Origin of the sequence: Micromonospora sp. NPDC049151 (genome assembly GCF_040648395.1) — a bacterium.
Lineage (GTDB): Bacteria > Actinomycetota > Actinomycetes > Mycobacteriales > Micromonosporaceae > Micromonospora.
Window position 1 is genome coordinate 1 of record NZ_JBEZDP010000006.1, and the last position, 57,671, is coordinate 57,671.

The following is a 57,671-nucleotide window of genomic DNA, read 5'->3' on the forward strand; positions in this document are numbered from 1 at the left end:
GGGGGGGGGGGGGGGGGGGGGGACGGGGTCAGTGGTCGGCGCTGTTCCAGTCGTGGCCCTCGCCGACCGACACCTCCAGCGGCACCGACAGCGGGTACGCCTCGCCCATCTCCTTGCGCACCAGCGCCTCCAGCGCCTCGCGCTCGCCCGGGGCGACCTCGAAGACCAGTTCGTCGTGCACCTGCAACAGCATCCGGGAGCGCAGACCGGCGTCGCGCAGCGCGCCGTCGACGTGCAGCATGGCGACCTTGATGATGTCGGCCGCCGAACCCTGGATCGGGGCGTTGAGCGCCATCCGCTCGGCCATCTCCCGGCGCTGCCGGTTGTCGCTGACCAGGTCGGGCAGGTAGCGGCGGCGGCCCAGGATGGTGGAGGTGTAGCCGTCCTGGCGGGCCCGTGCCACGACCTCCTGGAGGTAGTCGCGGACCCCGCCGAACCCGGCGAAGTAGTTCTCCATCAGCCCGCGCGCCTCCTCGGCGCTGATGCCGAGCTGCTGGGACAGGCCGAACGCGCTGAGCCCGTACGCCAGGCCGTAGTTCATCGCCTTGATCTTGCGGCGCTGGTCGGCGGTGACGTCACCGACCTCGACGGCGAAGACCGACGAGGCCGTGGCGGCGTGGAAGTCGTGCCCGGAGTTGAACGCCTCGATCAGCGCGTCGTCCGAGGACAGGTGCGCCATGATCCGCATCTCGATCTGGCTGTAGTCGGCGGTGAGCAGGCACTCGTAGCCCTCGCCGACGACGAACGCGCGGCGGATCCGCCGCCCCTCCTCGGTGCGGATCGGGATGTTCTGGAGGTTCGGCTCGGTGGAGGACAGCCGCCCGGTCGCCGCCACGGTCTGGTTGAACGTGGTGTGGATCCGGCCGTCGTCGGAGACGGACTTGAGCAGCCCGTCGACAGTCGACTTGAGCTTCGCGACGTCGCGGTGGCGCAGCAGGTGATGCAGCAGCGGGTGCTCGGTCTGCGCGAACAGCCACTGGAGCGCGTCGGCGTCAGTGGTGTAGCCGGTCTTGATCCGCTTGGTCTTGGGCAGGCCCAGCTCGGTGAAGAGGATCTCCTGCAACTGCTTCGGCGAACCCAGGTTGAACTCCCGGCCGACCACCTCGTACGCGCCCTGGGCGGCGGCCTTCACCTCGGCGGCGAAGTGCGCCTCCAGCTCCGAGAGGTAGTCGGTGTCGGCGGCGATGCCGGTGCGCTCCATCGTGGCGAGCACCCGCATCAGCGGCAGCTCCACACCGGCCATCAGCCGGGCCGACTGCTCGCCGTCGCGGGACAGCTCGGCGTCGATCGCGTCGGCCAGGTCGAGCGTGGCGCGGGCCTGGAGCATGAGGTTCTGCTCGGCCACGCCCTCGTCGCCGAGCCCGTCGAGGGTGAGCTGCCCGCTCTCCGGCGCGTCGACGCGCAGCTCGCGGTGCAGGTAGCGCAGCGCCAGGTCGGTCAGGTCGTACGAGCGCTGGTCGGGGCGGGCCAGGTAGGCGGCGATCTGGGTGTCGCGGGCGATGCCCCGCAGCTCCCAGCCGTGCGCGGCGAACGCCAGCACGGCCGGCTTGCTGTCGTGCAGCACCTTCGGGCGCTCGGCGTCGGCCAGCCACCCGGCCAGCGCGGCCTCGTCACCGGCGTCCAGGCGGCTCGGGTCGAACCAGGCGCCGGCGCCGGCCGCGGTGGCCAGCGCCATCGCTGTGACCGTGGCGGTGTGCCGGCGGTTGGGACCGGTGTCGAGCGTGACCGCCAGGCCGACCGGCGCGCCCGCCGGGGCGTGCGTGTCGAGCCAGCCGGCGAGCGCGCCCGGCTCGGTGAGCACCTCGCCGGCCAGCTCGAAGCCCGCCTCGGCCTCGGGCTCGACCGCCTCCAGGTATTGGTAGAGCCGGTCGCGCAGGATGCGGAACTGGAGCGTGTCGAAGACCTGGTGCACCGCCTCGCGGTCCCAGCCCTGCCAGCGGGCGTCCTCGGGGCGGACCGGCAGCTCCAGGTCGGAGACCAGGCAGTTGATCTCGTAGTTGCGGATCACGTCGGCGAGCCGCTCGCGCAGGCTGTCACCGGCCTTGCCCTTGATCTCGTCGGCCCGGGCCACCACGCCCTCGACGCCGCCGTACAGGTTGATCCACTTGGCGGCGGTCTTCGGGCCGACGCCGGGCACACCGGGCAGGTTGTCGCTGGTCTCGCCGACCAGCGCGGCCAGGTCGCGGTAGCGGTCCGGGGTGACGCCGTACTTCGCCTCGATGGCGGCCGGGTCCATCCGGGCCAGGTCGGAGACGCCCTTGCGCGGGTAGAGCACGGTCACGTGCTCGCCGACGAGCTGGAACGCGTCCCGGTCGCCGGTGGAGATCAGCACGTCCATGCCCTGGTCGCGGGCCTGGCAGGCGAGCGTGGCGATGACGTCGTCCGCCTCGTAGCCCTCCTTCTCGACCACCGGCACGCGCAGCGCGGCCAGGACCTCCTTGACCAGGCTGACCTGACCCTTGAAGTCGGTGGGGGTCTCGCTGCGGCCGGCCTTGTACTCGGAGTATTTCTCGGTGCGGAAGGAACGGCGGGAGACGTCGAATGCCACCACGATGTGCGTGGGCTGCTCGTCGCGCAGCACGTTGATCAGCATCGAGGTGAAGCCGTAGACGGCGTTTGTCGGCTGCCCCGTGGTGGTGGAGAAGTTCTCCACCGGCAGGGCGAAGAACGCCCGGTATGCCAGGGAATGTCCGTCGACGAGGAGCAGGCGCGGCGTCGTAGCTGTCACGGCTGCGACTCTAGTCCGTACGCCCGACAACTCCGGCCTCCGGTGCGGCGCGCGCCGCACCGGAGGCCGAGGTCAGAGAACCTTGGCCAGGAACGCCTTGGTCCGCTCGTGCTGCGGCGCCGAGATCACCTCGCGCGGGTCGCCCTGCTCGACCACCACCCCGCCGTCCATGAACACGAGGTGGTCGCCCACCTCCCGGGCGAAGCCGATCTCGTGGGTCACCACGATCATCGTCATGCCGTCGCGGGCCAGGTTCTTCATCGTGTCCAGCACCTCGCCCACCAGCTCCGGGTCGAGCGCGCTGGTCGGCTCGTCGAACAGCATCAGCTTCGGCCGCATGGCCAGCGCCCGGGCGATCGCCACCCGCTGCTGCTGGCCGCCGGAGAGCTGACCGGGGTACGCGCCGAGCTTGTCGCCCAGCCCCACCCGGTCCAGCAGTTGCGCGGCGTGCTCCCGGGCCTCCGCCTTCTTGGCCTGGCGCAGCAGCACCGGCGCCTCCATGACGTTCTGGAGCACCGTCATGTGCGGGAACAGGTTGAACCGCTGGAACACCATGCCGATGGCCCGGCGCTGCGCGGCCACGTCCTTGTCCCGCATCTCGTACAGCTTGCCGCCGCGCTCCCGGTAGCCGATCAGGTCGCCGTCCACCCAGATCCGGCCGGCGTCGATCTTCTCCAGGTGGTTGATGCAGCGCAGGAACGTCGACTTGCCGGAGCCGGAGGGCCCGAGCAGGCAGCACACCTCACCGGAGCGGACCTCCAGGTCGATACCCTTGAGCACCTCCAGCGGCCCGAACGACTTGTGCACCTGCTCGGCCCGCACCATCAGCCCGGACTCCGCGGTCGGCGTCTGCGGGGAAACCGTCGCCTCGGTCATGATTCCGCCGTCCCACTCGTGGTGCCGCCGCTCTCGGCGGCCAGACCCCGTAGCCGCTGCCGGGCTCGCCCGCTGCGTCCGACACCCTTGGAGTAGTGGCGCTCCAGGTAGTACTGCCCGACCAGCAGGACGCTGGTCAGGAGCAGGTACCACAACGTCGCGGCGACGTACATCGGGAAGGGCTGGAAGGTCCGGGAACCGACGGCCTTGAGCTGGAAGAACAGCTCCATCGACACCGGCACGAAGGCCACCAGCGAGGTGTCCTTCAGCATCGCGATGGTCTCGTTCCCGGTCGGCGGGATGATCACCCGCATCGCCTGCGGCAGCACGATCCGCCGCAGGATCTGCGCCCGGCTCATGCCCAGCGCCTGAGCCGCCTCGGTCTGCCCCTCGTCCACCGACTGGATGCCGGCCCGGACGATCTCGGCCATGTACGCGGCCTCGGACAGACCCAGCGCCAGCATGCCGGCGACGAAACCGGTCAGGATGTCGACCGCGCTGAACCCGAACAGCCGGGCCTCGAAGTCGTGCAGCCCGAACAGGGCACCGATCTGCCTGTCGAACGGCAGACCGAACTCCAGCCGCGCCCAGAGGATGCCGAGGTTGCCGAAGAGGATCGCCAGCACGAGCCGGGGTACCGCGCGGAAGAACCAGGTGTAGACCCAGGACACGCCGCGCAGCACCGGGTTGGGCGACAGCCGCATGATCGCGATGACGACGCCCAGGACGATGCCGATCGCCATCGAGGTGATCAGCAGCAGGATGGTGCCGCGCAGGCCTTCGACGATCGGCGGGCGGAACATCTCGTCCACCATGAACGACCACTGGAACGCGGAGTTCGTGACCAGCATGTGCACGAACATCGCGACCAGCACGGCGATGACCGCCACGCCCACCCAGCGCCCGGGGTGCCGCACGGGCACGGCCTTGATCGGTTCAGGCCGTGCCCGTCCGGATGTGTCGACCGACATGGTCAGACCGACGGGTTCAGTTCAGCGTTGGTGATGGCGCCGCCCTCGACACCCCACTTGGCGAGCGCGGCCTTGTAGCTGCCGTCGGCGATGACCGCCTGCACGGCCTCCTTGAGCACCTCGGCGAACGCCTGCTGGTCCTTGTTCACCGCGTAGCCGTACGGCGCCGACTCGTAGATGTCGCCGAGCACCTCAAGCTGGCCGTTGCTCTGCTTGACCGCGTACGCCCCGACCGGGGAGTCGGCCAGCATGGCGTCGTTCTTGCCGCTGCCCACGGCGGCGGTGGCGTCGCTCTGCGCCTGGTACTGGTCGATCTTGATGGCCGGCTTGCCGGCGTCGGTGCACTTCTTCGACCGTGCGGTGATGTCGTCGAGCTGCACGGTACCGACCTGCACGGCGATCTTCTTGCCGCAGGCGTTCTCCGGGTCGACCCCGGCCGGGTTGCCCTTCTTGGTCGCCCACTGGGTGCCCGCCGAGTAGTAGCTCACCATGTTGACGCTCTTGAGCCGGTCGGGGTTGATGGTGAACGACGAGACGCCGACCTCGTACTTGCCCGAACCCACACCGGGCAGGATCGCGTCGAACGGCGCCGACTCGTACTCGGCCTTGAGACCCAGCTTCTGCGCCACCGCGTTGAACAGCTCGACGTCGAAGCCGACCACGGTCTTGCCGTCCTGATCCAGGAACTCGGCCGGGGCGTACGTCGAGTCGGTGCCGACCTTGATCACGCCGTCGGCCTTGATGGCGTCCGGCACCTTCGCGGCCAGGTTGGAGTCGGCCGTGGCGGACACCGACGGGCCGGAGCCCGGCTCGGCCGAGTTCTCCTTCTCGCCGCACGCGGCCAGGGAGAGCAGCAGGACGGCCGCACCGGCGACGCCGAGCGCCGCCCGCCGTCCGGGGTTGGGGTGGAACATGGCTGTACTCCTTATTGCGAGGGGTCGGTCGGTCAGGCCACGCCGAGGTATGCCTCTTTGACCGAGGGGTCGTGCAGCAGGTCCGCACCGGAACCGCTCTTGACGATCCGGCCGGTCTCCAGCACGTACGCCCGGTGGGCGCGCGCCAGCGCCTGCTGGGCGTTCTGCTCCACCAGCAGGATCGTGGTGCCCTGCTGGTTGATCTCCGTGATGATCGTGAAGATCTGCTGGATCAGCATCGGCGCGAGACCCATCGACGGCTCGTCGAGCAGCAGCAGCTTCGGCCGGCTCATCAGCGCCCGGCCGACCGCGAGCATCTGCTGCTCGCCGCCGGAGAGCGTGCCGCCGGCCTGCTTGCGCCGCTCGGCCAGCCGCGGGAACAGGTCCAGCACCCGGGCCAGGTCCTGCGCGATGCCGGCCTTGTCCCGCCGGGTGTACGCGCCCATGTCCAGGTTCTCCAGCACCGACATGCCGGGGAAGATGCCCCGGCCCTCGGGCGCCTGGCACAGGCCGCGCCGCACCCGCAGGTCGGCCCGCAGCTTGGTGATGTCCTCACCGGCGAACTTGATCGTGCCGGAGGCGACCGGCCGGATGCCGGAGATCGCCCGCATGGTGGTGGACTTGCCGGCGCCGTTCGCGCCGATCAGCGCGACGATCTCCCCCTCGTCCACGGTCAGGCTGATGCCGTGCAGCGCCTGGATCCGCCCGTAGAGCAGGCTCACGTCCTCGATCTCAAGCAGCATCGTCCGGCACCCCCAGGTACGCCGCGACCACCTTCGGGTTGTCCCGCACCTCGGCGGGCAGCCCTTCGGCGATCTTCTTTCCGAACTCCAGGACCACGATCCGGTCGGTCACGCCCATCACCAGGCGCATGTCGTGCTCGATCAGCAGCACCGTCACGCCCTGGTCCCGGATCTGCCGGATGAGCTGGAGCAGCTCCTCCTTCTCCGCCGGGTTGAAGCCGGCGGCCGGCTCGTCCAGGCAGAGCAGCTTCGGGTCGGTGGCGAGCGCGCGGGCGATCTCCAGCCGGCGCTGCTCGCCGTAGGACAGGTTGCGGGCGAACTCGTGCCTGCGGTTGCGGATCCCGACGAAGTCCAGCAGGCGCTCGGCCTTCTCCCGGCCCTCGCGCTCCTCCTTCCAGTGCCGCGGCAGGCGCAGCAGGGCGGAGATCACGCTGGTCTTGTGGTGCGCGTCCGCGCCGACCTGGACGTTCTCCAGCGCGGTCATCTCCGGGAAGAGCCGGATGTTCTGGAACGTACGGGCCATGCCCATCCGGGTGATCTGGTGGCGCTTCTTGCCACTGATCTTCTGGCCCAGGAACCGGATCTGCCCCTCGGTGGGCTGGTAGATGCCGGTCATCGCGTTGAAGCAGGTGGTCTTGCCGGCGCCGTTCGGGCCGATCAGGCCGAGGATCTCCCCCTTGTAGAGGGTGAAGTCCACGTCGTTGAGGGCCACCACGCCGCCGAAGCGCAGCGTGACGTGGTCGACCTCCAGCAACGGCTCGCGCTCGCTCACCGTCTCGACGGCGGGGGCCGCCGCCTGGGCCGGAACGGCCGGGGTCTGCTCGGTGTCACTCACCGACGATCACCTCCTTGCGGCGGTCCTTGAACTCCGCCGCTCGTCGCCGGTTCGGGATCAGGCCCTGCGGCCGGAAGATCATCATGATCACCAGCACCAGGCCGAAGAAGAGGAACCGGTACTCGTACAGCTCGATGCCGAACAGCTCGATGCCACGGAACCGCTCGATCATGTACGCCACCAGGCCACCGCCGACGATCGCGCCGACGATGTTGCCCGAGCCGCCGAAGATGACAGCGGCCAGGATGATGATCGAGTTGAGCAGCTCGAAGTTCTGCGAGTTGACGAAGTTCTGCTTACCGGCGAACAGCGCGCCGGCCAGGCCGGCGATGGCCGCGCCGGAGGCGAACGCCCACAGCTTGAACTTGAACGTCGGCACGCCCATGAGCTGGGCCGCGTCCTCGTCCTCGCGGATCGAGATCCAGGCCCGGCCGACCCGGCTGTGGGTCAGGTTCCGCACCCCGATCACCACCAGGATGATCAGCGTGAGCACCAGCCAGTAGTACGGGCGGGCGTCGAGCACGCCGAACCACGGCCGGCCGTCGGCGTACTCGCCGGGCGGGTGCGGGATCTGGTTGAAGCCGCGCTGTCCCTTGAGGAACTCGGAGCTGACCGCCGCGATCCGGATCATCTCGGCGAAGCCGAGCGTCACCAGCGCCAGGTAGTCGCCGCGCAGGCGCAGCGTCGGCGTGCCGAGCATGACGCCGGAGACCATGGTCAGGCCGATCGCGATCGGCACCACCGCCAGCCACGGCCACAGCGTCTTGAGGTCGCTGCTCGGCGAGGTCAGCACCGCTACCGTGTACGCGCCGACGGCGAAGAAGCCGAAGTAGCCGAGGTCGAGCAGGCCGGCGAAGCCGACCACGATGTTGAGCCCGACCGCCAGCAGCACGTAGATCGAGACCGTGAACATCACCTGGGTGAAGTTCGCTCCCGGGGTCGGGATCGGCCCGAGGTACTGGTAGAACTCCTTGTTCGGCAGCGCGTAGAAGAACGCGATCACCGCCGCGAGCAGCACCCAGCGCACCCAGCGGGGCGCGTGGTGCCAGCGCTCCGAGATCGCGTGCCGGCCCTGCCGCAGCTTGTCCGCCGCCGTCTCCCGCCGCTCCGGCGGGTCGATGGTGGTCGTCATGCGCGTGCCCTCCCCAGTGATTCGCCGAGCAGACCGGTCGGCCGGAACATCAGCAGCACGACGAGCACCGCGAACGCGGCGAAGTCCTTCCACTGACTGCCGAACAGGCCCGCGGCGTAGTTCTCCACGACGCCGAGCAGCAACCCGCCGACGAGCGCGCCGCGCAGGTTGCCGATACCGCCGAGCACCGCCGCGGTGAACGCCTTGAGGCCCAGCAGGAAGCCGACGCTGTAGGTGAGCGTCTGGATCCGCACGTCGTAGAGCAGGCCCGCGACGCCGGCCATGGTGCCACCGGCGATGAAGACCATCAGGATGATGCGGTCCTTGTTGACGCCCATCAGCGCCGCCGTGTTGGCGTCCTGGGCCACCGCCCGGATGCCGCGGCCGGTACGGCTGCGGTTGATGAACTGGTCCAGCGCGAACATCATCACCAGCGCGGAACCGATCGTGAGCAGCTGCACCGCGTCGATCGGCACCCCGGCGACGTGGAACAGCGGCTCCGAGCTGACCAGGATGGGTGCGCCCTCCGGACGGCGCCGGGTGTAGACGCCGAACGCCTCGGAGATGGCGATCGAGGCGCCGATGGCGGTGATGAGGAACGCCAGCGGCGGCGCGTTGCGCTTACGCAGTGGCCGGTACGCCACCCGTTCGATCACCGTCGCGGTGCCCGCCGAGGCGATGGCCGCCACGATCATCGCCACCAGCAGGTAGAACAGGATCGAGCCGATGCCGCTGACCTGGGAGTTCTGGTCGAGTCCGAAGCCGTTCCAGGTCCAGATCGCGGCGAACGCACCGGCGATGAAGACCTCGGAGTGGGCGAAGTTGATGAGCCTTAGCACGCCGTACACAAGCGTGTAGCCGAGCGCGACCAGGGCGTAGATGGCGCCCTGCGTCAAGCCGGTCGTGGTGAGTTCCCCGAAGTTGGAGAACAGTCCGTCGAAGTCCAAGGGAGGGACGCTCCGTCGCTCAAGAGAAAAAGAGGGTGCGGCCGGGAGCCAGCTCCCGGCCGCACCCGCGATCACTACTCAATCGCCAGTCCAGCGATCGAACGATCAGGACTTGGGGATCTCCTGGTCCGGGACGACCTTGCCGCCCTGCACCTTGAACGCCCAGACCTTGACCTGCGCCGGGTCGAGCTCGCCACCCTCGACGAACTTGTAGCTGGCGGCAACGCCCTCGCCGCTGTAGCCCTTCACGAACTCCAGCAGGCCGGGACGGGTGGTCTTGCCGGCCTTGATGCCCGCCAGCAGGATGCTCGCCGCGTCGTAGGCGGTGTCGCTGTAGGTGCCCGGGTCGGTGCCGTTGAGCGCCTTGTAGTCGGCGATGAAGGTGCCACGCGCCTCGGTGGACGGAGCGCAGGGGCAGGTGAGGATGGTGCCCTCGGCTGCGGCGGCACCGGCGGAGGTGATGTAGGCGCCGTCGTTCACGCCGTCACCGGCGACCAGCGGGGCGGTGACGCCGGCAGCGGTGAGCTGCTTGCGGATCAGGCCGGCCTCCTGGTAGTAGCCGCCGTAGAAGATCGCCTTGACGTTGGCGGCCTTGACCTTGGTGACCACGCCGGAGAACTCGGTCTGCTTGCCCTCGCCCTGGACCTTGTCGCTGCCCACGACCGAGGAGCCGAGAACCTTCTTGACCTCGTCGGCCAGGCCGGCGCCGTACGCGGACTGGTCGTCGATGACGTAGACCCGGTCGGCCTTGATCACGTTCTTGATGTAGTTGCCGGCGCCGGGACCCTGGCTCAGGTCGTTGCCGACCGCGCGGAAGAACGTCTTCCAGCCCTGCTCGGCGAGGCTCGGACGGGTCGCGGAGGGGGTGATGGTGACCAGGCCGGCCTCGTTGAACAGCGGGCCCGCGGCCTCGGACTCGCCCGAGTAGGCCGGGCCCACGACGCCGAGGATCTTGGGGTCGTCGATCGCCTTCTGGGCCAGACCCGGCGCCTGGTCCGGGCTGCCCTGCGAGTCGAGCTCGGCCAGCTCGACCTTGCAGTCCGGGTTCTCCTTGTTGTACTTGTCGACGGCCACCTTGACGCCGTTCTTCTCATTGATGCCCAGCGCGGCCGAGCTACCGGTCAGCGCGCCGAAGAAAGCGATCTTGCTCCCGCAGGCGCTGCCCCCGGAACCCTCATCGTCGCTGCCGCTGGAACAAGCGGTACCGCCGGCGACGAGCGCCAGCATGGCGACCCCGCCGATCACGCGTGCGAGCTTCTGCCTCAAGGCCCGAACCCTCCTCCGTCCATGATCCGAACCACCCGCCGCTGATTGGCCCTTGCGGGGTGGACGAACCAAGACCGTCGTCGCCGGTCTGGGCCGGGACGTTATCCCACCGTGGGCGGTGGCGTAAGACCTGGAAAGCGGGGTTGACCGAACCGTTACACGCGGTGGCGGATTCAAGCCGATCGCCGTAAGAACCGTAGGCGCGGCAAGGCTTTTACCGACTATTCCTTGGTAACGGGCCAACATCACTTCACCCGCTACCGATCGACGGCTGGCAACGCCCCCCACCAGGCACGGGATGATTTCCCGTCGTCGGCGACCACGAGCAGCCCGTCGTCGCGGACGGCCACCGCCAGCGCGGCGTCGCCCCCGTCCGGCACCGGCACCGGCGTGATCACCGGAAGCCACGACGCGCCCCCGTCACGCGACATCCAGAGCCGTCGCTCGGCCCCGTCACCGGTCACCGCGACCAGCCGGCCGGCCGACGCCGCGAGCGCGTCCACCGACGAAACCCCCGGGCCCGGCGTGCCGAACCCGCCGACCCGCCGCCACCCCTGCCCCACACCCGCCGGCCCGGCGGAGCGCGAACCACAGTCGTCGCACGCCCGCCACACCGCGAAGCGGTCCCCCACCGGGCCGAGGACCACCGGCCCGCCGTCGGCCGACGCCACCCGCTCCGCCGCCCCGGCCGCCCCCGCCGGCACCGGCAGGAGCACCCGCCGCCACACCCGGCCGTCCACCGAGGACCACACCAGCGGCGTCCGGGCCGCCCCGCCGGGCGGTAGCAACGACCCCACCACCAGCCAACCCGGCCCCACCGCTGTCACGTCGTACGCCGCCGTCCGGCCCCGGCCGTCACCGGCGAGCTCCGCGACCCCCGCACGCAGGGCGAACCCCTCGGCGTCCGGCGACGTCCACACGGCCGCACCGTCCGCGCGGGCACCGGCGACCAGCCAACCGGCCGGCCCCGCCGCCAGCCGCGACGCGCTCACCGCGCGCGGGCCGCCGAACAACTCGAACGCCGCCGGCACCTCCCGCAACGGCCCGCCCGGGCGCCACACCCACGTTCCGGTACGCGGATTGCCGTGCACGCCACCGGTCTTCGCGCCCAGGGCCGCCATCCCGTCGGCGCGGCACGCCACCGCGTAGAGCACATGCTGCCGGCCGTAGAACGTCTGCCCGCGCACCGGAATCGGCGACCAGGTCACGCCGTCCGGTGAGGACCACGCCGCCGGCCGGGTCTCCCCCGCCGGATCGACCAGCCCGCCCACGACGTACCACCGGCCGGCGCACCGCGCGACGTCGCGCGGCACCGAACGGCCCACGCCACCGGCGGGAAGGACCAGCTCGACCGGCTGCCACAGCGGGCGCACGGGCTCGGGCCCGGGCAGCGGACGCGGGGTGGCGTGGCAGGCCGCCAGGAGCAGCGCGGCGGCGACGAGGACCGGCCGGACGCGCGCGGAAAGCATGGATCCGATCCTATCGATCGGACGCCTCCCGGGGAGGTCAGGAGGCGGGCTGCTCCACCTCGCCGCCGGCGGTCTCGGCGAGGATCCGCTCGGCGACCTCCTTCATGGTCATCCGGTGGTCCATCGCGGTGCGCTGGATCCACTTGAACGCCTGCGGCTCGGTCATGCCGTACGTGGTCATCAGCGCGCCCTTGGCGCGCTCGACGGTCTTGCGGATCTCCAGCCGGTCGGTGAGGCCGGCGACCTCCGACTCCAGGGCGGCGATCTCCGAGTAGCGGGACAGCGCGATCTCCACCGCCGGCACCAGGTCGCTCTTCTGGAACGGCTTGACCAGGTACGCCATCGCGCCCGCCGCCCGTGCCCGCTCCACCAGGTCACGCTGGCTGAACGCGGTCAGGATGATGACCGGGGCGATGCGCGCGCCGGCGATCCGCTCGGCGGCGGCCAGCCCGTCCATGATCGGCATCTTGATGTCGAGGATGACCAGGTCGGGCTTGAGTTCCTCGGCGAGCTTGACGGCGGTCTCGCCGTCGCCGGCCTCGCCGACCACCTCGTAGCCCTCTTCGACGAGCATCTCGGCCAGGTCCAGCCGGATGAGCGCCTCGTCCTCGGCGATCAGAACGCGCTTGCGCTCGGCGTCCGCCTGCATCTCGCCCACGAGCCACTCCCACCATCGATCCCGGCACGGCCACCACCCATGCTCCCGCATGAGCCTAGTCGGGTACAGTTACCGCACCCCGCCGGGATGGTGGAACGGCATACACGGAAGTCTCAAACACTTCTGCCCGAAAGGGCTTGCGGGTTCGAATCCCGCTCCCGGCACTCTTGTCATACAGGTGTTCGAGGATGTTGCCGTGCATCCTCCCGAAATGCGGGCACGAGCCCGCGCCCTTCGCGCCCAGGGTCACAACATCCGTTCGGTGGCCCGCAGCCTCTCCCTGCCCTACACCACGGTCTGGCACTGGTGCGTCGACCGACCAGAGCCGGCGATCTTCGGAAGCGCCGTCCGCTGCTTCCGGTGCCGCCCCAATCCGGACGCTCCACCCGACCATGCCTCCTACGCCTACCTGCTCGGGCTCTATCTTGGTGACGGACACCTGGTCACCACGGACCGGACGCCGGTGCTCCGCATCTACTGTGCCGACGCCTGGCCGAGCCTGATCGAGAAGTGCGACGCAGCGATGCGGGCGGTGTTGGCCAACAAGGTGCAGCGCATCCAGAAGCGCGGCTGTGTCGCCATACAGAGCACAGCACTCCATTGGCCGTGCCTGTTCCCCCAGCACGGACCGGGCAAGAAACACGAGCGCCCGATCGTCCTGGCCGCCTGGCAGCGGAGCATCGTCGAGGCCCACCCGGGCGACTTCCTGCGGGGACTCTTCCACTCCGACGGCTGCCGCTTCACCAACCGGGTCGTCGTTCGCGGGAAGCAGTACGTCTATCCCCGCTACATGTTCTCCAACCGCTCCACCGACATCATGGCGCTGTGCCAGTGGTCCCTCGACCTGCTCGGCATCGCGTGGCGGATGAATCTGCCGTGGTCCCTGTCAGTCGCCCGCCGGGAGGCGGTCGCCGCCCTCGACCGGCACGTGGGCCCGAAGTCGTGACCGGACGACACCGCGGACGCGCTCTGCCGGGCGACGTCAGATCCGCGACAGTGCCCGCGCGAGGTCCGCCCGCAGGTCCTCCGGGTCCTCCAGGCCCACCGAGACGCGCAGCAGCCCGCCGCAGGGCTTCGCGTCGCCCTCGACCGGCCGGTGGGTGAGCGAGGCCGGGTGCTGGATCAGCGTGTCGACGCCGCCGAGCGACACCGCGTGGGTGATCAGCTCGCAGGCGCCGGCGACCTCGGCCGCGGCGGGAGCACCGCCGCGTACCTCGAAGGCGAGCAGGCTGCCGGTGCCGGACATCTGCCGGCCGACCAGCCCGGCCGGGTCGTGCAGCGACGGGTGGTGGACGCGCTCGACGGCGGGGTGCCCGGCGAGCCAGGCGGCGAGCTTCTCCGCGCCGGCCTGCTGTGCGCGGACGCGCAGCGGGAGGGTCTGGATACCGCGGTGCAGCAGGTACGCGCCGAGCGGGTGCAGGACGGCACCGGTGACGGCGCGGACCTGGCGCAGCCGGGCGGCCCACTCCGGTGCGCAGGCGACGACGCCGGCGAGGACGTCGCCGTGGCCGCCGATGCTCTTGGTGGCGCTGTGCAGCACGAGCGCGGCGCCGTGGCGGGCGGGCTGTTGGAGCACCGGGGTGGCGACGGTGTTGTCGACGAGCAGCGGGACGTCACCGGCGGCGGCGGCGAGCGCGGCGATGTCGACCAGGTCGAGGCTGGGGTTCGCCGGGGTCTCGACCACGACCACTGCGGTGTCGGGCCGGATCGCGGCGGCCACGTCGGCGGTGGTGGCCCAGGTGACCTCCGTGCCGAGCAGGCCGGTGGCGAGGACGTGGTCGGTGCCGCCGTAGAGGGGGCGGACGGCGACGACGTGCCGCTTGCCGTCGCGGGTGGCGGCGAGCAGGGTGGCGGTGAGCGCGGCCATGCCGCTGGCGAACGCGACCGCCTCGGCGGTGCCTTCGAGCTGGGCGAGCGCGGTCTCGAACCGGGCCACAGTGGGGTTCCAGAGGCGCTGGTAGACGGCGCTGCCGCCGGCCGGGAGGGTGCCGCCGGTGGCGAGTGTCTCGTAGTCGTCGCCGCCGCCCGCGACCGAGGGCAGCGGGTTGGTGGTGGACAGGTCGATCGGCGGGACGTGGACGCCGAGCCCGGCGAGGTCGGCGCGCCCGGCGTGTACGGCTGCGGTGTCCACGGAAGTCATGCCGGAAGCGTCGAACATGACGACGGCACAAGGCAATACCAGCGAAGAAGATTCTGACGATCACGCTTTCGCCCGGGAGTGATTCGGTGAAGGATGGTCACATGCCTGCCGCACCGAATGATCTACGGCCGTTCGCCGGCCTGGACGACACCGACCGCGCGATCCTCACCGAGCTGGCGGCCGACGGCCGGCTGCCGAACAACGCGCTGGCCGAGCGGGTGGGGGTGGCGCCGTCGACGTGCCTGACCCGCACCCGGGCGCTGCGCGAGTGCGGGGCGATCCGCGGGTTCCACGCGGAGGTGGACCCGGCTGCGGTGGGCCTGCCGTTGCAGGCGCTGGTCTCGGTGCGGCTGACCGCGCACGAGCGGGCCGCCGTGGACGCGTTCCGGGCCCGTTCGGTACGGCTGCCGGGGGTGGTGTCGGTGTTCCACGTGGCCGGCGCGGACGACTACGTGCTGCACGTACGGGCGGCCTCCGGGGACGCCCTGCGGGACTTCGTCCTCGATCATCTCGCAGTCGACCCGGCGGTGCAGCACACGCAGACCAGCCTGATCTTCGAGCAGGCCCGGGGTATGGGGTAGCGCACCCGGCGGAACAATTCCGGCACGTGGCCTGTTGCACCACGCTGTGATCGACGTACCCATGTCTGTTCTTGATCTTGCCCCGGTGGCGGCGACCGGCAGTGCCGGTGAGGCGCTGCGGCACACCACGGAGCTGGCCCGCCGCACCGAGGAGCTGGGCTACCGCCGGTTCTGGGTGGCCGAGCACCACAACATGCCCGCCATCGCCAGCTCCGCGCCGGCCGTGCTGCTGGCGCACCTGGCGGCGAACACCAGCACGATCCGGCTCGGCTCGGGCGGGGTGATGCTGCCCAACCACGCGCCGCTGGTGGTGGCCGAGCAGTTCGGCACCCTGGAGGCGCTGCATCCGGGCCGGATCGACCTGGGCATCGGCCGCGCCCCGGGCACCGACCAGGTGACCGCGCTGGCGCTGCGCCGCACCATGGAGGGCCTGTCCGCCGAGCACTTCCCGCGTGAGCTGGCCGACCTGATGAACTACTTCTCCGGCGCCGAGCCCGGCCCGATCACCGCGACGCCGGGGCGGGGCCAGTCGCCGCAGGTGTGGCTGCTCGGGTCCAGTGGCTTCAGCGCGCAGCTGGCCGGCCTGCTCGGGTTGCCGTTCTCGTTCGCGCACCACTTCAGCTCGCAGAACACGATCCCCGCGTTGCGGCTCTACCGGCAGCACTTCCGGCCGTCGCAGTGGCTGGACCGGCCGTACGCGATGGTGGCGGTGAACGCGGTCTGCGCCGAGACCGACGAGCGGGCCGAGTGGCTGGCCGGACCGGCCGGGCTGTCGTTCCTGAAGCTGCGGTCGGGGCGGCCGGAACCGCTGGTCACGCCGGAGGAGGCGGCGGCGTACCCGTACTCGGAGTTCGAGCGGGAGTTCGTCGCCCAGCGCCGCGACGGCCAGGCGACCGGCTCGCCGGAGACGGTGGCCCGGCAGCTCGGTGAGTTGCTGGAGCGCACCGGCGCGGACGAGCTGATGCTCACCACGATGGTGTACGACGTGGCCGACCGGATCCGCTCGTTCGAGCTGATCGCCGAGAAGGTGGCCGGCGGGCTGCGCCGGGACGCCTGAAACACGCTCTTCATAGCCACGTCACCGCACCGTCGCGTGGGACGCATAACTTTGTCCCCGGTGGTGGTACGGCATTCCCGGTCGGGACGGGTCGGGAATGCTGCGGTGTGGTGCACCGGGTCGCCGGCGGAGCGGATTCCGCGGCCGGCGACCCGGTGCCTGCCGTTTCAGCGCAGGTAGATGTTCGGGGCGGGCGGTGTGCTCATGCCGTCGCCCAGCTGGAAGCCCGGGTGCGGCGGCTGGTTGTAGGCGGTGTTCTGCCAGGCCACTGCCACGCGGTACTGCGGGTCGTGCATCAGCGTGGGCAGGCGCAGGCCGGTGGTGACGGGCGTGCTGTAGATCCGCAGCGCGGTGCTGTCGGAGGTGCGCCAGACCACCTCCTCGCGCCAGTCACCGAGCAGGTCGGCCGAGAGCGCCGGGGTGGACTTGGTGCCGTTGTTCGAGGCGACGCCGCTGCCGGTGAGCAGCCGGGTCTCCCCGCCGGTGCCGTACTTGTCGATCTTCGTGGCGTCGAGCAGCTCGCGGACCGGGTCGCCGTCCCACCAGATCAGGAAGTTCGCCGACGACGGCTTACGCCCGACGTTCTGCCCCCTGGTGTTCAGTAGCCCGTCGACAGCCGACGACCAGGACTCCGCACCCGGGCTGCCCGCCCAGATGTCGCCGGAGACGCCGCGGCCGTTGTCGCCGTTCGGTGCGGTCTGCCAGATGATCTGCCCGGTCCGCGCGTCGGCCATCCAGGAGCTGGGCTTGCTGCCGTCCTCGTCGACCTTGAACACCTCCAGGCCCGCGCGGGCCGGGTCGAGGTCGCCGACGTGCAGCGCGTCGCCGTGGCCGTTGCCGGTGGAGTAGAGCAGCCGGCCGTTGTCGTCGATGGTGGCGGCGCCGTACACGATCTCCTGGCGGCCGTCGTTGTCCACGTCGGCCACGGAGAGCTGGTGGTTGCCCTGCCCGGCGGCGGCGCCGTTGCCGGAGGCGTTCGAGTCGAACGTCCAGCGCTTGCGCAGCGTGCCGTCGCGGAAGTCCCAGGCCGCGATGACGGCCCGGGTGTAGTAGCCGCGCGCCATGATCAGCGAGGGACGCTGCCCGTCCAGGTACGCGGTGCCGGCGAGGAACCGGTCGACCCGGTTGCCGTACGAGTCGCCCCAGGACGAGACGGTGCCGCGCGGCGGGTCGTAGTCGACTGTGGACAGCGCCGCGCCGGTGCGGCCGTCGAACATCGTCAGGTACTCCGGGCCGGCGAGCACGTAACCGCTGGAGTTGCGGTAATCGGCCGAGCCGTTGCCGATCACCTGGCCGGTGCCGGAGCGGGTGCCGTCGGCGGTCTTCATGGCCACCTCGGCGTCCCCGTCGCCGTCGTAGTCGTACACCTGGAACTGGGTGTAGTGGGCGCCGGCGCGGATGTTGCGGCCCAGGTCGACGCGCCACAGCCGAGTGCCGGTGAGCGTGTACGCGTCGACGTAGACGTTGCCGGTGTAGCCGGACTGCGAGTTGTCCTTGGCGTTCGACGGGTCCCACTTGAGCACGAACTCGTAGCGGCCGTCACCGTCGAGGTCGCCAACGCTCGCGTCGTTCGCCGAGTAGCTGTAGCCCTCCCCGGCCGGGGTGGTGCCACCGGGCGGCGGCTGGATCGGCACGTCCAGGTAACCGTTGGCGAACTGGAGCGCCGGGGCGGACGCCGCCTGCTCGGCGCCGTTCACCACGGCCCGCACGGTGTACGCCGAGCCGGCCGCCGCGCCGCTGTCCAGGTACGTGGTGGCGCCGGTGATCGGGCTTCCGTTGACCTTGGTGCCGCCCCGGTAGAGGTTGAACGAAACCCCTGTGATCTCGGTGCCGAGCAGCCGCCAGGAGACCAGGTTCCCGTTTCCGGAGCGGACGCTGACCAGCCCTCGGTCGAGGTCCTCCATCTGCTTCGCCCCGGCCGGCGGGGTGGTCGGCGGGGGTGTGGTGGGTGGCGGCGTGGTCGGCGGCGGGGTGGTGGGTGGTGGCGTGGTCGGCGGTGGCGTGGTGGACGGCGCGCCGGTGCAGGCGGTGCCGTTGAGCGTGAACGCGGCCGGGACCGGATTCGACGCGTTGTTCCACGAGCCGTTGAAGCCGAAGTTGGCGGCGCCGCCGGTGCCGAGGGCCGCGTTGTAGCCGGCGTCGCGGGCGCTCACCTGCGTGCCGGACTGGCTGACCGTCGCGTTCCACGCCTGGACGACCTGCTGGCCGGCGGCGAAGCTCCAGCCGAGGGTCCAGCCGTTGACCGGGTCGCCGAGGTTGGTGACTGTCACGTCGGCGCCGAAGCCGCCGCTCCACTGGTTGGTGATCCGGTAGTCGACCCGGCAGGCGACGGCCGCCGCGGCGGCCGTCATCGTGGTGAGCGCGCCCGCCGACAGGGTGACCGCAGAGGCCGCGGCGAGCAGCGCAAGCCGGTGGCGTGGGGTGGTGAGGTGCACGGGAAATGCCTTTCGCGGAGGTCAGGCACGCGGCGACGCCGGTCTGCCCGGACCGGCGGATACGTGCCCTGACGCGAGGGGCGACGCCAACACATCGACGTCGGTGATTAGGCTCCGCGCCCCGTCAGCCTAGGTCACCGCCGGACACCCCCACAAGCGCCGCCCCTCGCCGGGCCCACCGAGGACGTCGCGCGCCCTTCACCCCGGTCGCGCGGTTGGCGCCCGGCGGGCGGCGGCGCGGCCGTCAACAGGGCGACGGCTGGCGGAGCGGCGACCGGCGACCGGCGACCTTTGTCCCGGGCCGCGCCCTCCCGGGAGGAGGCGCGGCCGGGAAACCGCGAGCGGCTCAGCCTTCGACGGCGGCGGCGAGCTTCCGCGACTCCGCGGCCTCGGCGCTCTCGGTGGCGGCCTCCGGCTCCGGGGCCCGCCCCGGCCTCACGGCCTCCGCCGGCTCGACCGCCTCCACCGGCTTGACGACCTCCGCCGGCTCGACGGCTCCCGCTGGCTTGACGGCTTCCGCCGGCTTGACGGACTCCCCCGGCTCCGCCGACGTGGCGAGCTCGGGTTCCCCCGCCTCGGCGGGCGACGTGGCGGCGAGTGCGGCGTCGACAGTGGCGCGGGCCCGGCGGGTACGGCGCAGCGCGCGCACCGCCAGCCCGACGGCGACCAGCCAGGCGCCGCCGAGCAGCACGTACACCACCACCGGCAGCGAGCCGCCCACGCCGCCGGCGCTCAGCAGCGTGCGGGCGTTGGTCAGCACGATCACGCCGCCGATCACGGCGCCGAGCAGCTGGGCGGGCACGATGCGGACCAGCCACGCCGCGATCGGGGCGGCGATCAGGCCGCCGATCAGAAGGGCGGCAACAGTGGGCAGCAGGAAGCCCTCGGAGCCCAGGCCGATCAGGAAGCCGATGCTCGCCGCGCCGGCCACCACGAACTCGGAGGTGTCCACCGAGCCGATGACCTTGCGGGGTTCCATCCGGCCGGAGACCAGCAGCGCCGGGGTGGCGACCGGGCCCCAGCCCCCGCCGCCGGTGGCGTCGACGAAGCCGGCAACCAGGCCGAGCGGGGCGAGGAACCGGCTGCGCAAGCGGCCGGCGGCCCGGTTGGCGCGCAGCGGCCGGGAGAACCGCACCAGCAGGTACGCGCCGAGCGTGAACAGGATGGCGGCCATCCAGGGCGCCGCCGCCTCGGTGGAGATGGAGCTGAGGAACGTCGCCCCGGCGAACGCGCCGATGGCGCCGGGGAGCGCGATACGGCCGACCACCCGCCAGTCGACGTTGCCGAACCGCCAGTGCGACACACCCGCCGCCAGCGTGGTGCCGATCTCGGCCAGGTGCACCGAGGCGGACGCGGCAGCGGGCGCGACACCGGCGAACAGGAGCAGGGTCGAGGAGGTCAGCCCGTAGGCCATGCCGAGCGCGCCGTCGACGAGTTGCGCGGCGAGCCCGACGAGGGCGAGGACCAGCAGCTTGCGCACGAGCGCCCCCTGACTTTTCGGTATCTCCTATCGACTTGGTCGACAATGCGGCACGAGGGCGCCCCGGGTCAAGTCCCCCATCCGGTTGGTAGGAGACGCCGGACGGTGTGCCGGAGCGTGCGGAGGCGCCCGTCAGCTCCAGGCGCGCGGGTCGGCGGCCAGCTCGTTGACCCGGCCGGGCAGCGCCCCCGTGGCCACGTCGGCGATGGTGACCAGATCGAGGATCTCCCGCTCGCTGGCCCGCAGCGCGATCCAGACGTCCTGCAACGCGCGGGCCGCGCCCTGGTAGCCGAGCTGTTCCGGCCGCTGCCCGCGCACGTGCGCGAGCGGACCGTCGATGACCCGGATCACCTCGGCCAGGGAGATCTCCCCGGCCGGCCGGGCCAGCCAGTAGCCGCCCTCGGGGCCACGCTGGGCGTGCACGATGCCGCCGCGGCGCAGTTGCAGCAGGATGCTCTCCAGGAACTTCGGCGGGATGTCCTGCGCGCGGGCGATCTGTTCGGCGGTCACCGGCCGGCTCCGCCCGGTGGCCTCCTCGTCCGCTACCGAGGCCAGCTCGGCAGCCGCGCGGAGGGCATAGTCGACCCGGGCGGAGAGACGCATACGGCCAGGTTAGTCCGCTGTGCCGGGAGCTGGCCCGCCGACCCGTGCGGGCGGGTCACCGGGCCGGGCGTTCAGCCGCCCACGCGCCGCAGCAGACCCTCCTGCACGGCGCTGGCGATGTGCCGGCCGTCGGTGGTGAACATCCGGCCCGTGGCCAGGCCACGCGCACCGGACGCGGACGGGCTCCAGCAGTCGTACAGGAACCACTCGTCGGCGCGGAACGACCTGTGGAACCACAGCGCGTGGTCGAGGCTCGCGCCGACCACGCCGCCCGGCCCCCACACCTCGCCGTGCACCGAGAGCACCGAGTCCAGCAGCGTCAGGTCGGAGGCGTACGTGAGCGCGCACGCGTGCAGCAGCGGATCGTCCGGCAGTTTGCCGTCCAGGCGCATCCACACCCGCTGGTGCGGCTCGGCCGGGCGGTCGCCGGGGCGCACCCAGCCGGGCTCGCCGACGTAGCGCACGTCGATCGGGCGCGGGATCATCCCCCAGATGCCCAGGCGCTCCGGGTAGCGGGAGAGCCGGTCGGTCATGGTCGGCACGTCGTCCGGACCAGGCACGTCCGGCGGGAGCGGGGCATGGTGGTCCAGCCCCTCCTCCTGGCGCTGGAACGACGCCGACATGAAGAAGATCGGCTTGTCGTGCTGCAACGCCACCGAACGGCGCACCGAGAAGGAGCGGCCGTCGCGGACGTTCTCCACCTGGTACTCGATCGGCTCGGCCGGGTCGCCGGGGCGCACGAAGTAGCCGTGCAGGGAGTGCACGGCCCGCTCCGCGTCGACGGTGCGGCCGGCCGCCACCAGGGCCTGGCCGGCGACCTGGCCACCGTAGACCCGCTGCGGGCCCACCTGCGGGCTCATCCCCCGGAAGGTCATCTCCCCGGTACGGGCGAGGTCGAGCACCTCCAGTAGCTGGTCGACAGCCGCCTGCCCGGTCGCCACACCACTCACTGTGTCGCCTTCGTTCGCGACTGCGGGGCTCGCAAACCCGGCTCACTCCTCGCGCTCACTGGAGGGCTCGTGCCGAGGCCGCGTCGACCAGCGAACCCAGCTGGTGCACGCGCAGGGTGTTGGTGGAGCCGGGCGTGCCGGGCGGGCTGCCCGCCACGATCACCACGTAGTCGCCCGGGTTGGCCCGGTTGAGGCCGAGCAGCGCCTGGTCGACCTGGCGGAACATGTCGTCGGTGTGCTGGACGAACGGCATCAGGAACGTCTCCACGCCCCAGGACAGCGCGAGCTGGTTGCGCACCTCCGGCACCGGCGTGAACGCCAGCAGCGGCAGGTCGCAGTGCAGCCGGGCCAGCCGCTTGACGGTGTCACCGGTCTGCGAGAACGCGACCATGGCCTTGGCGCCGATGGCCCGGGCGATCGACGAGGCGGCGACGGTGAGCGCGCCGCCGTGCGTACGCGGATCGTGCTGCAACCGGGGGACGGCGATGGACCCCGCCTCGGTGGTGGTGACGATCTTGGCCATGGTGCTGACGGTGAGCACCGGGTACTTGCCGACGCTCGTCTCGCCGGAGAGCATCACCGCGTCCGCGCCGTCGAGCACCGCGTTCGCCACGTCGGACGCCTCGGCGCGGGTCGGGCGCGAGTTCTCGATCATCGAGTCGAGCATCTGGGTGGCCACGATGACCGGCTTGGCGTTCTCCCGGCACAGCTGCACGGCGCGCTTCTGCACCAGCGGCACCTGGTCCAGTGGCAGTTCGACGCCGAGGTCGCCGCGGGCGACCATGACCCCGTCGAAGGCGAGCACGATCGCCTCCAGGTGGTCGACCGCCTCCGGCTTCTCGACCTTGGCCAGGACCGGGCGGCGCACGCCCTCCTCGTCCATGATCGAGTGGACGAGCTTGATGTCGTCGGGCGAGCGGACGAAGGAGAGCGCGACCAGGTCGACGCCGAGACCGAGGGCGAAGCGCAGGTCCTGCGCGTCCTTGTCGGACAGGGCCGGGACGCTCACCGCGACGTTCGGCAGCGAGACGCCCTTGTTGTTGGAGACCGGGCCGCCCTCGGTGACCAGGCACCGGATGTCGTTGCCGGTGACGTCGCTGACCTCGACCGCGACCCGGCCGTCGTCGATCAGCAGCCGGTCGCCCGGCTTCACCTCCTGGGGCAGCTTGCGGTAGGTGCAGGAGACCCGCTCCTTGGTGCCCTCCACCTCGTCCCCGGTGATCACCACCGAGTCGCCGGTGCGCCACTCGTGCGGTCCGTCGGCGAACCGGCCCAGGCGGATCTTGGGGCCCTGGAGGTCGGCGAGCACCGCGACCGGCTTGCCGGCCGCCTCGGCCGCCTCGCGGACCAGCCGGTAGACCGACTCGTGGTCGGCGTGACTGCCGTGGCTGAAGTTGAGCCTCGCCACGTTCATGCCCGCTTCGACGAGGCCGCGGATACGCTCCGGGGACGCGGTTGCGGGGCCGAGGGTGCAGACGATCTTCGCGCGGCGTGTCACGCCCATCAGGCTAGTCTCTCCTCCGGGTCGGCCTCCCGGCCGACCCCTTGCGGACTGTGGAACATCTGTCCAACGACGCGCGTCAACCGCTGGGCGGGCGTAGGCGTACCGCACCGGAACGTCGTGTGGCGGGCATCAGCGACCGCGCGGTGAGAAATCGTACCGCTCCCCGTCACCGGCCGGCCGGGGGCACTGTGGCACGGCCGTGCCCGGCCGCTGGGGCCGTGGGCGGGCCGGGGGTACGCGCCGGCCGGCGGGGCCGTCGAAGGTACGCGCGCGGAGCCTCAGCTCTCCGTCTTGACCAGCGGGAACTCCAGCGAGCCGGCCGGGCACAGGAAGGTGAGCACCTCGACGCGGTAGAGCCCGGCCTGCACCGCCGGGTCGGCCTCCATGACGCTGCGGACGTCGTCCACCGAGCCGGTCCGGGCCAGGCCGAAGCCGATCGGCGGGTCGGGTTCCCGGGCCGGGCCGTCCACCGACCCGTCCACGAGCACGATGCCGCGCCGCTGCAGCGCCCGCATGTGCTGAAGGTGCTCGGCCTGCAACCGCTGCACGGTCTCGTCCGGCAGGGCCCGCCCCGAGGGCCCCGGGTAGAGCACGATGCACTCGTATGTGTCGAGCGCGAAGTCGAGCCGTGGCGTCGCGGCCATGCGCACCTCCTGACCACCGTTCCGCCCAGCCTGCCACGGCGGCCCGGCGTGCCGGGGCAGCTCGGCGCAACTGCCAGTGCTTCGCCGCCCCGATTCGGGGAATGTCCAGGGGTCGGGGCGCAGCACCACCCCGCGAGGCACGAACGAGCACAGAACGAGCACAGGAGGAGCACGAATGGCCACCAGCACCCAGCCCGCCAAGGCGTCGGGTACCTACCGGATCGGTGGCGACCTGCCGGTCGACCGCCTCGGCTACGGGGCGATGCAGCTCACCGGTCCGGGGGTGTGGGGTGACCCGAAGGATCCGGCCGAGGCGGTACGGGTGCTGCGCCGCGCGTACGAGATGGGCGTCACGTTCATCGACACCGCCGACTCGTACGGGCCGTTCGTCAGCGAGCTGCTGATCCGCGAGGCGCTGCACCCGTACGCCGACGACCTGGTCATCGCGACGAAGGCCGGGCTGACCCGCTCCGGCCCGGACGACTGGCGGCCGGTGGGCCGCCCGGAGTACCTGCGCCAGCAGTGCGAGCTGAGCCTGCGCCACCTGGGCCTGGACTGCATCCCGCTCTACCAGCTGCACCGCATCGACGCGAAGGTCCCGCTGGCCGACCAGCTCGGCGAGCTGGCGCTGCTGCGGCAGGAGGGCAAGATCCGGCACATCGGGCTGTCCCAGGTCAGTGTCGAGGAGATCGAGGCGGCACAGGCGATCGCGCCGATCGTGTCCGTGCAGAACCTCTACAACCTGGCCGACCGCAGCGCGGAGGACGTGCTGGAGCACTGCGAGCGCCACGACCTGGCGTTCATCCCGTGGTTCCCGATCGCCACCGGCAGCCTGGCCCGGCCCGGCGGCCCGCTCGACGCGATCTCGACCGCGCACGGCGCCACCCCGGCGCAACTCGCGCTGGCCTGGTTGCTGCGCCGGTCGCCGGTGATGCTGCCGATTCCGGGCACGTCGTCGGTGGCGCACCTGGAGGAGAACGTGGCGGCGGCCGAGGTGGTGCTGACCGACGACGAGTTCGAGGCGCTGGCAAAGGCCGCCTGAGCGGGTCACGCACCTCCCCCGACCGGCCCCTTTCGCGGAATGTGATCGAACAACTACCGTCAGAAGGATTCTCGCGAGTGGGGGTCCGTTGTGGAGGAGTTCGACTACGTCATCGTGGGCGCCGGGGCGGCGGGGTGCGTGCTGGCCAACCGGCTCACCGAGGATCCGGGCACCCGGGTGCTGCTGCTGGAGGCGGGCGGCTGGGACCGCAGCCCGTACGTGCGCGTACCGAAGGCGTTCTCCCGGCTGATGGACGACGAGCGCACCGCCTGGCACTACCCGGCCACCACCGGGCCGGGCCGCCGGGAGATCTGGCAGCGCGGGCGGATGGTCGGCGGCTCGACGTCGGTGAACGGCATGATCTGGAGCCGCGGCGCGGCCCGGGACTGGGACGCCCTCGAACCGCTGGGCTGGGGCTGGTCGACCATGCGGCCCGTGTTCCAGCGGTTGGAGGACCACCCCCTCGGGCCCGCGCCGCACCGGGGCACGGGCGGCCCGGTGCGGCTGTCCGTCGCCACCGGCACCGACCCGCTCGCCGAGGAGATGGTGGCCACCGGCGCCGAGCTGGGCTGGCGCCACGCCGACGACCTGGACGCCCACGACGACGAGCGGATCGGCTACCCCACCGCCACCATCCACGGCGGACGCCGGGTCAGCGCCGCCGACGCGTTCCTGCACCCGGTCCGGCGCCGGCCCAACCTGACCGTCGAGGTCGGCGCCGTCGCCCTGCGGGTGCTCGTCGAGGGCGGCCGGGCCACAGGCGTACGGGTGGCGCACGGCGGCCGGGAGGCCGAGCACCGGGCGGCGGGTGAGGTGATCCTCGCCGCGGGCGCCCTGGCCACCCCGCACCTGTTGCAGGTCTCCGGCATCGGCCCGGCGGACACGCTGCGCGCCGCCGGGGTGCCGGTGCTGCTCGACCGGCCCCGGGTCGGCGCGGGGCTGCGCGAGCACCGGTCGATGGTGCTTCAACACCGCCTCGCCGAGCCCGGCGGCCACAACATGACCATCGGCAGCCCGCTCGGGCAGGCCCGGGCGACGCTGCGCTGGCTGCTCACCCGGGGCGGGCCGCTCGCCCTGCCGGTGCTGGACGTGGCCGCCCATCTCAAGTCCCGCCCGGATCTGGACCGCCCGGACGCGCACCTGCTGATGGCGCCGTTCTCGGCCGCCCCGCCGCGGCCCGGCAGGGCGCTGGAACTCGAACGGGAGCCGGGCGTGATGTGCCTGGGCACTGTCACCCGGCCGGACAGCGAGGGCAGCCTGACGATCACCGACGCGGACCCGCGTACGCCGCCGGGCATCGTGGCGAACTACCTCGCCACCGAGCACGACCAGCGGGTGGCGGTGGATCTGTTCCGCCGGATGCGGGAGTTCTTCCGCACCGGGCCGATCGCGCGGCGGATCCAGGCCGAGACGGTGCCCGGAGCGGCGACCACCACCGACGCGGAGATCGTCGAGGCGGCCGTGGCGCGCGGCTACTGCGGTTACCACGCGATCGGCACCTGCGCGATGGGCGCCGGCGACGACCACGTGGTCGACCCGGAGTTGCGGGTACGCGGCGTGGACGGGCTGCGGGTGGTCGACGCGTCGGTGCTGCCGGTGATGGTGGCCGGCTGGACCAGCGCCCCGGTGACCGCGCTGGCCTGGCGGGCCGCCGACCTGATCACGGGACGGGACGCGGACTGAGCGACCGGCCCGGGCCGGGTTCCGCCCGCGCCGACGCCCGGCGGGACATGCCGGGCCCGCGCGCGAACGGCGGGACGTGCCGGACCCGCGCGAACGGCGGGCCCGGCACGTGGCTCAGACCGCGAAGCAGTTCGGCTGGACCGGGGCACCGGCGAGCACCTGGCGCACCGCCGTGTAGGTGGTGCCGTCCAGCACCAGCCCGAGGTGGCCGACGACCCGCAGCGGGCACCACGCCTGCACCAGGATGTTCGTCGCGCCGTCGGCGAGCACGGCGTTGTCGACCGGCCGGACCAGTTCGTCCTGCCACGTGCGCACCGTTGCCCAGCGCACCGGGCCGGGGGTGTCGTCCCCGGCGTTGAGGTCGGCGAGGAAGCTCGACCCGATGGTCATCTGCTGGCAGGCGATCACCCCGGCGCAGCTGCCCAGCCCGAGGACGGCGACCAGGTTGGCGACGTAGGTGCCGTACTGCGGGCTGCCCAGGCTGACGTACTGGTCGACGGTGGCCGCGCCGCCGAGGTACTTGACGTACCAGCGGCTGACCAGGCCACCCTCGGAGTGGCCGACCAGGTCGACGCGGGCCGCGCCGGTGCTGGCGCGCACCCGGTCCACGTAGGACGACAACGTCCGGGCGGACTCGCGGATGTCGCCGAGACCGAGGTTCGGCAACTGGAAGATCGAGACCCGGTAGCCGTCGGCGCGCAGCCGGGCGGCGATCGGCTCGTACGCGATGGAGATTCCACTCAGGCCGCCGACCACGATCACCGGGTCGGCGGCAGCGGCGGCGGCCCGTTGCGCGGCGGTGGCGACGGTGGCCGCGTTCGACGGGGCGGCGGGTTCGGCGGTGGCGGCCTGGGCGGCGGCCGGGACGAGCAGGACGGTGGCGGCGGTGGTGGCGGCCAGGATCGTTCGGAGCAGCATGGGCTGCACCTCCGGGGGGAGGCACCCGGGCGTACCCGGGGGGACGGGTGGGATCCGATCGATCGTGGACACGATGATGCGTGTCCGATTTCACGCACGTCAATGAAAAGTTACGCGTCGGTAACCCTTGTCGCGCCCTGCGCGCAAACCGGCATGCCGGGCCGGGCTCAGTTGCCCAGCGCCTGGACCTTCGCGATTGTCTCCTGCACGTGCTGCCGGGCCGGCTCCCCGCCCTGCGCGGCCTGCGCCAGCGCCTGCCGGTAGGAGTCGATGGCGCCGATAAGCGGCCCCGCCGTGGCCCCCTCCAGCGCGCCCGCCACCAGCGCCCGCGCCTCGGCCGCGTCCTGCGCGGCGGCGGCGGTGCGCGCCTTGGCCTCGTCCAGCTTCTGTGCCGCCGCCGCCAGCCTGGCGATGATCTCCGCCGCGCTCACACGCCCTCCCCCAGCTCACCGACCCCGCGAGCCTACCGCCCCGCCCCACCCCACCGCCTTCGCGATCTTGCACTTTCCGCCCGCCCGAAAGCCACAATTGCCGCGCCCCCGGGGCCGAAACTCCATGATCGACGGAGCGGGTAGAAGGTCAGCGGAGGAGGCGGAAGAGGAGGAGATAGAGGCAGAAGAAGGACGGGGAGACCAGGGCGCAGATCACGAAACCGAGCGGCACGTACCGCCCGGGCGGCGCGTCGCCCTCCACCGCCGGGCGGCCCCAGCGGGCGAGTACCACCTGACCGGCCACGAAGGACATCAACGGAACGCCCGCGCAGGACAGCGCCGCCACCAGGTCCAGCCCGGCCACCGGCAGCGACGAACCGATGATCGCGATCAGCATCAGCAGCGAGCCGACGAGCGCGCAGCCCGCGTACACCACCACCGCCCGAGCTGGCGCGGACCAGGTGGGCAGCAGCACCGGCGTGCGGGCCAGCGCGTCGGCCTGCCGGCCGTACCCGTCGGCCTCCTCGGCGAGCCGGCCCGCCGCCGCCAGCTCCGCCGCCGGGTCACCCGCTCGCGGCGCGGGCACACCACCCGAGGGGTACGCCCCGACCTCCGGCCGCCCCGGGGCGTCGGCTGCGCCGCCGGTCACCCCGTCCCCCGGAACGGGCGCGGGATCCGGCGCTCCCCCGGCGGCCACCGCCGCCGGCACCGGCGCCTCGGCCGGGACCGAGGTCATCGGCACGCCGATCGCCTGCCCGAGCCGATCCAGGTGCTGCCCCTGGGCGGAGAGCCGCTGCCCGAGCGAGTCGACAGCGGCCTGGAGGCCACGGCGGCGCTCCGCCTCGGCGGCGATCTCCCGCTCCCCGCCCCGCTGCCGGGTGGACAGCTCCCGCAGCAGCGCCGCGTACTCGTCGAATCCGCTCATGTGATGTCTTTCGTTCGCGACTGCGGGGCTCGCAAACCCGGCTCACTCCTCGCGCTCACGGGGTGACCTCTCCCCCGGCGGCGAACGGCACGATCAGCGCGGTGCGGTGCTCGTGCCGGTCGACGAGCAGGGCGCGGCCCTCGCGCGGGACGTACGCCAGGTCGTGCGCGCCGAGGTGCAGGCCCAGGTCGGCGGCGGGCACGTTCAGCGCGACAAGGCCGGTCACGTCGTCACGGTGCCCGCTGCCGCCCAGGTCGTCGGCGAGCCGGCGCAGCCCGCGCCACCAGCCGAGCACGTGCACACCGCGCGCGGGCCCCTGGCGCAGCACGGCGCGCAGGTCGTCGTACCCGGATCGGAACGTGGCCGGGTCGGAGGCGGCGAGCGTCGTGGCGGCGGCGTCCATCCCGAACACCACCAGGTAGGTGCGCCCGGCCGCCGGGGCGTCGCCGGAGGCGGCCTCGGCGAGCTGGGCGCGCAGCGCGGCGGCGTCGAGGCGCCGGACCGGGTGCCCGGCGGCGGCGAGCGTCATGGCCAGGTCGTCGGCGGCTTCGGTGGTGCCCGGCGCCAGCGGCGCGAACAGGAACCGGGCGGTGCCGGGGGCGTGCTGGCGGGCCAGGGACAGGGCGGCCGAGCGGAGCACGTCGGCGCCGGCCGCGGCGGTGCCGACCACCGCCAGGTGCCGGCCCGGACTGGCGTCGAGCGCGAACCCCGCCGGGCTGCCGGCCACGTCGACCACGCGGCCGACGAGCGCGTACGGCGGGTCGGCGCCGGGCGTCAGCGCCGCCCAGGCGGGGTCGTCGGTGAGCCGGGGCGTCTCGTGCCCCCGGAAGACGGCCGGCGGGCGCGAACCGGCCGGGCGGGCGGCGTGCAGCTCGTGGCGCAGCGCCGCCAGGTCGGCCGAGGCGGCGTGCGCGTCCGGGAACCGCACCTCGACGTCCGCGCCGGGCGCGCCCGCGCCGGTGTTCACCACCGCGACGCCGACGGTGAGCCCGCGCGCGGCGTCGTTGCGCGGGTCCAGCACGGCGTCGCCGCCTGGTAGCGCGATCCGCAGCGGGAACTGCCCGAAGATCGCCTCGGCCCGGCCGTAGAGCGCCTCGACGCCGGTGGTGCTCTGGCTCGCCAGGACCAGGTGCAGGCCGTACGAGCGGCCCTTGCGGGCCAGCTCCTCGATCAGGTCGACCGCCTGCCGGGCCAGCGCGTCGTTGCCGGCGAACAGCACGTGGAACTCGTCGACCACCGTGACGATCCGGGGCGGCCGGGCGTTGGGCGGCACGTCGGCGAGCCGGCTGACGCCGTGCCGCTTGAGCAGGTCGGCGCGGCGGCCCAGTTCGGCGCGCAGCTCGCGCAGCACCGCCACGCCGTACTCGCGGTCCGACTCGATGCCCACCGCGTCGGCGTGCGGCAGCCAGGACGGGTCGCGGTCGGTGGGCACGAACTCGGTGAAGCTGACGCCCTCCTTGAAGTCGAGCAGCATCAGCCGCAGCTCGGCCGGGGAGTAGCGGGCGGCCAGCCCGTAGAGCACGTCGAGCAGCAGGACCGTCTTGCCGGCGCCGGTGCGCCCGCCGACAAGCCAGTGCGGGGTGGCGTCGTCGAACGCCACAGTCAGCGGCCGGCGGCCGGCCCGGCCGAGCACGGTACGCAGCCCGGAGGCGGCGGACCCGGCCCAGCGCTGCGCGGGCAGCAGGTCGGCGAACGTGACGCCGTCCTGGCCGGCGGCCTCGGCGTACCGGCGGGCCAGCGCGGTCACAGTGGCGTGCGACGGGTCGCCGTCGAGCACCACCGGTGCGGCCAGCCCGCTGCCGTCGGCGCTGAACGGGCGGCCGGGCGGGTCTCCGACGAGGGTGTAGCGCTCGGTGACGCGAAGCTGGGTGGTGGCGCCGAGCGGCGGCGCGGCGGTCGGCCCGGCCGGCGGGTGGCCGGCGAGCAGCACGCAGACGGCGGCGGCCGGTCCGGCGTGGGTGAGCGCCGCCAGCCGGGCCAGCTCCCGGGGCGGCGGCGCGGACGCGGCGACCACCACGAGCAGTTCGCGGTCCTCCGGCGCGGATCGCTGGGCGGTACGCGCGTGCCGCTCGGCCAGGTCGAGCAGGGCTGTCGTCTCCGCCTCGGTGGTGGCCGCCGCGGCGAGCACCCCGGCGTCCTGCAGCGGGCGCAGCGGCAGGAACGCCGCGCCGAAGGCGGCCTGGTCGATGCCGGCCACCCGGATCGCGCCGGCCGGGGCGGCGGTCAGCAGCCGTACCACCACCGCACGCAGCAGCTCGCCGACGCGCGGGTCACGGGCGTCCACGTCGACCGCCAGGTGCGCGCCCGCCCCCACCGGCACGAGCACTGGGAACGTGCCGTCGACTGTGGTCGCCGCGCCGAGGCGTACCGGAACGGGGTGGGTCGCGACGCGGGCGGTGCCAGGCACCGCGGCGGCCAGCTCACCGCCGAGGCGGGCCAGCCGCGCGACCAGCTCGGGGCTCCCCACGGGCGCCGGGCCGGCGGCGCCGAGCAGCCGCCGGGCCGCCTCCCAGTGCCGCACCGCCCGTCGATGCCGATCGACCGCCTGCCGGTACGCCGCCGCGAGTCTGCCCACCGTCCGCCCTCCGACGTTTGCGATCGAGGGAACCCTAACGGACGCGCGCCACGGCGGCACGTGGCGCTCCGCACCGGGGATTCGTCCACTGTTCACCCGGCGGCGGACGGCCGCGCCGCCCGCCGTTCCCCCGGCCCGGCTTGCCTTCCCTCAGGCATCCGTGCGCACAGGAAGGCGACGACGTGACCTCCTCACCTCTCCCCCGGCGGTCCCTGCTGCGCGGCGGCGTGGCCGGCGGACTCGGCATCGTGGTGGCCGGCAGTCTGGAGGCGATCGCCGGACCGGCGGCGGCCCGGCCCGCGTGCCGCCCCGCCGTCGGCTACGGCGACCTGGTGCCGGACCCGGCCGGCCTGCTGGCGCTGCCGCCCGGGTTCTCGTACACGGTCGTCGCGCGGGCGGGTGCGACGCTGCTGGAGTCCGGGCAGCCCACGCCGAGCGACGCGGACGGCACCGGCTGCTTCCGCGGCCCGCACGGCTCGGTGCTGGTGAACAACCACGAGATCGGCGGCGACGAGCCGTACCCGGTGCCGGCGCTGCCCGGTCTCACCTACGACCCGGGCGCCCGCGGCGGCACCACCACCATCGAGGTGGACCGGCACGGGCGGCGGCTGCGCGAGTACGTGAGCGTCGCCGGCACGCACAACAACTGCGCCGGTGGCATCACCCCGTGGGGCACGTGGCTGACCTGCGAGGAGACCGAGCAGCGGGCCGGTGGGCGATACCTCAAGGACCACGGGTACGTCTTCGAGGTCGACCCGCACGACCGGTCCGCCAACACCGACCCGGTGCCGCTGACGTTCCTCGGGCGGTACTCCCACGAGGCGGTCGCCGTCGACCCGTACACCCACTCGATCTACCTGACCGAGGACGCGAGCGGGCCGAACGGCCTGTACTTCCGGTGGACGCCGCCGCCCGGTTTCCGGGCCGGCAAGGGCGCGCTGCGGGCGCTGGCCCAGCGGCCCGACGGCGGCACCGCCGGCAGCCTCGCCGCGATGCGCTGCCTGCGCGGCGACACGCACGTGGCCGACCTGTCCGAGGCCACCACCCCGGGCACCCGCTACCGCGTCGAGTGGGTGGAGGTGCCCGACCGGGACGCCCGCACCGTGTCGGTACGCAAGCAGTTCACCGACGCCGAGGTGACCCGCAGCCGCAAGCTGGAGGGTGCCTGGTGGGGCGACGGCGGCGCGTACTTCGTGGCGAGCTACGCGCGGCACGACGACGGCAGCGCCAACGAGCACGACGGGCAGGTGTGGTTCTACGACCCGCGCCGGCAGACCGTCACGCTGAAGACCATCTTCGGGGTGAACACCGACCCGGAGGCCGACCACGGCAACTACGACGGGCCGGACAACATCACCGTCTCGCCGTACGGCGGGGTGATCCTGGCCGAGGACGGCGAGGGCGTGTCGCACCTGGTCGGCGTCACCGAGCAGGGCAAGGCGTACCCGCTGGCGCGCAACGAACTGAACGACAGCGAGTTCACCGGGCCGACGTTCAGCGCGGACGGGAGGACGCTGTTCGCCAACATCCAGTCGCCGGGGTACGTGTTCGCGATCACCGGGCCGTGGGGGCGGCCGGGCAACGGGCACCGCTGAGAGGGTGGCGGCTGGCAGTTCCCGGGCGGGAGCCGCCGGCCGTCGTCATGGAGTCTCGGGGTGCGCCCGGATCATCGGTACTCTCTGAGCAGGTCCGATGGAAGGTTTCGCCGGATGGCCACCGCACACGACGTCGCCGCTGCGGTACTCGCCGAGGTCGGCCGGGTCACCGCGATGAAGTTCGAGAAGCTCGTCTACTACTGCCAGGGGTGGCACTTGGCGCGCAGCGGTTCGCCGCTGTTCGCCGAGCCAATCGAGGCGTGGCGGGAAGGCCCCGTGATCCCGCTGCTCCACCGGCACCACCGCCAACAGCTCTACGTCTCGGAGTGGCCCCTCGGAGCCCTCTCCCGGCTCACCGACTCCCAGCGCGAATCCGTCCGCTGGGTGGCCCGCGAGTACGGCAGGTTCTCTGCGACCGAGTTGTCCGCCATGGCGCGCAACGAGCTGCCCTGGCGGGCCGCTCGCGGCGTGCTGCCCGAATCCGCCGGCTCTTCCGAACAACTCGACGTCGACCTGATGCGGACGTACTTCGCACGGCAGATGGCAAGCACCGAGACAGCCGTCGCGCTGGCCACTGCGAACGCCGCGATCGAGGGCAAGGAGTTCGACCATGACTGGCAGGAGCGGCTGCGTGACGTAGCCTCGGGCCTGGTCGACGCGGACGATCTGATCGCCGAAGAGATCGCCCGCCTGCCCTAACTGCCCCGTCAGAACGGCGCGTAGGCCGCGCTCCGCCGACCAAGAGTGCAAGATCGCGTGCTAGGCGCTCGTGGTACTCGGCGAGGGATTCGCGCACTGCGCCATCCCCGACCCTCCACGCAGATCTTGGAAGAAAACGGCCCCCAGAAGGGCCCTCAGCTTCCAAGATCTCGCCACTCTGCGATCTACCGCGACTCCGAACGGTCGGCGACGAACACGCCGAGGCCATGCACACCCTCTACCCACCCCTGCGTTTGCAGCACGAGGATGGCCTGCCGGACCACCGTCGTCGAGACGCCATGCTCCGCCTTGAGCTGTGCCGTAGATGGCAACTTGTCTCCCGGCGAGAGTTCTCCCGACTGAATCTGAGTGCGGAGCTGGTCCGCGAGCTGTTCCCACTTCGGTTTGACGGGCATATGGACTCCCAGGTCTGCTCCGCCATTCGATCACGCACGACTAGTCGTGACAAGCAGCGTGTTGTCGTCCTTGCTATGTGTGACTAGTTGTGTAAAGCTCGAACTGACCGGCTCCCAGGTCTGCAAACCGGAGTTGGTCCGTTCCCACCGCGCAGAGCGCTCGGCCGACCAATCCCCCGGACGGCCGGGCGTGCGTGCCTGTCATCCGCACGACGGGAGGCCCGATGGGTGAGCGCACCGACGCCACAGCAACCGGTTCACCCTTACCTCGGCGCAGGACGTCGAGGACGCCGACGGTACAGCTGCGGCAAGGACCACCCCTGCCTGGAGGTGGCGTTCGCGCATCTGGTCAAGGCCACCGCGACCAGTCCCGACGAGCCGCCGTTAACGCTCGTCCGATCACTGCGGGAGATCTGTTCCGCCTCGACCGCAGGGCGAGCGTGCAGTTCTGCCACCCGGTCACCGTGCGGGTCATCCGGGAGATCGTCGACCGCTCCACGTTCGACGGTTGGACCTGGATCGAGGCGTACGAGTTGGACGGCAAGGGCGAAGCGGTCGCCAAACGGGAGCTGTTCGTGCAGCCGTCCGGGCTGCGCAGGTTGAACGTCACAGCCGGCGAAGGCCCGAGCATCGGCCGCCGTGCGCGTACGGCAGCACGACCACGGGTGCCGGCGTGAGCACCGGCACCCGTCCGCACGTACCCATGCGTCCGCTCTGGATCTGCAAGCGCTGCGCTAACCCGTGGCCGTGCGCGGAGGCGCGACTCGCCTTGGTGGCCGAGTACGCGGGTGACCGCATCGGACTGTCTGTCTACCTGTGCAGGCAGCTCTATGACGCGGCTCTGGAACTGCACTGCCTCAATCCCGACGAGGCACCGGGCCCGCAGGCCCTGTTCGCCCGGTTCGTCGGGTGGGCCCACGTGCGATCACCGCCGCACGTCTGACGATCGGTCCGCTACACCTCGGCAGTGGCATCCTTCGACCTCGACCCGAGCGCTTCGGCGATGGCGGCGAACTCCGCAAGGGCTGCTTGCAGGTCGTCGACGATCTCCTGGGCGATCACCTCGGGTGGCAGTAGCGAGTCGGCATCCTCCAGCGAGGCGTCCTTGAGCCAGGTGATGTCGAGGTTGACCTTGTCCCGGGCGATCAACTCGTCGTATGAGAACGCGCGGAAGCGCTCGGTCTCCACCCGCTCGGCGCGATCCTTGCCCGGCAGATAGCAGTCGACGAAGTCCTGGAGGTGCTCGCGTCGCAGTGGGTTCTGCTTGAGCGTGAAGTGCTGGTTGGTACGGAAGTCGTACACCCAGAGCTTCTGGGTCCACGGCTCCTCACGGGCACGCTTGCGCTCGAAGAAGAGCACGTTGGCCTTCACACCGCCCGCATAGAAGATGCCGGTGGGCAGCCGCAGCATGGTGTGCAGGTCGTACTGCTTGAGCAGCCGGCGGCGGATGGTCTCCCCCGCGCCGCCCTCGAAGAGAACGTTGTCGGGCAGCACGACGGCGGCGCGGCCGTCGATTTCCAGCAGCGAGGCGATGTGCTGGACGAAGTTGAGCTGCTTGTTGGCGGTGGTGGCCCAGAAGTCGCCCCGCTCGATCTCCCGCTCCTCCCGGCTGGAGCGGCCGTCCTCACCGACGACCCGGATCGAGGAGCTGCGGCCAAACGGCGGGTTGGCCAGCACGAGGCTCACCCGGCGGTCGGGCTCCTTGCCCAACGCGTCCTTGACCGCGATCAGCGACGGCCCGTTCGGGGTGCCGATGCCGTGTAGCAACATGTTCATCGCCGCGAGCCGGGCCGTACCGTCGACCAACTCGGTCCCGGTGATCGCGCCTTGGGCAAGCCGCCGTCGCTGGTCGGGCGTGAGCGCGCTGCCGTGGTGCTGCTGAATGTGCTCGTAGGCGGCGAGCAGGAAGCCGCCAGTGCCGCAGGCCGGGTCGGTGATCGTGTCGTCCGGCGTGGGCAACATGCAGTCGACCATCGCGGCGGTCAGTGCGCGGGGCGTGAAGTACTGGCCCGCGCCGGACTTCGCGTCCTCGGCGCCCTTGGCGAGCAACTCCTCGTAGGCGTCGCCCTTGACGTCGACGCCGGTGCCCGACCAGGACTCCTTGCCGATCAGGTCCACGATCAGCCGCTTGAGCTTCGCCGGGTCCTGAATCTTGTTCTGCGCCTTGCGGAAGATGGTGCCGAGGGTGCCGCCCTCCTTGCCCAGCCCGGTCAGGATGTGCCGGTACTGCACCTCAAGCGCGTCGCCTTCGGCATCGAGCAGGGTCTGCCAGCTCAGCTCGTCCGGGACGATTTTCTCGGGCTTCAGCGGTCGGCGGGCACGCTCGTCGGCCATCTTGAGGAACAGGAGGTAGGTCAACTGCTCGACGTAGTCGATAGTCGAGACGCCGTCGTCACGCAGCACATCGCAGTAGTTCCACAGCTTTTGCACGAGTCTACGAGACTCAACGGCACTAGTCGTGATCTTTTCGTTCATCCCTGGATACTCAATGCGCTCAGCCTTGTTCACCACGGCAATGCCTCCTGCTCGAAGCCGCCACCTGTCACGCTGACCGGCGGAGACACCGGTTCCTTCTGGGCATTCACTGCGTGTGATCTCTGGCGCAATGGCCGCATCGATCGATTGACTATAGTGCAATCAATCAGTTCCGCTGCTGGCTGCTCGGTCTGATCCTGCGCCACGAGACGGCCAGAGAATGCTTCTGCCATAAGGGCGCCACGCAGGCCGCTTGCCTTCTTCATCGCAGAGTCGATGATCGGCATTAACCTCTGCTCTTCAGCGATGACATCCTCAAAAATTTCCACCGCCCGCCGCTGGACACCCAACGGCGGAACAGGCATCTTAACCGCCCTGATTGCCGCCCTATTAAGAGCCAGTTGATTACCCCCAGCAGCCGCTCTGCGAGTTTCGACGTATCTAGAGAGCCAGAACATGTAAACAAACTCCGGCAAGATTGGGGTTTCAGAAACTCTAATCGAAGCGCAATTCTGATTGTGCGCCGCTTCGACGTCAAGGATCGCAGCTTGCCCCCGCGTCTTACCCTCTCCAATCATAGCCAGCAGCACAGTGCCTGGCGGATGAAGCCGACTCCGGAGGTTGCCCAGCCCTTCCGCGGAGACCGTTTCCTTTGTCCGTTCAATCCTCGTAAAGGAGACTTCCCCGCTGGAAACCCAAGGAATACCCCCTCCCCAGAACTCCGATCGAGACCGACTCGGAGTAGATCCAACAAAGACTCTAAACAGGCTTCCAATGGTGGACCACGCCCAAGAACGTGGCAGAGGCCAGTCGCCGTCGTCAACGATCGCCTCGCGGCCTCCAATTTTGATTACTAAGTCCACCCCACTATCATTGGGCTCAGCCTTAATCGAAAGCAACCCTCGCATTGCTGCTCGCGCAACCGCCTGCCGCCTTCCAGCCAATTTCCTCTTGACCGACACGAGTCGCTCGCGAGCCGAACTGACGCTGCCAAGATAAAGATCAAGAACCTCTACGATGCGCCGCTGCTCGGCGAGCGGAGGAACTGGAAGAATCAGATCTTCCAGGTATCGCCGAGGCACCCGACGAAGTCCGACTGCTCCCGCCATCGCCGCTTGGGCCCGAACTCGCACGGAATGCTGCAGGAGGTAATAGCAAAGAAAGGTGGGATCAATTGCCCCCCGGGAGCGAAGCGCAAAAAGTTCTGTACTTCCAAGCGCGCGACCATTTTTCAGATTCCGCGCCACCGCGACCTTGCCGTTCTCCATACACGGAGTCACCTTGGCGAAGAGTACATCACCCTCCTGAACTGGCGTTAGCGACCGCCTCTTAGCGTCGCCATAAAACGCTTCCCGAGATGCATCAATATGACCTGTCTCCGCTTCAACCGCAGCCATCGGAAGCAGCGATATTTGTTCATCATCAACGGGCTGCTGATCAAACTTCCGGGGGTTGATTTCCACTAGTTCGCCAAGTCTTGCAGTGGTCCAGCCGGCTGGCAGGTCGGTCACGCGGACAACTCCTCGTTCAACTCGGTCAGCAGTGGTTCGGCGCGCTCCCCGAATGCGTCCGCGTACCCGTCGATGCCACCCCGCTCGCTGAACGGCGCACCCTCCAGGTCGTCCGGGGTGATCTCCACGCTGACCGCTATCACGTCCTTGATCCTCTCCAGCCACCACGCCTGATCGGCAGTGAACGTAGCGCCCGCCTGCTCCTGTCGGAGCAGCCACCCACGGAAGCGCTCCTCGACCAGGCTGCGGTACGGGCGCAGCTCCTGGTCCAGCCCCAACTCATACCGGACGAGGCTGACAAGATCGGTGATGCCCCGGTTGCCGGGGGCCTCGGCGGTCCGCCCGAGCAGCACGTACGACTTCCACAGCGACTCGGGCGTCCACGCCTGCGGCGGCCGGGCGATCCGCGCTGCCAGTTCCTTGAGCTGCTCGTACCCCACCCGGCCCCGGCCCTCGTAGAAGACCTGCAACGCGGTGATCTCGTCGCGGTGCTCCTCCAGGTAGTCGTGCCAGCTCTTGACGGTGACCTGGGCTCGTTCCTCGGCCGGGACGCCCTGCGCCGAGATCAGCCGGTCGGCGTTCACCTCGTCGATGGTGATGTCGTGTGCCCGCCGGATCTCCAGGATGCGTTCCCGCAGCGGCGGGTTCGCGGCGAGCGGTCGCAGTGCGCCGGCCAGCAGGTCCCGCACGGCGGCCGGGCCGGCCTCGGTGGCCGGGTTGAGTTGCTCCGGGGCCACCGCGTCGGTGAGACCGCGCACGACGTCCTTGAGCGGCTGACCGGCGAGGTCGGCCAGCTCGGCGCGTTCGTCGTCGGTGAGCTGCTGGTTGAGCCGGGCCAGGCGGGAGGCGAGCGTGGCCACCTCGTCGGCGTCGGCGGTCAGGGTGCCGGCCTTGCGGAGCAGGTCGCGCAGCGAGATCTGGCGTTCGGTGTGGCGTTGCAGCGGTACCGCCTCGTCCAGGTCGGCCTCGGTGACGCCGACCGCGTCGACGATGACGAAGCGGTCCTTGACCTCTGCGTCCGGCGTGACGGCCTGGAAGTCGGCGGCGTCGATGGTCCGGGCGCCGCGCCCCTTCATCTGCTCGAAGTAGGTGGAGCTGCGCACCGGGCGCAGGAAGAAGACGCACTCCAGGGGCCGGACGTCGGTGCCGGTGGCGATCATGTCCACGGTCACCGCGATCCGCAGCTCAGGGCTGTTGCGGAACGCCTGGATCAGTGTGTCCGGGTTGTCGCCCTCGCGCCGCGAGGCGTACGTGATCTTCTTGACGAAGTCGTTGCCCCGGTTGAAGACGAGCCGGACCATCTGCACGATCTCCTCGGCGTGGTTGTCGTCCCGCGCGAAGATCAGCGTCTTGGGCACTGTCGAGCGGCCCGGGAAGATCTCCTCGAAGAGCTTGTCGCGGAACGTCTCCAGCACCAGTTTGAGCTGGCCCTTCGAGATCACCGACCGGCCGACCTGGCTGCCGCCGTACGTGAAGTCGTCCTCCAGCTCCTGGTAGCGCTCGGCGCGGGTGCGCCGGTCCCGCAGCGGCACGACGGTGCCGGCCTCGATGTCCGCGCCTTTCTCCGTGATCTCCGTCTTGATCCGGTAGACGTCGAAGTCGACGTTGACCCCGTCGGCGACGGCCTGCTCGTAGGTGTACTCGGAGACCAGGTTCTGCTGGAAGAAGCCGAGCGTCTGCTTGACCGGCGTGGCGGTCAGCCCGACCACGAACGCGTCGAAGTATTCGATGACCGCCCGCCACTTGCCGTAGATCGAGCGGTGGCACTCGTCCACCACGATCAGGTCGAACGTCTCCGGTGGGAGCTGCGGGTTGTAGGTCACCTCGGCCGGCTCGTCCAGGTCGTAGCTGTCGTAGTCGCGGTCGTCCAGGTCCACGTCGGGCAGCTCGACGCCGCGCAGGGCGCCGTAGAGGCGCTGGATGGTTGAGATGACCACGGCGGACGAGTCGAGCATTCCGGTGCCGGAGAGCCGGTCGACGTTGTAGAGGTCGGTGAACTTCCGCCCGTCGTCGGGGGCCTGGTATCCGGCGTACTCCCGCAGCGTCTGTTTGCCGAGGTTGTTGCGGTCGACCAGGAAGAGGATCCGGGCGGCGCGGGCGTGCTTGAGCAGCCGGTAGCTGGCGGTCACCGCGGTGAAGGTCTTGCCCGCGCCGGTCGCCATCTGGATCAGCGAGCGCGGGCGGTCCTCGGCGAGTGACCGCTCCAGCCCGGCGACGGCGTCGACCTGCGCGGGTCGCAGGCCGAGCCGGTCCAGCGCCGGCATCCGCCGCAGCCGGGCCCGCAGCGTCGGTGCGGCCGGATCGTCGTCGGCCTCCCGCATCCACCGCGCGAGGGTGGCGGGTTGATGGAAGGCGAAGACCTCCCGGGTACGCGGAAACGGGTCCAGCCGGTTGACGAAGGCGGTCTCCGTGCCGGTGGCGACGTACCCGAACGGCAACGGCTCGTCCCGCCGCCAGGCGCTGAGCTTCTGCGCCGGGGTCAGCCCGCTCAGGTAGCGGTCGAGCTGCGCCTCCACCCCGCGCGGGGCCGTTCCCTCCCGCTTGGCCTCGATCACGCCGACAAGTCGCTGGTCGACGTAGAGCAGGTAGTCGGCGCGGCCGGTAGCGAGCGTCACCTCGCGGACTGCGACACCGGTGGCCGCGAACAGGTTGATCTGGTTCTCGTCCTGCACCACCCAGCCGGCGGCCCGCAACTGCCTGTCGATCTCGGCCCGGGTCTGCACCTCGTTTAGTGGTTCGTGGGAGGCGCGGCGGGCACGGGCGATGAACTCCTCCCGCCGGGCGGCGGAGACCCGCGCCGGCTTCCGCTGCTCGGCGGCCCGCTGCGCCTCGTGCGCCGCCGGCTCCAGGCTCGCCACCAGGGCGGCGGCCTCGCCCTGGCGGGCGCTCGCCGCGCGGACCGCCCGTTCCGCCGCCGCCTGCGCGTCGGCCTGGGCCTGCACCAGCGACGGCTTGCCGTCGAGCAGCAGCTTGGTCTGCGCCAGCTCGTTCTTGTAGCGCTCAAGCTCGGCCGCAAGCGCGTCGGCGACGCTCTGGGGCACCTGCTGAGGGGGCGGCGTGGGCGGGACGAAGCCGATCGGCGAGCGGTCGCCGGTCAGCGCGCGGTGGAACCAGACGCCCAGCTCGAAGCAGGTCCGCAGCAGCTCCAGCGCGGCGCGCACCTCACCCAGATGATCGTGTACGGCGCGGTTGCCCTGGTCACGAAGCCGATCGAACGCGCGGTAGATCTCCGGAACGAGCGTGCCGTTGGTCTGGAGCGCCTGCACGCGGTGGAAGAACTTGTCACCGTGTGGCCGTGCGTCGGTGCGGCGCACCAGATCCTTCGCCAGTTCGTCGCCGAACGCACGGAGCTTGAACATCGCCGCCTGCGCGTCGACGTACACGAGCAGTTCGGCGCCCGCGCCATACCAGACCAAGAGTGGATGATCCTTGAGGAATCCGAAGTTGGCGGACTGCTCCGCCAGCCGTCGTACCTGTCGCTGATCCACAGCTCTCCACACGCGTCACCGGGGAATGAACACGTCAGGATAGAAACGATCGATGCTTGACGCAGCACAATTGAGCGCCGGAATCAGGTATCCGACAGAATCCGCTGAGCCCTTCGTTCCCATGAATCTTGGTACGCGCACGCCCCTTGCGGGGCGTGCGCGTACCAAGATCTCGCCTAGCGTGGTGCGACGCGGCAGCCGGGGTCGGGTCCGGTGTCGGCCACGCCGCAGTGGAACACCTCGACCGGGGCGGCGTCCACGTCGGGCACCTTCGCCACGGTGAGCAGCGCCAGCCGCTTCGCGACCGGTTCGCCGGAGTCCGGGGCGTACCGGATGAGGCCGGCGACCCCCGGGTAGCCGCCGGCGGCGTTCTGCCGCAGCACCTCGGCGTGCACCCCGACCGGGTTGACCGAGCGGGGCTCCCAGCGGCAGCCGGTGTCGGCGTGGCGCAGGCGGGCGGCGAGGCTCTCCAGCGCGCGTACCGTCATCATGGTGGCGTCGTAGGCCAGGCTGACCCGCTCGCCGACCGGCGGGCCGGTCCCGGCGCGGCAGCGGGGCGGGTCGAGCAGGCCGTCCGCGCCGATCCAGGTGAGGAAGGTGCCGCGCGCCTCGTCGCGCGCGGCCTGCGCGGTCCGCAGCGACGCGCAGGTGGCGAGCGCGGCCTTCGACACGTACGTGACCGGCAGGTTGCCCGGCGCGCTGGCGCGCAGCCCCGGGTTGGCCATGTAGCGGTTCACCGAGTCGTCGGCGACCAGGTGCCGGGGCGGGTTCGCGCCGCACTCCTTGAGCGCACGCATGAACCCGTCGAACTCCGACCAGCGGCCGGCGAAGAAAAGCATCCCCGGGTAGCCGCACTCCTGGGTGAGCCGCCGCCCGCTGCGCCACTCGTCGAGCCGGGTGATCCGGTCGCCGAAGCGTTCCCGCAGGCCGTCGATGAGGGTGGCGACGTACAGGTCGTCGGCGAGCGAACTGCCCTCGCCGGTGGTCCAGTAGACGTGCGCCTCCCCCACCCGCAGCACCTGCCGGGCGTACGCCTCGACCATCCGCACCTGGTCGCGGTTCGGCGCGGACATGGCCAGGTAGAGGCTGGAGTTGGCGTCCATCCGGTCGGCGGACAGCGTGGGGGCGAGCACCGGCAGGCCGACCCGGTTGAGTTCGCGCAGCGCCGCCGCCGTGCTGGTGCGGCTGTCCACCAGCCCGACCACGCCCAGCACTGTGGGGTCGTCGCGGGCCAGCCCTTCCAGCATCCGCACCGCGTCGTCGGCGTGCCGCATCTGCCGCCCGGCGTTCGCCACCACGATGTGCAGCAGCGCCGCGTCGTCCGCTGCCGCCGACTCCTGGAGCAGTGCGTACTGGGCGGTGGCCATGCCCTCCAGTTCCTCCCGCTCGGAGACGTAGGACTCCTCGTCCGCGCGGGTCCGGTTGCCGGTGAGGCTGCCCAGGTAGACAAGCGTCAGGTAGGGGCGGCGGTGCTCGCTGCGCCGCCACACCTCCTCGGCGGCCCGGTTCTGGGCGAAGATGCGCCGCTGCACGGCGCGCAGCCGGTCCTGCCCGGGTTCGCTGTTGAAGACCTGCCCGGCGGTGTCGCTGTAGCCGACGCACTCCCCGGCCACGAGCCGGACGGCGACCCGGTCGGTGGGCCAGGGGCGGCAGTCCGGCGCCCACCGCCCGTGCGCCCACACGCCCAGCCCGGCGACGAGCGCCAGGGCCACCGCGGCGGGCAGGAACCGCCGTGCCCACCAGGGCGGGTCGGGCGCGGCCAGGGCCGGCGGGACGCCTCCCACCGGGGCGTCGACGTCCCGGTCGTCCGACTCCAGCAGCATCAGCCAGGCGCCGGAGCGACGCAGCCGGCGGTTCTCCGGCAGCGCCTCGGCCCACTCCTCGTACGCCTCCTCGGCCTCGGCCAGCGGCCGGGCCGCGGCCGGTTCCGGCGGCGGGTCGGCGGCGACCGCGACGACGAGCAGCGGGTCGTTGCGGCCGGTCTCGTTGCGCACCTCGTCGACGAGCCGGACCAGCGTGTGCCCGACGTTGTCCGGCCGCGCGCCGTCGAGCACCAGCACCGGATAGGCGGTGCGGCGCCAGTCCCCGGGCCGCCAGAACCGCCGCCGGTACGCCAGGCGCAGGTCCTCCAGGAACGCGTGCAGCAGCAGCTTCTCCACCTGGGCCGGGTGTTCGCCGTCGCGCCAGCCGGCGGTGAGCCGCTCGGCGAAGCCGAGGAACGTCACCGACTGCCGGGGCGCCAGGTACTGCTGGCGCATGAACCAGCGGTACTGCCGTCCGACGAGCGGCACCCGGCCGGAGACGGCGATCCGGAACACGACGCCGGGTACGGCCCGCCACAGCAGCCAGAGCAGCAGGTGCAGCGCGGCGCCGAGGCCGGAGTCGCCGCCGACCTGGGGGTCGTCACCGGTCCGCCGTCCTCGCCAGTCCCGCAGCCGGCGGACCAGCGCGGCCCGGCCGCTGTCGGCGGCGTCCAGGTCCACGGCGAGCGTCTGGTGCATCAGCCAGTCGGCCAGCGGGTAGTGGCGGAACCGCAGCCGGGGCGCGCCGAACGCCTCCACGGAGAGTTGCCGGTGCAGTTCGCGCAGCACGGTTGCGACGTCGTCGCCGGCCGGGCGGCCGGTCAGGTCCAGCACGGCGTGCGGCACCCGCCGCCCGGCCCGGCGCGCCGCGAAACGCCGTAGCAGGGCCGCAATCGCGCCGCCCCCGGTGGGCCGGACCAGCCAGAGCAGCGGGAGCTGGCGGTCACCGCGGCGTGGACGCCGCAGCAGCCGGGCCAGCAGGGTGAGCAGTTCCGGGCCACCGGCCGGGAGTTGCTCGCGTACCGGCCGCGGCCGGGTCGCCGGTTCACGCATGGTCACCTCCGGGTCACATGCGGTGTCGCACCATTGTCGACGTTCGATGCAACCCGGCACGGCGGGTCCCCGCTCGACGGACGGGTGTCGAGCGGGGCCCTCCTCGCGTGCGGATCAGCCGATGGCGGCGGTCAGCGCGGCCAGGTAGCCGTAGCGGTAGCCGTCGGCGTTCGGGTGGTACGCCTCGATGACGCCGCTGACGTCGCGGATCCACGGCTGGGCGGCGCACACGCCGTGCCCGGCGAAGAACGGCCGCGCGTCGACGAAGGTGCCCCCGGCCGCGGCGACCCGGCCGGCGATGACGCCGTTGAGCGTGTCGGCGGCCTGGTTGAGGATGGTGCGCTTGTAGCTGCTCATGGCGAGCAGGCCGCAGGAGCCGGTCTCGAACAGCCGCGGGTAGCCGAGCACCACCAGCCGGGCGTTCGGGGCCCGGTTGCGGATCGCGGCGTACGTGGCGTCGAGCCGGGCCGGCAGCGTCGCGGTGGTGAACGTCCTGGACTCGTTGACGGCGCTCTCGCAGCTGGACGTGCTGCCGAAGCGGCAACTGGTCATCACGTCGGCGAAACCGGCGTCGTTGCCGCCGATGGTGATGGTGACCAGCGTGGTGCTGCTGCTGAGCTGGCCGACCTGGTTGTTCAGCACGTCGGCGGTGACCGCTCCGCCGCAGGCCGGGAACTTGAAGCTGGTGACCGAGTGGGCGGCGGCCCAGAGCGGGGCGTACGACTTCTGGCTGCGCAGGCAGGTGGACAGGTCGTACGGGGCGGCGCCGACGCCGGAGGAGTAGGAGTCGCCGAGGGCGACGTAGTTGACGGTGGCCGCGCGGGCGGCGCCGGGCAGGAGCACGGCGCCGAGCACGGCCGCCAGGACGGCGGCGAGCACGGTATGGACGCGACGGGACATGCAGAACCTCCACGGGGCAGGGGGTGGTGGAGCCCGTTGACCGCGCGCGTGGCCGAGGGATCGGTGGTGTTACTGGGCGGTAATGCTATCGAAACATTTGCCGAAATTGAATAGCCGAGATCGGCCGGACGGGAGCGATATGTTCACATCTGTCGATTAGGTTGGCGGTGACGACACCCGACGGAGGGAGTCCCACAGTGCGACGCGCACTCACGGCGGCCATCGCCGCCCTGACCCTCACCGCGGCCGGCACCACAGTGACCGGCGCACCCGGCCAGGCCGCACCCACCGGCTGGGGCCGGCCGCAGACCGCGGCGGCCACCCCGACGCCCGGCGGCCCCGGCCTGGGCGACAGCTACTTCCCCGACTACGGCAACGGCGGCTACGACGTCGGCCACTACGACATCCGGCTGCGCTACGAGCCGGCCACCGACCGGCTCAGCGGCACCACGACGATCCTCGCCACCGCCACGAAGGACCTGTCCCGGTTCAACCTGGACTTCGCGCTCGCCGTCGAGTCGGTGCGGGTGAACGGGTGGGTCGCCGGCTTCACCAGGGCCGGCGACCACGAGCTGGTGATCACCCCGGCCCGGCCGCTGACCACCGGCCAGCAGCTCACCGTCGTGGTGAAGTACGCCGGCGTGCCGTCGCAGACCACCGTCTACGGCTACACCGGCTGGACCCGTACCGCCGACGGGGCGCTCGCCGTCAACGAACCCGAGTCGGCCTGGTGGTGGTTCCCGAGCAACGACCACCCGAAGGACAAGGCCACCTGGGACATCTCCGTCTCGGTGCCGACCGGCGTCGAGGTGATCAGCAACGGCGTGCAGCCGCGCGACCCGCTGCCCGAGGCCGGCAACCGCACCCGGTGGAGCTGGCGCAGCGTCAAGCCCGGCGCCACGTACCAGGCGTTCCTGGCCATCGGCCAGTACGACATCGTCACCGACACCGCGCCGAACGGGCAGCCGGTGGTGAACGCGTACAGCACCACGCTCGGCGAGCGCCTGCCGGCCGCCCGGGCCAGCATCGAGCGCACCGCCGAGATCGTCGACTGGGAGAGCGGGCTGTTCGGCCCGTACCCGTTCGAGGCGCAGGGCGGCGTGGCCGGGCCGGTCGACGGCATCGGCTTCGCGCTGGAGACGCAGACCCGCCCGGTGTACGGCCCCGGCTTCTGGCGACGCGGCGCCAACCCGTACGTGGTGGTGCACGAGAACGCCCACCAGTGGTTCGGCGACTCGGTGTCGGTGGCGGACTGGCGGCACATCTGGCTCAACGAGGGCTTCGCCTCGTACGCCGAGTGGCTCTGGTCCGAGGAGCAGGGCGAGGGCACCGCGCAGGAGCTGTTCGACTTCACCTACGACAGCTACCCGGCCGATTCCGAGTTCTGGCAGGTGCGCCCCGGCGACCCGGGCCCGAGCGGGATCTTCGACGACGCGGTATACGACCGGGGCGCGATGGCACTGCACCAGATCCGGCTCACCGTGGGCGACGCCGCGTTCTTCCGCATCCTGCGTACCTGGACCGCCAAGCGGCAGTACGGCAACGGCACCGTCGCGCAGTTCCAGGCGCTCGCCGAGCGGATCTCCGGGCGGGATCTCGACGCGGTGTTCACCACCTGGCTGTTCACGCCGGGTCGGCCCACCGTGGCCACCGCCGCGCGGACGAGCGCCGCGCCGGCGCAGCCGGCCTCGTGGACGAAGATCCGCGCGGCGCACGACCTGCTCGGCCGCTGACCGGGCGCCGGCCGGGCCGCTCTGCCATCGCGGGAGCGACCCGGCCGGCCGGTCAACGGGCGGTCGGTAGCGGTGCAGCGGCCGACGCCGTCCAGGGCTGCGCCGCCTCGACCGCGCGGATGTGTCGGTAGGCGAACCAGAGCGGCGGGAACGCGCCGACCGCGAACGAGAGGTCGACAAGCGTCCAGAACCAGGGGATGTCCCGGATCGGGCCGCAGATCACCGCCAGAGGCACGATGCCGGCGCAGGCGATCATGCCGACCTGGACCACCCACACGTTGCGGACCGGGTCACGCAGCGGCCCCCAGAACGCCACCGCGAGCACCAGGTGCGCGAAGGCCAGCCAGTCGGTGCCGTACCGCAGGAACGGGTAGTCGTCACCGGCCGCCACCAGTCCGACGTGGACCCGCTCGATCCAGTCGACAAGCGCCGGGAACTGCCCGGCGAGCGGATCGGTCGCCGCCAGCAGCCAGCGCACCTCGACCTCCAGCGGGAACGCGGTCACCCCGCTGAGGAAGAGCCCCGCCACCACCAGCCAGAGCCAGCGGCGGATGCGCCGCAGGCGTACCTCGACGTCCATGGCCGCAGCCTAATGACGGTCGTCGTGCCGTCGGGACCCCGTTCGGCATGACCTGGGCCACCCTCCCGGACGGCCGCGCGGGCGCCGCGCCGCGCGGCGGTGGCGGCGGGTGTTAAGAAGGGCCCCCTCCTCTACCTGAGGCGTTAAAAGGGGGCCCTTCCTTTCACCTGGCGGCGAGCGGCTGGCGGGCCGGGTCGACCGGGGCGGGCAGCTCGCCCACCCCACCCAGGTAGGAGTGGATCGCCGCCGCGGCGGCGCGTCCCTCGGCGATCGCCCAGACGATCAGCGACGCGCCCCGGTGCATGTCACCGGCGACGAAGACACCGTCGGCGGCCTGCCAGTCGGGGCCGGAGTCGATCGCGCCCCGGCCGTTGCGGGTCACCCCGAACTGGGCCAGCAGCGGCTGCTCCTCGGTGCCCTCGAAGCCGATGGCGAGCAGCACCAGGTCGGCCGGGATCTCCCGCTCGGAGCCGGGCAGCGGCGTGACGATGCGCCGGCCGTCCACCTTCTCCACTGTCACCTCGGCGATCCGGACCGCGCGGACCTGGCCGGTGCCGTCGTCCACGAACTCCTGCACGGCGACCGCGAAGACGCGCTCGCCGCCCTCCTCGTGCGCCGGGTAGTTGCGCAGCAGCCACGGCCAGGTCGGCCACGGGTCGCGCTCCGCGTCGCGCTCCGTGGGCGGCTGCGGGTAGAGGTCGAGCTGGTGTACGCCGGCCGCGCCCTGCCGGTGCGCCACGCCGAGGCAGTCCGCGGCGGTGTCGCCACCACCGATGATCACCACGTGCTTGCCGGCGGCGTCGATCGGCGTACCGTCGGGCAGCGTGGCGAGCGCGGGCCGCCCGTCCCCGGCAGCGGCCACCACCCGGTTCGCGGCGACCAGGTGCGACATCGCCTGGTGCACGCCGCGCAGGGCCCGGCCCGCCGTCTCCGGGGTGTCCCGGCCCTGCAACGCGCCGCAGGCGAGCAGCACCGCGTCGTGCTCGGCGCGCATCTGCTCGGCGGTCACGTCGACGCCGACCTCGACGCCGGTCCGGAACCGCACACCCTCGGCGGTGAGCTGGGCCAGCCGCCTGTCGATGTGCTGCTTCTCCAGCTTGAAGTCGGGGATGCCGTAGCGGAGCAGGCCGCCGATCGCGTCGTCGCGCTCGTACACGGTGACCGTGTGACCGGCGCGGGCCAGCTGCTGCGCGGCGGCCAGCCCGGCCGGGCCGGAGCCGACGACCGCCACCGACCGGCCGGTCGGGGCGGAGGCGGGCCGGGGCCGCAGGCCGTCGCGGGCCACCGCCGCGTCGGCGATCTCCACCTCGACCTGCTTGATGGTGACCGGCTGCTGGCCACCCAGGCCGAGCACGCACGCCGCCTCGCACGGCGCCGGGCAGAGCCGCCCGGTGAACTCGGGGAAGTTGTTAGTGGCGTGCAGCGACTCCACAGCGGCGTCCCAGTTGCCGGTACGGACCAGGTCGTTCCAGTCCGGGATGCGGTTGCCCAGCGGGCAGCCGTCGTGGCAGAACGGGATGCCGCAGTCCATGCACCGGGTGGCCTGCTCGCGGATCAGCTCCTCACCGGCCGGCGGGTAGACCTCCCGCCAGTCGGAGATGCGCACCGGCACCGGACGGCGGGCCGGCAGCCGCCGGTCGTAGCGCAGGAAACCGTTCGGGTCAGGCACGAGCCACCTCCTGGGCGACCGCCCGGGGCGCGGGCGGTACCGGCGCGGCCGACGGCACGCTGAGCGCGCTCATCACCGCGTCGTCGACGTCTCGGCCGGCGGCTTCGGCGGCCCGCATGATCTCCATGACCCGGCGGTAGTCCCGGGGCACCACGGCGGTGAACTCCTCCACCGCCTGCGGCCAGCGCTTGAGCAGGTCCTCGGCGACCGCCGAGTCCGTCTCGGCGAAGTGCCGCTGCACCAGCTCGTGCAGCCGGTCGCGCTCCTCGTCGCGCAGCGGCGACAGGTCGACCAGCTCCGCGTTCACCAGCCGCTCGTCGAGCCGGTGCACGAACGCGGTGCCGCCGGACATGCCGGCGGCGAAGTTGCGCCCGGTCGGCCCGAGCACCACGACGGTGCCGCCGGTCATGTACTCGCAGCCGTGGTCGCCGAGGCCCTCGACCACCGCCACCGCGCCGGAGTTGCGCACCGCGAACCGCTCCCCCACCCGGCCGCGCAGGAACACCTCGCCGCCGGTGGCGCCGTACAGGATGGTGTTGCCGGCGATGATCTGGTCCTCGGCGCGGCGGCCCGGCGTGGCGTCCACGCCGACGAACGGCGCGGCGGCGTCCGGGCGCACCACGATCCGCCCGCCGGACAGGCCCTTGCCGACGTAGTCGTTGGCGTCGCCGTACAGGCGCAGCGTGACCCCGCGCGGCAGGAACGCGCCGAACGACTGGCCGGCGGTGCCGCGCAGCCGGAACTCGACTGTGTCGTCGGGCAGGCCGGCGCCGCCGAAGCGGCGGGTCACCTCGCCGCCGAGCATCGCGCCGACGCTGCGGTGCTCGTTGCGGACCTCGACCTCGACCCGGACCGGGGTACGGTCGCGCAGCGCCGGCCCGGCCAGCTCGATGAGCCGGTTGTCCAGCGCCGCGTCGAGGCCGTGGTCCTGCGCGCGTACGCCCCGGCGGGACGCCCCCTCGGGCAGCTCCGGCAGGTGCAGCACGCGGCTCAGATCGAGCCCGTGGCCCTTCCAGTGGTCGATCGCGCCGGCCACGTCGAGCAGCTCGGTGTGGCCGATCGCCTCGTCGATGCTGCGGAAGCCCAGCTCGGCCAGGTAGCCGCGGACCTCCTCGGCGAGGAACAGGAAGAAGTTCTCCACGAACTCCGGCTTGCCGGTGAAGCGCTCGCGCAGCACCGGGTTCTGGGTGGCGATGCCGACCGGACAGGTGTCCAGGTGGCACACGCGCATCATCACGCAGCCCTCGACGATCAGCGGCGCGGTGGCGAAGCCGAACTCCTCGGCGCCGAGCAGCGCCGCGATCAGCACGTCCCGGCCGGTCTTGAGCTGACCGTCGACCTGCACCGTCACCCGGTCACGCAGCTTGTTCAGCAGCAGCGTCTGCTGCGCCTCGGCCAGGCCCAGCTCCCACGGGGTGCCGGCGTGCTTGAGCGAGTTGAGCGGGGACGCGCCGGTGCCGCCGTCGTGTCCGGAGATCAGGATGACGTCGGCCTTGAGCTTGGCCACGCCCGCCGCGACGGTGCCCACGCCCACCTCGCTGACCAGCTTGACGTGCACCCGGGCGGCCGGGTTGACGCACTTCAGGTCGTGGACGAGCTGGGCCAGGTCCTCGATCGAGTAGATGTCGTGGTGCGGCGGCGGGGAGATCAGGCCCACGCCGGGGGTGGCGTGCCGGGTCCGGGCGATCCACGGCCAGACCTTGTTGCCGGGCAGCTGCCCGCCCTCGCCGGGCTTCGCGCCCTGCGCCATCTTGATCTGGAGGTCGTCGGCGTTGACGAGGTATTCGCTCGTCACGCCGAACCGGCCGCTGGCGATCTGCTTGACCGCCGAGCGCCGCGCCGGGTCGTGCAGCCGCTCGACGTCCTCGCCGCCCTCACCGGTGTTGGACTTGCCGCCGAGCCGGTTCATCGCGATGGCGAGCGTCTCGTGCGCCTCCGCCGAGATCGACCCGTACGACATGGCGCCGGTGGCGAAGCGCTTGACGATCTCGGTGGCCGGCTCGACCTCGTCCAGCGGCACCGCCGGGCGTACGCCGGTGCGCAGCGTGAACAGCCCGCGCAGCGAGCCCGCCCGCGCGGCCAGCTCGTCGACCTTGGCGGTGTACTGCCGGAACACGTCGTACTGGCGGCTGCGGGTGGCGTGCTGGAGCAGGAAGACCGTCTCCGGGTTGAACAGGTGCAGCTCACCCTCGCGGCGCCACTGGTACTCGCCGCCGACCTCCAGCCGGTCGGTGGCCTGCGCGCCCGGCGCCGGCCAGGCCCGCGCGTGCCGGGCCGCGACCTCGGCGTGGATCTCGGCCAGGCCGATGCCGCCGATGGTGCTCGGCGTGCCCCGGAAGTATCTGTCGACCAGGCGGGTGTCCAGGCCGACGGCCTCGAAGACCTGCGCGCCGCAGTAGGACGACACGGTCGAGATGCCCATCTTGGACATGATCTTCAGGACGCCCTTGCCGAGCGCCTTGACGTAGTTGCGGACGGCCTTCACCCGATCGACGCCGGCCAGGACGCCGGTGGAGATCATGTCCTCGACCGACTCGAAGGCCAGGTACGGGTTGACCGCCGCCGCGCCGTACCCGATCAGCACCGCCGCGTGGTGCACCTCGCGGCAGTCGCCGGACTCGACGATCAGCGCCACCTGGGTGCGGGTCTGCTCGCGGACCAGGTGCTGGTGCACCGCGGCGGTGAGCAGCAGCGACGGGATCGGCGCCAGGTCGGCGTTGGAGTCCCGGTCGGAGAGCACCAGGATGCGCACGCCGTCCTCGATCGCCTCGGAGACGTGCCGGCAGATCTCGGTCAGCCGGGCCTTGATGCCGGCGCCGCCGTCACGGATCCGGTACAGGCCGGACACCCGGACCGCCTTGAAGCCGGGCAGGTCGCCGTCCTCGTCGATGGACAGGATCTTGGCCAGCTCGTCGTTGTCGATCACCGGGTACGGCAGCACGATCTGCCGGCAGCTCGCCGGCCCCGGGTCGAGCAGGTTTCCCTCCGGCCCGATCGTGGACGCCAGGCTGGTCACCAGCTCCTCCCGGATGGCGTCCAGCGGCGGGTTGGTGACCTGGGCGAAGAGCTGGTGGAAGTAGTCGTAGAGCAGCCGCGGCCGGGTCGACAGCGGGGCGATCGGCGTGTCGGTGCCCATCGAGCCGATCGGCTCCGCGCCGCTGCGGGCCATCGGGCCGAGCAGGATCTTCAGCTCCTCCTCGGTGTAGCCGAACGTCTGCTGGCGGCGGCGTACCGAGTCGTGGGTGTAGACGGTGTGCTCGCGCGGCGGAAGGTCGTCCAGCTCGATCAGGCCGGCGTGCAGCCACTCCTGGTACGGCTGCTCGGCGGCCAGCTCGGTCTTGATCTCGTCGTCGGAGACGATCCGGCCGTTGACGGTGTCGACCAGGAACATCTTGCCCGGCTGGAGCCGGCCCTTCGCGACCACGCTGGCCGGGTCCAGGTCGAGCACACCCGCCTCGCTGCCCAGCACCACCAGGCCGTCGGCGGTGTGCCACCAGCGGCCCGGGCGCAGGCCGTTGCGGTCCAGCACCGCGCCGACGATCTCGCCGTCGGTGAACGCGACGGACGCCGGGCCGTCCCACGGCTCCATCAGGCTGGCGTGGAAGCGGTAGAACGCGCGCTTGTCGGCGCGCATGTCCGGGTCGTTCTCCCACGCCTCGGGGATCATCATGAGCACCGCGTGCGGCAGGCTCCGTCCGGCCAGGTGCAGCAGTTCCAGCACCTCGTCGAAGTTGGCCGAGTCGGACGCCGCCGGGGTGCACACCGGGAAGACCCGGCGGATGTTGCCCGGGATGCTCGGGCTGCGCAGCAGCGCCTCGCGGGCCTGCATCCAGTTCCGGTTGCCCCGGATCGTGTTGATCTCGCCGTTGTGCGCGATGAACCGGTACGGGTGCGCCAGCGGCCAGGACGGGAACGTGTTCGTGGAGAAGCGCGAGTGCACCAGCGCGATGGCGCTGACCACCCGCTCGTCGGTCAGCTCCGGGTAGAACGCCGGGAGCTGGTCCGGGGTGAGCATGCCCTTCCACACCATGGTGCGGCCGGACAGCGACGGGAAGTAGGCCGGCACGCCCCGCTCGGCGGTCTCCCGCTCGACCTGCTTGCGCAGGCAGAACGCCACCCGGTCCAGGTCGAGCCCGGTCAGCGGGGAGCCGGCCGGGCCGGCCGGCGAATCGGTCAGCCGGCGCGCGGCCACGAACAGCTGCCGGACCCGGGGCATCGCCGCGAGCGCGGTCTCCCCCAGGCCGGACGCGTCGGTCGGCACCTCCCGCCAGCCGAGCACGTCGGCGCCCTCGACCAGCGCGTACTTGTCGACCACCCGGCGGGCGCGGGCCTCGGCCGCGTCGTCGTCGGGCAGGAACACCAGACCGGTGGCGTACTGGCCGGCCGGGGGCAGCGGGAAGTCGACGGTGGCGCGCAGGAACGCGTCCGGCACCTGGATCATGATGCCGGCGCCGTCGCCGGTGTTGTGCTCCGCGCCCCGGGCGCCCCGGTGGTCCAGCCGGCACAGCGCCCCGAGGCCGTTCGCGACGACCTGGTGCGAGCGCCGCCCGTGCAGGTCGGCCACGAAGGCCACGCCACAGGCGTCGTGCTCGTACGCGGGGTCGTAGAGCCCGGTCTGCGGGGCCGACTGCGGGCTGTGAGGGTACGGAAAGGCCACCGGGCCTCCTGTCGTCACTCAGGATGGATCATGACGGGGACGACGTCGGCCCTCTGCGGTTTATTGAGTCTACGTTAGGGCTTCCGGCGCAAGGCCAGTTCAGATTGATCACACTTCCAGATGCTGGGACGTGTAGTCTCGCGCGGTGGATCTCGCACGCGCTGACGTACTCGCCCGGTTGGAGCGGTTCTACGACGCGGTGCCCCGCGACGGGGCGCGAACCGAGGAACACGGTGCCCTGGTGCTGTTCGTCCGGGACGGCGCCGGATGGCCGTTCTACGCCCGCCCCCGCCCCGACGCCACCGAGCCGCCGACGCTCGCCGACGTGACAGCCGTCCGCGCCCGGCAGCGGGAGCTGGGCCTGCCGGAGGCGTTCGAATGGGTGCACGAGCACCAGCCGGACCTGCTGGCGGTGGCCCGCTCGGCCGGGCTCGGCGTGCTGGAGGCGCCGCTGATGCTGCTGGAGCCGGAGCGGCTGCCCGAGCCGGGGACGTTCGGTGACGTACCGGTGCGGGTGCTGGACCCCGGCGACCCCGGCTTCGCGACCGACATCGCGCTGCGGCGGGCGGTCGCCGCGGTCGGCTTCGCCAACGGCGGCACCGCGCGCGGCGACGCCGGACCGGCCGAGCGGGACGCCGCCCTCGCCCAACTGGACATGGCGGCGCTGGAGGAGGAGGCGACCCGGGTCGCCGACGGACGGCGCGTCTCGGTGCTCGCCGAGCTGCCCGAGGAGGGCGCGGTCGCCAGCGGGATGGCCATGCGGGTGGACGACGTGGCGGAGATCGCCGGCGTGGCCACGCTGCCGTCCGCCCGCCAGCGCGGGCTGGGCGCGGCGGTGACCGCCACCCTGGCGCGGGAACTGCTCGCCGCCGGCACCGGCCTGATCTTCCTGAGCGCCGGCAGCGAGGACATCGCCCGCGTGTATCTGCGGGTCGGGTTCCGCCGGGTGGGCACCGCCTGCGTCGCCGAGCCCGCCGCCGTCATCTGAGCACCGACCCGACGCCGCACGCGGACGGTCAGGACGGCGGCTGCCAGGCGGCGGCGGCTGCGGCGGCGGTGTTGCGCAGTCGCGGGCTGATCGTCCCCAGGGCGGCGTCCCGCGCCCGCAACGCCAGCCGGCCCCGGGCCTGCAGGACCGCCGACATCCGCCGGGTCTGCCGGACCATGGTGGCCGCGCGGGGACGGCGCAACCTGTCGTACGCGGCCACCGCGTCCGGCAGCCGCGACTCCCGCAGCAGCCCGGCCAGCGTCGCCGCGTCCTCGAACGCCAGGCAGGCGCCCTGCCCGAGGTGCGGCGGCATGGCGTGCGCCGCGTCGCCGAGCAGCACCACGCCGCCCGGGCCGGCCGGGAAGCCGTACGCCTTCGGCAGCGGGCGCAGCTCGCGGATCTCCTGCTGGACCACGTCCTCCGGGTCGGTCGCCTCCAGCAGCGTGCCGATCGGCGCGGGCCAGCCCGCGAACCAGCGTTTGAGCAGCGCGAGCTGGATCTCCGGCGGCTCCGGGCGGGGCGCGCCGGCTGCGGTGGCGACCCAGTAGACGCCACCCCGGCGGGAGGCGCCGGCGGTGCCCCGCTCGCCGAGCGAGGCGGCCAGGAAGCGGTATCCGGCGCCGAGCGTCTCGCCGTGCACCGGCTGGTCATCGGGTAGCTGGGGGGCCCGGTACCAGGGGATGACCGCCCGCCACGCGGCGCACCCCGAGCTGACCACTGCGGTCTCCGGGGCGAGGTGCCGGCGGATCTCGCTGTCCGTGCCGTCGGCGGCCACCACCAGGTCCGCCTCGTAGGTGTGCCGGCCGTCGCCCACCGCCGGACGCTCACCGGAGGCCGCGCGCACCGTCCGCACCGCCACGCCGGTACGCAGCTCGACCCGCTCGCCCAGGCCGGCGATGAGCGCGTCGTGCAGATCCTCCCGGTGCACCACCACCGGCATCCGCTCGGCCGGTGTGGACCGGGGCTGCACCAGCCAGTGGCCGTCCGGGCGGCGCACGCCGCCGTCGGGCAGCGGGGTGGCGATCGCGTCCAGCCCGTCGCCCAGCCCGAGGGCGCGCAACGCGCGTACCCCGTTGGGCCAGAGCACCACGGCGGTCGGCTCCGGGCGGACCCGGTCGGCGCGTTCCAGCAGCGTGACCTGCCAGCCCGACCGGGCCAGCACACCGGCCGCCGCCATTCCGCCGAGGCCGGCGCCGACCACCACCGCGCTGCGCATGACTCCCCCGCTCAGCTGTCCCGGTCCGCCGGGCGCCCGCCGCCGTCGGCCCGGCCGGCGTTCGTGCGCCCGGCGTCCGCCCGTTCCGGGCTTTCGTCGGCCTCGTCCGCACTCCCGGTGGTGGCGGCGTCGGTAGTCGCGCGTCCGGCGTCGCCAGTGGCGTCGTCGTCGGCCTTCGTGACGTCGTCGGAGGCGTCCGGGCGTTCGTCGTCGGCGGCCGGCTCCGCCGGTGGCAGCACGCCGGTCTCCCGGTACGCGTCGAACTGTTCCTCGGTCACCACCCGGTAGCCCTCCGGCGCGACCGGCTGCGCGCCGGCCTCCCGGGCGGAGAGGTCGACCTGGGACACGTCGCCGGCCGGGGCGGCCACGGGAGCGGGCTCGCCCACCGGCACCAGGTATTCGCGGGGCCCGCGGACCCGGATGAAGTAGGCGAGCGCGCCGAGGAAGACCAGCACGGCGGTCCAGACGTTGAGCCGTACGCCGAGGATCAGGTTCGCCTCGTCGGTGCGCATCAGCTCGATCCAGAACCGGCCCGCCGTGTAGCCCATCACGTACAGCGCGAACGCCCGGCCGCGACCGAGCCGCAGGCGCCGGTCGAGGAACAGCACCAGCGCGGCGACGCCGACGTTCCACAGCGCCTCGTAGAGGAACGTCGGGTGGTAGAGCCCGGGCTGGAGCACCGGGTTGCCGGCGTCGTCACGCAGCGCGTGACCCGGATTGTCCGGGTCCATCACGTGCACTTCCAGGCCCCACGGCAGCGTGGTCCGCCCGCCGTACAGCTCGTTGTTGAACCAGTTGCCCAGGCGGCCCACCGCCTGCGCCAGCGGCAGCCCCGGCGCCAGCGCGTCGGCGATCACCGTCAGCGGGATGCCGAGCTGCCGGGCGGCGAGCCACGCGCCGACCGCGCCACCGGCCACCGCACCCCAGATGCCGAGCCCGCCCTCCCAGATGTAGAGCGCCTTGATCGGCTCACCGCCGGCGCCGAAGTATTTCTCCGGCGAGGTGATCACGTGGTAGATCCGCGCGCCGATGATGCCCGCCGGCACGGCCCAGACGGCGATGTCGAGCACCGCGCCCGGCGCCACACCGCGGCGGCGCAGCCGGTACTCGGTGACCACGCAGGCCACCACGATGCCGAGGATGATGCAGAGCGCGTACGCCCGGATCGGAACCGGACCGAGCTGCCAGACGGCGGTGCTGGGGCTGGGCATGGCCGCCAGTGGGGTCATCGGGGCGAGGGTCACGGGTGCACACGGTACCGGTGCGGACTGTGTGCGCGGCACCCCGGGCCGCCTGCCGCGCGGGTCGGATGACATCTGGTTTGCACGGTCGTAGGCTCTTTGTCCATGACCCCGCTCACCTGGGCGGTCGCCGCTGTCGTC

At 72.0% G+C, this 57,671-nt stretch carries 44 protein-coding genes, 1 tRNA gene and 1 pseudogene (1 of these 46 running past the window's edge); 13 read left to right on the top strand and 33 right to left on the bottom strand.

Annotated elements, in window-relative coordinates; genetic code table 11:
- Positions 1-28 precede the first annotated feature (28 nt).
- The 11 genes from polA to AB0B20_RS09210 all read right to left on the bottom strand — a co-directional run bounded on the left by polA (position 29) and on the right by AB0B20_RS09210 (position 12,539).
- Positions 29-2,728, bottom strand: a complete 2,700-nt coding sequence (gene polA / locus AB0B20_RS09160; RefSeq protein WP_357469426.1) for a DNA polymerase I — start codon at positions 2,726-2,728, stop codon at positions 29-31.
- A gap of 72 nt (positions 2,729-2,800) precedes the next feature.
- Entirely contained in the window at positions 2,801-3,604 is an 804-nt protein-coding gene (locus AB0B20_RS09165; protein ID WP_357469429.1) for an amino acid ABC transporter ATP-binding protein, read from the bottom strand.
- On the bottom strand, positions 3,601-4,575 hold the full coding sequence (locus tag AB0B20_RS09170) for an amino acid ABC transporter permease (RefSeq protein ID WP_357380942.1): 975 nt from the start codon (positions 4,573-4,575) through the stop codon (positions 3,601-3,603). The genes AB0B20_RS09165 and AB0B20_RS09170 overlap by 4 nt, the downstream gene beginning before the upstream one ends.
- 2 nt (positions 4,576-4,577) lie before the next feature.
- Positions 4,578-5,489, bottom strand: a complete 912-nt coding sequence (locus AB0B20_RS09175) for an ABC transporter substrate-binding protein (RefSeq protein ID WP_357469432.1) — start codon at positions 5,487-5,489, stop codon at positions 4,578-4,580.
- A 32-nt stretch (positions 5,490-5,521) separates the two neighbouring features.
- Positions 5,522-6,232, bottom strand: coding sequence for an ABC transporter ATP-binding protein (locus tag AB0B20_RS09180; protein WP_357469434.1), 711 nt, complete (start codon positions 6,230-6,232; stop codon positions 5,522-5,524).
- Positions 6,222-7,004, bottom strand: coding sequence for an ABC transporter ATP-binding protein (locus AB0B20_RS09185; RefSeq protein WP_357381176.1), 783 nt, complete (start codon positions 7,002-7,004; stop codon positions 6,222-6,224). The genes AB0B20_RS09180 and AB0B20_RS09185 overlap by 11 nt, the downstream gene beginning before the upstream one ends.
- A 55-nt stretch (positions 7,005-7,059) precedes the next feature.
- On the bottom strand, positions 7,060-8,199 hold the full coding sequence (locus tag AB0B20_RS09190; RefSeq protein ID WP_357469437.1) for a branched-chain amino acid ABC transporter permease: 1,140 nt from the start codon (positions 8,197-8,199) through the stop codon (positions 7,060-7,062).
- Entirely contained in the window at positions 8,196-9,146 is a 951-nt protein-coding gene (locus AB0B20_RS09195; protein WP_135241219.1) for a branched-chain amino acid ABC transporter permease, read from the bottom strand. The genes AB0B20_RS09190 and AB0B20_RS09195 overlap by 4 nt, the downstream gene beginning before the upstream one ends.
- 105 nt (positions 9,147-9,251) lie before the next feature.
- Positions 9,252-10,412: a branched-chain amino acid ABC transporter substrate-binding protein gene (locus AB0B20_RS09200; RefSeq protein WP_357380935.1), complete on the bottom strand. Its 1,161-nt coding sequence runs from the start codon at positions 10,410-10,412 to the stop codon at positions 9,252-9,254.
- Positions 10,413-10,669: 257 nt separating this feature from the next.
- Positions 10,670-11,881: a hypothetical protein gene (locus tag AB0B20_RS09205; protein WP_357469440.1), complete on the bottom strand. Its 1,212-nt coding sequence runs from the start codon at positions 11,879-11,881 to the stop codon at positions 10,670-10,672.
- 37 nt (positions 11,882-11,918) lie between these two features.
- The gene (locus AB0B20_RS09210) at positions 11,919-12,539 is read right to left on the bottom strand and encodes a response regulator (protein ID WP_013287522.1); all 621 of its coding nucleotides are present in this window, start codon (positions 12,537-12,539) and stop codon (positions 11,919-11,921) included.
- Positions 12,540-12,620: 81 nt separating this feature from the next.
- On the opposite strand from AB0B20_RS09210, the gene AB0B20_RS09215 reads away from it, so the two are divergent.
- Both AB0B20_RS09215 and AB0B20_RS09220 read left to right on the top strand, forming a co-directional pair.
- Positions 12,621-12,703, top strand: a tRNA-Leu gene (locus tag AB0B20_RS09215).
- Between the two features lie 98 nt (positions 12,704-12,801).
- Entirely contained in the window at positions 12,802-13,485 is a 684-nt protein-coding gene (locus AB0B20_RS09220) for a transcriptional regulator (protein WP_357380931.1), read from the top strand.
- Positions 13,486-13,521: 36 nt separating this feature from the next.
- Here AB0B20_RS09220 and AB0B20_RS09225 read toward each other — a convergent pair whose 3' ends face one another.
- The gene (locus AB0B20_RS09225; protein WP_357380929.1) at positions 13,522-14,697 is read right to left on the bottom strand and encodes a PLP-dependent aspartate aminotransferase family protein; all 1,176 of its coding nucleotides are present in this window, start codon (positions 14,695-14,697) and stop codon (positions 13,522-13,524) included.
- Positions 14,698-14,780: 83 nt separating this feature from the next.
- Between AB0B20_RS09225 and AB0B20_RS09230 the strand changes: the two genes are divergently transcribed.
- On the top strand, positions 14,781-15,260 hold the full coding sequence (locus tag AB0B20_RS09230; RefSeq protein WP_357380927.1) for an Lrp/AsnC family transcriptional regulator: 480 nt from the start codon (positions 14,781-14,783) through the stop codon (positions 15,258-15,260).
- Between the two features lie 61 nt (positions 15,261-15,321).
- Positions 15,322-16,317: an LLM class flavin-dependent oxidoreductase gene (locus AB0B20_RS09235; protein ID WP_357469443.1), complete on the top strand. Its 996-nt coding sequence runs from the start codon at positions 15,322-15,324 to the stop codon at positions 16,315-16,317.
- Positions 16,318-16,484: 167 nt separating this feature from the next.
- On the opposite strand, the gene AB0B20_RS09240 is transcribed toward AB0B20_RS09235, so the two are convergent.
- The 6 genes and pseudogenes from AB0B20_RS09240 to AB0B20_RS09265 all read right to left on the bottom strand — a co-directional run bounded on the left by AB0B20_RS09240 (position 16,485) and on the right by AB0B20_RS09265 (position 23,933).
- Complete coding sequence (locus tag AB0B20_RS09240; protein ID WP_357469447.1) at positions 16,485-18,752, bottom strand: cellulose binding domain-containing protein; 2,268 nt, start codon at positions 18,750-18,752, stop codon at positions 16,485-16,487.
- A gap of 595 nt (positions 18,753-19,347) precedes the next feature.
- A pseudogene (locus AB0B20_RS09245) lies at positions 19,348-20,232 on the bottom strand (sulfite exporter TauE/SafE family protein); the annotation flags it as partial.
- Positions 20,233-20,364: 132 nt separating this feature from the next.
- Complete coding sequence (locus AB0B20_RS09250) at positions 20,365-20,835, bottom strand: Rrf2 family transcriptional regulator (protein ID WP_357380921.1); 471 nt, start codon at positions 20,833-20,835, stop codon at positions 20,365-20,367.
- Positions 20,836-20,906: 71 nt separating this feature from the next.
- Positions 20,907-21,776 carry an acyl-CoA thioesterase II gene (locus AB0B20_RS09255; protein WP_013287530.1) on the bottom strand — a complete coding sequence of 290 codons (870 nt, stop codon included), beginning with the start codon at positions 21,774-21,776 and terminating at the stop codon, positions 20,907-20,909.
- A 64-nt stretch (positions 21,777-21,840) separates the two neighbouring features.
- Positions 21,841-23,289 carry a pyruvate kinase gene (gene pyk / locus AB0B20_RS09260; protein WP_357469450.1) on the bottom strand — a complete coding sequence of 483 codons (1,449 nt, stop codon included), beginning with the start codon at positions 23,287-23,289 and terminating at the stop codon, positions 21,841-21,843.
- A gap of 278 nt (positions 23,290-23,567) precedes the next feature.
- Positions 23,568-23,933, bottom strand: a complete 366-nt coding sequence (locus tag AB0B20_RS09265; protein WP_013287532.1) for a YciI family protein — start codon at positions 23,931-23,933, stop codon at positions 23,568-23,570.
- A gap of 175 nt (positions 23,934-24,108) precedes the next feature.
- Here AB0B20_RS09265 and AB0B20_RS09270 point away from each other — a divergent pair, with 175 nt between their 5' ends.
- Both AB0B20_RS09270 and AB0B20_RS09275 read left to right on the top strand, forming a co-directional pair.
- Positions 24,109-24,975, top strand: a complete 867-nt coding sequence (locus AB0B20_RS09270; RefSeq protein WP_357469454.1) for an aldo/keto reductase — start codon at positions 24,109-24,111, stop codon at positions 24,973-24,975.
- Between the two features lie 90 nt (positions 24,976-25,065).
- Complete coding sequence (locus tag AB0B20_RS09275) at positions 25,066-26,658, top strand: GMC family oxidoreductase N-terminal domain-containing protein (RefSeq protein ID WP_357469457.1); 1,593 nt, start codon at positions 25,066-25,068, stop codon at positions 26,656-26,658.
- 114 nt (positions 26,659-26,772) lie between these two features.
- Here AB0B20_RS09275 and AB0B20_RS09280 read toward each other — a convergent pair whose 3' ends face one another.
- The 4 genes from AB0B20_RS09280 to AB0B20_RS09295 all read right to left on the bottom strand — a co-directional run bounded on the left by AB0B20_RS09280 (position 26,773) and on the right by AB0B20_RS09295 (position 31,507).
- A complete protein-coding gene (locus AB0B20_RS09280) occupies positions 26,773-27,576 on the bottom strand; it encodes an alpha/beta fold hydrolase (protein WP_357469460.1) in 804 nt (267 codons plus the stop codon).
- Positions 27,577-27,743: 167 nt separating this feature from the next.
- Positions 27,744-28,007, bottom strand: coding sequence for a DUF6244 family protein (locus tag AB0B20_RS09285; protein WP_073830945.1), 264 nt, complete (start codon positions 28,005-28,007; stop codon positions 27,744-27,746).
- A 148-nt stretch (positions 28,008-28,155) separates the two neighbouring features.
- A complete protein-coding gene (locus AB0B20_RS09290; protein WP_357380909.1) occupies positions 28,156-28,932 on the bottom strand; it encodes a hypothetical protein in 777 nt (258 codons plus the stop codon).
- Between the two features lie 55 nt (positions 28,933-28,987).
- Positions 28,988-31,507: an FtsK/SpoIIIE domain-containing protein gene (locus AB0B20_RS09295; protein WP_357469463.1), complete on the bottom strand. Its 2,520-nt coding sequence runs from the start codon at positions 31,505-31,507 to the stop codon at positions 28,988-28,990.
- Between the two features lie 182 nt (positions 31,508-31,689).
- Here AB0B20_RS09295 and AB0B20_RS09300 point away from each other — a divergent pair, with 182 nt between their 5' ends.
- Together AB0B20_RS09300 and AB0B20_RS09305 are read left to right on the top strand one after the other, a co-directional pair.
- A complete protein-coding gene (locus AB0B20_RS09300; RefSeq protein WP_357469466.1) occupies positions 31,690-33,102 on the top strand; it encodes an alkaline phosphatase PhoX in 1,413 nt (470 codons plus the stop codon).
- A gap of 114 nt (positions 33,103-33,216) precedes the next feature.
- The gene (locus AB0B20_RS09305) at positions 33,217-33,801 is read left to right on the top strand and encodes a type II toxin-antitoxin system antitoxin SocA domain-containing protein (protein WP_357469469.1); all 585 of its coding nucleotides are present in this window, start codon (positions 33,217-33,219) and stop codon (positions 33,799-33,801) included.
- A gap of 185 nt (positions 33,802-33,986) precedes the next feature.
- Here the strand turns inward: AB0B20_RS09305 and AB0B20_RS09310 are convergent, their stop codons facing one another.
- Positions 33,987-34,217: a winged helix-turn-helix domain-containing protein gene (locus tag AB0B20_RS09310; protein ID WP_357469472.1), complete on the bottom strand. Its 231-nt coding sequence runs from the start codon at positions 34,215-34,217 to the stop codon at positions 33,987-33,989.
- A gap of 440 nt (positions 34,218-34,657) precedes the next feature.
- Between AB0B20_RS09310 and AB0B20_RS09315 the strand changes: the two genes are divergently transcribed.
- Both AB0B20_RS09315 and AB0B20_RS09320 read left to right on the top strand, forming a co-directional pair.
- Entirely contained in the window at positions 34,658-34,894 is a 237-nt protein-coding gene (locus AB0B20_RS09315) for a hypothetical protein (protein WP_357469475.1), read from the top strand.
- Between the two features lie 26 nt (positions 34,895-34,920).
- Positions 34,921-35,160, top strand: coding sequence for a hypothetical protein (locus tag AB0B20_RS09320; protein WP_357469732.1), 240 nt, complete (start codon positions 34,921-34,923; stop codon positions 35,158-35,160).
- An 11-nt stretch (positions 35,161-35,171) separates the two neighbouring features.
- Here AB0B20_RS09320 and AB0B20_RS09325 read toward each other — a convergent pair whose 3' ends face one another.
- The 5 genes from AB0B20_RS09325 to AB0B20_RS09345 form a co-directional block, all read right to left on the bottom strand.
- A complete protein-coding gene (locus tag AB0B20_RS09325; protein ID WP_357469478.1) occupies positions 35,172-36,647 on the bottom strand; it encodes a class I SAM-dependent DNA methyltransferase in 1,476 nt (491 codons plus the stop codon).
- Between the two features lie 74 nt (positions 36,648-36,721).
- Positions 36,722-38,203 (bottom strand): restriction endonuclease subunit S, encoded by a 1,482-nt coding sequence (locus AB0B20_RS09330; RefSeq protein ID WP_357469481.1) that lies wholly within the window; start codon positions 38,201-38,203, stop codon positions 36,722-36,724.
- Positions 38,200-41,691: a DEAD/DEAH box helicase family protein gene (locus AB0B20_RS09335; RefSeq protein WP_357469484.1), complete on the bottom strand. Its 3,492-nt coding sequence runs from the start codon at positions 41,689-41,691 to the stop codon at positions 38,200-38,202. The genes AB0B20_RS09330 and AB0B20_RS09335 overlap by 4 nt, the downstream gene beginning before the upstream one ends.
- A gap of 176 nt (positions 41,692-41,867) precedes the next feature.
- Positions 41,868-44,546, bottom strand: coding sequence for a hypothetical protein (locus tag AB0B20_RS09340; protein WP_357469487.1), 2,679 nt, complete (start codon positions 44,544-44,546; stop codon positions 41,868-41,870).
- A 114-nt stretch (positions 44,547-44,660) separates the two neighbouring features.
- The gene (locus AB0B20_RS09345; RefSeq protein ID WP_357469490.1) at positions 44,661-45,446 is read right to left on the bottom strand and encodes an SGNH/GDSL hydrolase family protein; all 786 of its coding nucleotides are present in this window, start codon (positions 45,444-45,446) and stop codon (positions 44,661-44,663) included.
- Positions 45,447-45,643: 197 nt separating this feature from the next.
- Here AB0B20_RS09345 and AB0B20_RS09350 point away from each other — a divergent pair, with 197 nt between their 5' ends.
- On the top strand, positions 45,644-47,179 hold the full coding sequence (locus AB0B20_RS09350; RefSeq protein ID WP_357469493.1) for a M1 family metallopeptidase: 1,536 nt from the start codon (positions 45,644-45,646) through the stop codon (positions 47,177-47,179).
- A 52-nt stretch (positions 47,180-47,231) separates the two neighbouring features.
- Here the strand turns inward: AB0B20_RS09350 and AB0B20_RS09355 are convergent, their stop codons facing one another.
- The 3 genes from AB0B20_RS09355 to gltB all read right to left on the bottom strand — a co-directional run bounded on the left by AB0B20_RS09355 (position 47,232) and on the right by gltB (position 54,085).
- Positions 47,232-47,759 (bottom strand): hypothetical protein, encoded by a 528-nt coding sequence (locus AB0B20_RS09355; RefSeq protein ID WP_357380885.1) that lies wholly within the window; start codon positions 47,757-47,759, stop codon positions 47,232-47,234.
- A gap of 163 nt (positions 47,760-47,922) precedes the next feature.
- A complete protein-coding gene (locus AB0B20_RS09360) occupies positions 47,923-49,428 on the bottom strand; it encodes a glutamate synthase subunit beta (RefSeq protein WP_357469496.1) in 1,506 nt (501 codons plus the stop codon).
- The gene (gltB, locus tag AB0B20_RS09365) at positions 49,421-54,085 is read right to left on the bottom strand and encodes a glutamate synthase large subunit (protein ID WP_357380881.1); all 4,665 of its coding nucleotides are present in this window, start codon (positions 54,083-54,085) and stop codon (positions 49,421-49,423) included. Before gltB ends, AB0B20_RS09360 begins: the two co-directional genes overlap by 8 nt.
- A gap of 145 nt (positions 54,086-54,230) precedes the next feature.
- Here gltB and AB0B20_RS09370 point away from each other — a divergent pair, with 145 nt between their 5' ends.
- The gene (locus tag AB0B20_RS09370; protein ID WP_357469499.1) at positions 54,231-55,073 is read left to right on the top strand and encodes a GNAT family N-acetyltransferase; all 843 of its coding nucleotides are present in this window, start codon (positions 54,231-54,233) and stop codon (positions 55,071-55,073) included.
- 28 nt (positions 55,074-55,101) lie between these two features.
- Here the strand turns inward: AB0B20_RS09370 and AB0B20_RS09375 are convergent, their stop codons facing one another.
- Complete coding sequence (locus AB0B20_RS09375; protein ID WP_357380877.1) at positions 55,102-56,289, bottom strand: NAD(P)/FAD-dependent oxidoreductase; 1,188 nt, start codon at positions 56,287-56,289, stop codon at positions 55,102-55,104.
- 11 nt (positions 56,290-56,300) lie between these two features.
- Complete coding sequence (gene lgt, locus AB0B20_RS09380) at positions 56,301-57,533, bottom strand: prolipoprotein diacylglyceryl transferase (RefSeq protein WP_357469502.1); 1,233 nt, start codon at positions 57,531-57,533, stop codon at positions 56,301-56,303.
- 102 nt (positions 57,534-57,635) lie between these two features.
- Here lgt and AB0B20_RS09385 point away from each other — a divergent pair, with 102 nt between their 5' ends.
- Positions 57,636-57,671 carry the beginning of an NUDIX hydrolase gene (locus tag AB0B20_RS09385; RefSeq protein ID WP_357380873.1) on the top strand. Its footprint extends 501 nt past the window's final position, so 36 of the gene's 537 nt are visible here — the first part of the coding sequence; it begins with the start codon at positions 57,636-57,638; its stop codon lies off the right edge, out of view.

Bases quoted from the DNA above. Each gene is read 5' to 3' on its own strand.
- AB0B20_RS09265 (WP_013287532.1), bottom strand. From the start codon at position 23,933: ATGGCCGCGACGCCACGGCTCGACTTCGCGCTCGACACATACGAGTGC.
- AB0B20_RS09165 (WP_357469429.1), bottom strand. From the start codon at position 3,604: ATGACCGAGGCGACGGTTTCCCCGCAGACGCCGACCGCGGAGTCCGGG.
- AB0B20_RS09170 (WP_357380942.1), bottom strand. From the start codon at position 4,575: ATGTCGGTCGACACATCCGGACGGGCACGGCCTGAACCGATCAAGGCC.
- AB0B20_RS09180 (WP_357469434.1), bottom strand. From the start codon at position 6,232: ATGCTGCTTGAGATCGAGGACGTGAGCCTGCTCTACGGGCGGATCCAG.
- AB0B20_RS09225 (WP_357380929.1), bottom strand. From the start codon at position 14,697: ATGTTCGACGCTTCCGGCATGACTTCCGTGGACACCGCAGCCGTACAC.
- AB0B20_RS09175 (WP_357469432.1), bottom strand. From the start codon at position 5,489: ATGTTCCACCCCAACCCCGGACGGCGGGCGGCGCTCGGCGTCGCCGGT.
- AB0B20_RS09310 (WP_357469472.1), bottom strand. From the start codon at position 34,217: ATGCCCGTCAAACCGAAGTGGGAACAGCTCGCGGACCAGCTCCGCACT.
- AB0B20_RS09340 (WP_357469487.1), bottom strand. From the start codon at position 44,546: ATGCGTGAACCGGCGACCCGGCCGCGGCCGGTACGCGAGCAACTCCCG.
- AB0B20_RS09290 (WP_357380909.1), bottom strand. From the start codon at position 28,932: ATGAGCGGATTCGACGAGTACGCGGCGCTGCTGCGGGAGCTGTCCACC.
- AB0B20_RS09270 (WP_357469454.1), top strand. From the start codon at position 24,109: ATGGCCACCAGCACCCAGCCCGCCAAGGCGTCGGGTACCTACCGGATC.
- AB0B20_RS09230 (WP_357380927.1), top strand. From the start codon at position 14,781: ATGCCTGCCGCACCGAATGATCTACGGCCGTTCGCCGGCCTGGACGAC.
- AB0B20_RS09375 (WP_357380877.1), bottom strand. From the start codon at position 56,289: ATGCGCAGCGCGGTGGTGGTCGGCGCCGGCCTCGGCGGAATGGCGGCG.
- AB0B20_RS09320 (WP_357469732.1), top strand. From the start codon at position 34,921: ATGCGTCCGCTCTGGATCTGCAAGCGCTGCGCTAACCCGTGGCCGTGC.
- AB0B20_RS09345 (WP_357469490.1), bottom strand. From the start codon at position 45,446: ATGTCCCGTCGCGTCCATACCGTGCTCGCCGCCGTCCTGGCGGCCGTG.
- AB0B20_RS09305 (WP_357469469.1), top strand. From the start codon at position 33,217: ATGGCCACCGCACACGACGTCGCCGCTGCGGTACTCGCCGAGGTCGGC.
- AB0B20_RS09280 (WP_357469460.1), bottom strand. From the start codon at position 27,576: ATGCTGCTCCGAACGATCCTGGCCGCCACCACCGCCGCCACCGTCCTG.
- AB0B20_RS09355 (WP_357380885.1), bottom strand. From the start codon at position 47,759: ATGGACGTCGAGGTACGCCTGCGGCGCATCCGCCGCTGGCTCTGGCTG.
- AB0B20_RS09205 (WP_357469440.1), bottom strand. From the start codon at position 11,881: ATGCTTTCCGCGCGCGTCCGGCCGGTCCTCGTCGCCGCCGCGCTGCTC.
- pyk (WP_357469450.1), bottom strand. From the start codon at position 23,289: ATGGGCGTGACACGCCGCGCGAAGATCGTCTGCACCCTCGGCCCCGCA.
- AB0B20_RS09250 (WP_357380921.1), bottom strand. From the start codon at position 20,835: ATGCGTCTCTCCGCCCGGGTCGACTATGCCCTCCGCGCGGCTGCCGAG.
- AB0B20_RS09235 (WP_357469443.1), top strand. From the start codon at position 15,322: ATGTCTGTTCTTGATCTTGCCCCGGTGGCGGCGACCGGCAGTGCCGGT.
- AB0B20_RS09190 (WP_357469437.1), bottom strand. From the start codon at position 8,199: ATGACGACCACCATCGACCCGCCGGAGCGGCGGGAGACGGCGGCGGAC.